Origin of the sequence: Pontibacter ramchanderi, assembly GCF_002846395.1 — a bacterium.
In the GTDB taxonomy this organism is placed as follows: Bacteria; Bacteroidota; Bacteroidia; order Cytophagales; family Hymenobacteraceae; genus Pontibacter; species Pontibacter ramchanderi.
On the sequence record NZ_PJMU01000001.1, the window covers coordinates 1 to 57,671 of the forward strand.

Below are 57,671 nucleotides of genomic sequence, written 5' to 3' on the forward strand. Positions count from 1 at the left end.
CTATGCTTAGTGTTTTCATATACCATCATGTTTTAGTGGCGAAGGATAACATTGATTACAAAAGTTCTAGTCTATACATTCGTTTAAACCCAACGGCTTGTATAAAAGGCGAACGAGGCATAGCCGAAGTATGACTTGTATACCTTGTTGGCATGTGCCTTTTTATTACTTCTGTTCCATGTAGAGATTCCAAAGCTCTTGTATTGGCACAGCCTTTCTGCTTACCTTATTCAAATCCTTACCTTCTGCTATCCAGAGAAAAGGGAAGCAATGGATGCCTTTCTTACCATCAACTTTTTTTACTTCTTCTCTCCAGTTTTCCCACCTGAGTCCTTCATAAAATTTATCGATGTTACCTGCAAAACAAAAGGATATAAAATCAGAGTAACCTATTCCTAATGACTCCCACTCCAGATTGTCAGGCGAAAAGTAGAATACCTTCCCAATCTCTTCCTGCCCGAATGCTCCAGCATTTATGGCAAAGAAACCACCAAGCACATCATCAGCTACCAAAAGAAATGAGGGCTGTTCTCCATCATTCGTATAAGACTTTCCCCTGTTCCACTCCATGATGCTCCTGTCAAGCTTCGCCGAACCTGAGCCTAAGATGCGTATCCAACCATCATCAACCAGTATGCCGCCAGATTCATAAACGATTGCTCCCATCGGTGAGCGGGTAGTGACTTGTAACTGTAACAGGGCGTTCTCCGCCTTCTGCTGTTGTTTAGGTAGAACTTCTACTTTGTTACTCGCTACTTTTAACCAGTCCTGCACTAAAGTCCATCCTGAGTCTTCTTTGTTTATAAGCGCTGATAAAGGGCGAGGACTGCTGCTCTGTGCATTAGCCATAGTTAAAGAAGATAAAAGCAGAAAGGTGGATACAACTATCTTTTTCAATTCATGATTCAGGTTAATGCCAACTACGTGCTAGCAGGAGTACCTACTCCTACTATCTGCACTATGTGCGGAGTACTGTTTGGCTCTTTTCTACATGGTCGTTCAATTTGGGAGCCTGTTATTTTCGTCTTTTCCATAGCGTTACACTAATATAGTTCTTTTCTACAGATTGTCAAGCGGGCTCACTATTTTGTCCAGTGCATAGGTCGTTACATGCGTGTAAATCTCCGTGGTCTTGCTGCTGCGGTGCCCTAGTAGGGTCTGGATGTAACGCAAATCGGTGCCCTGCTCCAGCAGATGCGTGGCAAAGGAGTGCCGTAGGGTGTGCGGGGTGGCGCTCGTCTTCACCCCAGCCTTTTTGCGGCAGGCCTGAAACACGTTGCGCAGGCTGTCGGCCGTGTACTGGCCCCCGAACTGCCCCTCAAAGAGCCACTCCTTTGGCCTGTACTCCTTGTAGTACAGCCGCAGGTTCTCCAGCAGCTTCTGCGAGAGCACGGTGGTGCGGTCCTTTTTGCCCTTGCCCCCGCGTATGAGCAGCAGGTTCCTGTCCGACTTCACATCGCTGAGCCTTAGGTTGATCACTTCCCCGATCCTGAGCCCGCCGGCATACAGCAGCTGCAGCATGCAGCGGTGCTTGAGGTTGTCGGTGGCCAAAAGTATTTTCCTGACCTCCTCTTTGCTGAGCACGGTGGGCAGCCGCTCTGGCTTCTCGGGGCGCTCCACGTTATGGAGCTGCACCTCGTGGCGACCCAGCACCCGCTGGTAATAGAATTTAACGGCGTTGATCGACTGGTTAATGAACGAGCAGGAGTAGGCCCCGGCCTGCACCATCTGCCGGTGGTACTGATTAATGTCCTCTTCGGTAAAAGCGTTTACCTGCTCCATCCCCCTGCCTTTGTGGCTGTTAAGAAAGCGCAATAGCAGCGAATGGTAGGTGCGGATCGTGTTCATGGAGTAGTTGAGCAGGAAGAGCTTCTCCAGGTAGTCGATCGGGCAGGTGATATAGTCTGCGCCTTTGCTGTAGGTCTGCTCCCAGAGCCGGCGCAGCAGCAGCACATCGCGCACCACCAGCTCCTGACTCAGCCACAGCCAGCCCAGGCCCTCCAGCTCCTCGGCCAGCTGCTGTATGTGCTGCCCGCCCTCTGGTATGGCGAAGCACTTGGGCTCGCGCTGCCAGGTGGCCAGCCTGCTGTGCCGCAGGGTCTCGTATACCTGCTGGCTGTAGCGGAAGGTAACGCTGATCACGGTCTTGTTTTCCTCCACCAGCATCGGCTGCAGCTTCACCACCGGCATGTCGGGCAGCTTTTGGAGCGGTTCGCCCTGCTGCCCTCCAGCCAGTACCGGCACCAGCTTGCTAGGCTTCAGTCGTTTGGGACGATAAAGATATTGTGTGCTCACTTTCGCCAACCCCTGAAAGTGCGTGAAGGTCATTTCCATGCTTTGCGGCCGGTGGTGCATCACGAAGCACTTGTAGGTCTTGCTGTACTTGATCCAGCCAGCCTCCTTCAGCCGCTTTACGATAAATGGGTTAGGCTTGTGCCACAGACGGATGTATTTAACGCCTTCATGCTCCAAGGAGTTGAGATAAATAACAGGCTGATTGGATGGATATTGCATCTTGTTTTGAATTAACAACCGCAAATAAACACCTAAATCCAAAGCAGCCGTAAAATACCCGGGTAAGTCCGGCTATACCCGATTTAGCCGGGTGTACCCGTATAAAACAGAAAAACATGGAGGAGAGAACTTGTGAAAACTGCGGTGAGGTGCTGAAAGGCAGAATTGATAAGCGGTACTGCAGCGACCAGTGCCGTTCAGTAGCCAAAAACAGCCGAAAGACCCAGAATGCAGGTGAGCGCCTGATGAAGGAGATCAACAACAAGCTGCGCCACAACCGCTTCGTGTTGCAGCGCCACAGCCCCGAGGGCAAGACCACGCTCAGGCGGGAGGTCCTCCAGCTGGCAGGCTTCGACTTCCGCCACTTCACGCACCTCTACCGCACCAAACAGGGCAATACTTACTACTTCTGCTACGATTATGGCTACCTGCTGCTCGAGGACGAAAAGGTGCTCATCGTGAACTGGCAGCCCTACATGGAGAAGAGCTAAGGTAATCCTTAACAAAAAAGCCGCTCCAAAACGGAGCGGCTTTTCTATTCTATACCTGCAGGCTATACCTTATGGGATCCACTTGATGTCTGAGAAGTCTGGTTTGCGCTTCTCCAAGAAAGCATTGCGGCCCTCTTTGGCTTCGTCGGTCATGTAGGCAAGGCGGGTGGCTTCGCCGGCAAACACCTGCTGGCCTACCATGCCGTCGTCAGTCAGGTTGAAGGCGAATTTGAGCATCTTAATTGAAGTAGGGGACTTGGCCAGGATTTCCTGAGCCCACTCGTAAGCGGTGTCCTCCAATTCGGCGTGCGGGATCACGGCGTTCACCATGCCCATGTCGAAAGCGTCTTGTGCAGAGTAATTGCGACCCAGGAAGAAGATCTCGCGGGCGCGTTTCTGGCCCACCATTTTGGCCAGGTAAGCCGAGCCGTAGCCGCCGTCGAAGCTGGTCACGTCGGCATCCGTTTGCTTGAAGATCGCATGCTCTTTGCTGGCCAGCGTGAGGTCGCATACCACGTGCAGCGAGTGTCCGCCGCCCACGGCCCAGCCCGGCACCACCGCAATCACCACTTTTGGCATAAAGCGGATCAGGCGCTGCACTTCCAGGATGTTCAGGCGCGGCATCCCGGCCTCGTCCACATAACCCTGATGGCCGCGGGCGTTCTGGTCTCCGCCACTGCAGAAAGAGTAAACACCGTCTTTGGTAGAAGGCCCCTCGGCCGAGAAAAGCACCACCCCAATGGAGGTATCTTCGCGGGCATCCAGGAAGGCTTCGAACAACTCCGCTACCGTTTTGGGGCGGAAGGCATTGCGCACATTGGGCCTGTTGAAGGCAATGCGGGCCACACCGTTAGATTTTTTGTAGGTAATGTCTTCGTATTCTTTAACTGTTACCCAGTTGGCTTTGCTCATTATCGTCAGTTTTTGTTGTAAAATTATCGCATTTTCAGCTTCACAGCAAACTTTGCCGCCAGTGGCTTAACTGTTCAGCCTAATGGTCAGGTCTTTCCTGGTGAATTTTACGAGATGCGGGAAATCTAAGGTATAGAGGTCGCCCGCCGCTTCGTGCTGGTAGGCCTCTCCAAAAATCCGAAGCAGGCTGTCGTATTTCTGGTGCATGTCCTTGCTGCTTGCATGCAGTTCTACCACCAATTGCTTGATGTCGGGTAAACGTCCAGATTCGCGCAACTCGGTCAACAGTTGAAACTCGGCGCCTTCAATGTCCACCTTCACAAAATCGATTTGTTTGTTTTCGGGGAGCAAGCCGGACAGCCTGCAGGCCTGCAGACGCTGTTTGGTGCCTTTGGCAATGGCGGGGTTAAGCGAACCGTTCAGACCGGCTGTGGCGGCAGGGATGTAGAAGTCTACTTCGCCCTCGGTATCTGACAGCACAAGGTTAAACAAGCGTATACCTTTCAATTTGTTGGCTTCCACGTTGCGTTGCAGCAAGGCAAAGGCATCCGGGTTCGCTTCAAAGGCCCATACCTCGCCATCGGGGTACAGCTGCTTAAAATAGAGCACCGACATCCCAATATTAGCGCCGCAGTCAACAATAAATGGCCTTTCGGTGCCCGACTCAAAGCGGTAAACCTGCTTGATGAAAATATCGGTGTAAAGCTCTGTTAAGGTTACGTAGCTATACCCTGCTATTGTAAAGCCTTCCAGTTTTAATGGAATTAGTCCGCCTGTCTTCTTGCTGAGCTTGGCCTCGGCATGGATGCGAAGCAAGGTATAGAAGGTGTGCAGTCGGCCTGCCAACTGCGTGTTCTGTCGGCTAAAGGCAAGCTTCCATAACCTGAAAAGTGTCAGCATACGCGCGGTGGTTTTGTGCGTGTCTGGCAATGGCTATACCTGACACAAAGGCTCCTGTACCACGAAGGTACGCTTTATCGGGTAAATGCCGCTCATCCGGCCCCTGCACTTCACCCGACATTTTGTCGGTTGCTATACCTTTGGCTTTTTGTTTGCAGAAGTACTAGCTTTAGCGCAAGGCTAGCTACGGTAGGTAGCAGGGCAAAATCAGTTGCAGGAATGCAGGTGAGTCAGGAGTTTTAACCAAGGTATAATCTGTATATCCAGCGTCTTTTGTCCTTTGTCTAAAAATTCTTTTGTCACAAAACAGCCGTATACCTTTCACATAAACCAACACACAGCAATGGCAAAAATAAGATCGACTACAGTAGTAGGTATATACCACAACGGAGAAGTATGCGTAGGCGCCGACGGACAGGCCACCATGGACAAGCACATCGCCAAGAGCAATGTGAAGAAAATCCGCAAGCTGCTCGACGGCAAGATCGTAACCGGCTTTGCGGGCTCCACGGCCGATGCCTTCACGCTGCTGGAGCGCTTCGAGGAGAAGCTGAACGCTTACCAGAGCAATATGAAGCGGGCCGCCATCGAGCTGGCCAAAGACTGGCGCAAAGATCAGTACCTGCGCAAACTCGAGGCCATGATGGTGGTGGCCAACAAAGAAGAGCTGCTCATCATTTCCGGTACCGGCGACGTGCTGGAGCCTGACAACCAGATCGCGGCCATCGGCTCGGGCAGTATGTTTGCCCATGCAGCGGCCCTGGCCCTGAAGAAGCATGCCCCGCACCTCACCGCAGAAGAGATGGTGCGCGAGAGTCTCAACATCGCCGCCGACATCTGTATCTACACCAACCACAACCTCATCATCGAGAAACCGGCCAAATAAGCTCCGATAAAGCGCACATGGTGCAGACCATCGAACAGGCCATCCGGCAATTATACCCTATTTCTGATGCTTCTTTTGGGCAGCTCACAGCGCTCATGCAGCGGCAGGAGCTGCCCAAAGGAAGTATCCTTTTCCGGGAAGGGGAGATCAGCCACAAGGTGTTTTTCATTGAGAAGGGCATCGCGCGCGCCTTTTGCTACCGCAACGACCAGGAGGTGACCTTCTGGTTTGGCGCCGAAAGTGATCTCGTGTTTTCCTTCTACAGCTATGTGGCCAACAAGCCCGGCTACGAAACCGTGGAGCTGCTCGAAAATGCGGTGGTACACGCCATGGACCTGGCGCGTTTGCAAGAGCTATACCTGACCAACATCGAACTGGCGAATTGGGGCCGTAAGCTAGCCGAGCACGAGCTCATCAAAACAGAGGAGCGCTTTATGGTTTTCCAGTTTCAGTCGGCCACCGAGCGCTACCAGGCCCTGCTGCAGCACAACCCAGCCCTGATCCAGCGTGTGCCACTCAACCAGATCGCCTCATACCTGGGTGTCACGCAGGTAACACTTAGCCGCATCCGGGCCGAGGTCCGGTGATTTTTTAACATTTGTTAAATTTCTTCTGCCCCGTAGTCCCGACCTTTGTAAAAAAAGCGAAATGGGCTGGATCTATCTGATTATTGCGGGCATGTTCGAGATCGGGTTTACCACTTGCCTCAAGCTATCCAATAACTTTAGTGTGCAGAAGTGGTCCGTCGGCTTCTTTCTGTGCATCTCCATGAGCTTTTTCCTGCTTAACAAAGCTATCCAAACCATCCCGATGGGCACGGCCTATGCCGTCTGGACAGGTATAGGCGCGGTGGGCACGGTAGTGGTTGGCATGATCCTCTACAAGGAGCCGGCCGATTTCTGGCGCCTGTTCTTCATCTTCCTGCTCATTGGCTCTATCATCGGGCTAAAACTGGTGTCGAAGTAGGAGGGGTAGGGATGTCGTTTTAAAGCTTATATTTGCCGAAAATCATCTTTTCTTAACTCATAGCGAGTTGCAGGAGTATAAACACGAATCAGTAAACAGCATAAACACAAGGAAATGGAAGTATCTAATTTTTTAAAGAAGCACTACAAGCACTTCAACGCCGCTTCGCTCATCGACGCTGCCGAAGGATATAAGACGCACCTCAACAACGGGGGCAAAATGATGGTCACGCTGGCAGGCGCCATGTCTACTGCCGAGCTGGGCATCATTCTGGCTGAGATGATCCGCCAGGACAAGGTACACGCGATCTCTTGTACCGGTGCCAACCTCGAGGAGGATATCTTCAACCTAGTGGCGCACGACTTCTACGAGCGCGTGCCGCACTACCGCGAGCTGTCCGCTGCCGACGAGGAGGAACTCCTGAGCCGCCATATGAACCGCGTAACCGATACTTGTATACCTGAGGAAGAGGCCATGCGCCGCATTGAGCACACGGTGCTGAAGTTCTGGGAGAAAGCCGACCAGGCGGGCGAGTCTTACTTCCCGCACGAGTTCTTCTACCAGATTCTGCTCAGCGGCGAACTGGAGCAGTACTACCAGATCGACCCGAAAAACAGCTGGATGCTGGAAGCTGCCAAAAAGAACCTGCCGATCATCTGCCCGGGCTGGGAAGATTCTACGCTGGGTAACATCTATGCCGGCCACGTGATCAGTGGCGACGTGAAAAACGTGCACACCGTTAAGACAGGTATACAGTACATGATGTTCCTGGCCGACTGGTATACCCAGAACGCGAAAGAGGAGTCGACGGTAGGTTTCTTCCAGATCGGCGGCGGTATAGCCGGCGACTTCCCGATCTGCGTGGTGCCGATGCTGCACCAGGATTTGCAGCGCACGGGCGTTCCGCTTTGGGGTTACTTCGCGCAGATCTCCGACTCTACCACCAGCTACGGCTCGTACTCAGGCGCTGTGCCGAACGAGAAGATCACCTGGGGCAAGCTCGGCAAGGATACGCCAAAATACATGATCGAGTCAGACGCTACCATCGTGGCACCGCTTATCTTCGCGCTGGTGCTGGATATGTAGGTTTCAAATAGCATAACAGAGAAATGGCCGGTGAGATTTATCACCGGCCATTTTTTTGATAGGCACCGAATATTTGTCTAAACTTAGACCTGAATCATACTTTATATGAAAACAATCCTTACCCTTTTTCTGCTGGGTCTATGCACGGCTGCTTTTGCACAAAAGAATTTTGTGCCTGGTTATTACATCACACACGAGGGAGAGAAAGTTGAGGTTTATCTCAATGATCTCAACTGGAATAAAAACCCCACCTCCATCGAGGTCAGAAAGGATGCGAACAGTTCAGCTTCACAGATGCTTCGTGTCAAGGATATCAAAGGATTTGCTGTTTCGTCTGGCGATGTGTTTTATTCCTTTGTAGTGGATGTCGATAAGTCGCCGAAGCGGTTGCAGTACATTGAGCTGGGCGCGCAGCCCATCATTACCCGGGATACCGTTTTTCTCCGGGCCCTGGTAAAAGGCAACACGAGCCTCTATTATTTGAAGGACGAGCATGCGTTGGAGCATTTCTATATTCAAAAAGGCGAAGAGGTACCCGTGGAGTTGATCAACAGGATTGTAAAGCAAATGAAGGGAGGCAAAACAGGTTATGCGACGCTTCCGATCTACAAAGGCATGTTGCAGGCTAAATTAGTAGATTGCCCGGAAGTCTCGGAAAAAGCAGACAGAATAGCCTTGAAGCAGAGTGCCCTGAAAAGCATCGTGGAATCCTATAACCAATGCATGGACGGTACCCAAAGCGAATACACGGCTGCCGAAGAGAAAATAAAGCTTAACATTTTTGCACTTGGCGGCATCTTGCAGCACACACTGGATATAGAGGGCACCTCTGACGATGCGTTAAACGAAACCGATTTCAAGGGACTGAATTACTCGATCGGGACATCTTTTATTGCCACCTTTCCGAGGGGGCGGGGCAAATTTGCGCTCCTGGCCGAGGCGATGTACAAATCTTACGAGGTAGAGGGCACCTATATAAAGCGCTATAACAATGCCGGAGACATTTACACCGACACGAAGACCAACTTCGACATGGCTTATGTTGGCCTCAACACCATGCTGCGCTACAGGCTGATTGATACAGCCATCAAACCATATATCAGCCTTGGCATGGGGAATAATTTTATGGTCTCGCATGAGAGTAACCAGGTAATTCTCAACTACACCAGTTCTTCTGAGAGCAGAAGGGAGCGGAAACCTATGGCAGATGTCAGAAAGCATGAGCAGTCGCTGCTATTGGGATTTGGGGTGGAGGTGAAACGCCTGAGCGCAGAACTTAGATTAGAGAACGGAAACGGTTTTTCCCCTTATAGCGGTGTAGCGTCCAAAAACCACACGCTGGGTCTTCAGGTAGGCTACTTGCTGAAATAATAAAAAAGAGCTGGCGAATGTGAATAGGCCAGCTCCTTTTTTGTCTGTTAACTATTTGCTTTTACTGATCACTGTTTCCTGATAAAATCGTATTCGACCGGAAGACATGGTCCGTGGCCTGCAGAATCTTACCCTTTAGCTTGGGGTTGTAATTCGGGTGCTCGGCCAGGAAAGTGCGGATCGTCTCGGCGGCCGTTGGGGTTTGGTAATAACCAAAGGTTGATTGCAGCCAATTGGTCGGAAAGAAAATATCGCCGGTGAGCTGTATTTCCTCTACCAGTTCCAGACTCTCGCGCAGGTACTTCTCGGATGAGTCTACGCGCAGCGGGTGATGCAGGTAGGAGAGGGCCGTGCCAACCCAGGCCTCCTTGTCGCGGTTGCTGCGGTCTTTGAGCGAGGCGAAGAAGGCGTCGCGTACCTGCTCATCACCCGATAGGGCCGGCAGCAGGAACTGCAGGCGCTTCTGGCGGTCCGGGTTCTTGATCCGGGTCAGTTGCTGGCGCAGTATACCTTCCGAGTCAGTGTAGTCGCGCACGGCCAGCGAGAGGGCGAGCGAAGTATAGTCGTCTTCGTTGAGCGTGACACCCGCAGGGGCCTTTTGTGCCTTCCATACCTGGAAAAGGCGGTCTTGTGCCCCCTTGGTCAGGGCAATGTGCTGGTAGGTTTTGAACAGTAGCTTTTTGGTGTTGCCGGATGATTGCTTCTCCATCGCATCCCACAGGTTTTTCTCAATGGCAGGAGCTATTTCCAGGCGTCTTTCTGGGGTCGTAAATCTCCAGAAGGTATCACCTAGATAGCCCGTCAGCAATTTCAGATTGAGTTCATCGGTCTCCACGCTTGCCTCCAGCATCATAACGGGCAGTAGAGAAGCAGGGGTCACTTGCCGATTGTTGAGCATGTTTTCGTACAGGTTGATGTACATAGAGGCGCGCATGACCGGATTGTGCAAACGTTGACTGATACCTGACCTGTAGCGCAGATCAACCGGGAACACGCCGTAGCCTTGCCCGGAAGAGTTGAAAAGCACAGTGAGCGGAGCGCGTTTCCCAATAGCTTCTGTTAGTGCTACAGCCGCCTTGTCCATGTTCACGGTGAGTTCCTGCACAGAGTCCGCATACACCAGCGCGACTTCAAAGAGCTGTGGCCAGAGGCGGTCTGAGCCGTCTTCAGCTTTCTGGGAAACCGCAAAGGAGCTGATCTTGCCGTCTTCCACTTTCAGATCGTAGTCAAATACTGGCCGGCCCGGCTCGTTCACCCATACCTGGTTCCAGGCCTGCAGGTCTACCGGCGTACGGGCGTCCAGGATCCCGATCAGCTGCGGCCAGGTGGCGTTGCCGTTGGCGTAGGTTTTCAGGTATACCTGCAGCCCTTCCTGAAAGGCTTTTTCGCCCATCAAGCGCTCCAGTTGCCGCATCATGATCGGGGCTTTGTGGTAGATAATGTGCCCATACAAAGTGCCGGCATCCTGCAGATTGGCAAGGTCCTGTCGGATCGGGTTGGCGCCAGCGGTGCGGTCCACACTGTAAGCTGCCGGGAAATGGTCGATCAGGAACTTGAGATCATAATTGCTGTCCTGTACTGTCGTTTTGGAGATTTTGTCGGCCATAAAATTGGCAAACACCTCTTTCATCCACACATCATTGAACCAGCGCATCGTAACAAGGTCGCCAAACCACATGTGCGCCGTCTCGTGCGCGATCAGGTTAGAGCGGGCCACGAGTTGGTCCTTGGTAGCGCCTTCGTCCAGAAAGAGGGTAGAAGCCTTGTAATCGATCGCGCCCACATGTTCCATGCCCCCATACTGGAAATCAGGTATAGCCACAAAATCGAACTTCTGGAAAGGGTAGGGGATTTGGGTGTAATCCTCCATGAAATCCAGCGCATCGCGGTGGATGCTGAAGATCGGTCCGATGCTCCTGAGCTTATCCTCATCAGTTTCGCGATGGTAGAAGTGCATGGCGCGGCCACGCTCGTTGTTGCTTACCCTGCTGAAATCGCCTGCCACGAAAGAAAAGAGATAGGTCGGGATGGTATCGGAAGGCTGGTAGGTATAAGTCTTGGTGGCACCGGTCAGCACCGAGTCCTGCAGTGGGGCATTGGCCAGGGCTTTCCAGTTTTGGGGTAGCGTGAGCGAAAGTGTGAATACGGCTTTCAGATCCGGCTGATCGAAGCAGGGAAACACTGTGCGCGCCCGGTCCGGTACGAGCAAGGTATAGAGGAAGTCTTCGTTGCGGTTAAGTGAGAGGTTACCGGCCGTAAAGTCGATCTGCACGCTGTTCGTACCAGCTTTTAGCAGTTTTGGGCTTATAACCAAATGTTCGTTCTGGAACGTGAGCGGGGCCTCGCTTCCATTCACCTTTAAACCATGCAGCATTTCTGGCTTCTCCTTGAAGTCGATTTGAAGAGGCTGGCTCAGGTCAGAAAGGTCGAAGGTAATTACTTCGGTAGAAGGTATAGGCGCGTCTTTCCCGACCGGTATTTGCAGTTTGATATTATAATGCACGTTTCGCAGTGTCTGGCTGCGGTGCTCAGCCAGCTGTTGCGAAACACCCGTCTCGACGGGCAAGGTATAGCTGCTCGAGGCAGGGCCTTTGCTGCAAGCGCCAAGCAGCAGGAGCGACAGGGCCGCCGCGCTTAAGGTATAGTTCAGGTGGTTCATTTGCATATGGGTATGCGTAAAGATAGCGGGATTGTGCTAAATCACAGTTTACCTGAATTTAGTTTTTGATTAAAGGATTGAGGCATAATGTCCCGAAAAAGGATGGAATTGCAGCCATTGCTACTTTGCAGGTATAAGTACTGTAGTTACAGTATATGTGTGCCCGATTAACTTCTCCTTGCCCTCTTCTTTATCGAGGACCCTACACCTGTAAGTAGCTAGGCTTAACTTCTCGGGGGTAGAGAGCCCTTTATTTCAAACAAGTTTCTTAACAGAATGACAGCAGATTTCACATGTGCTGTAGAAAGTGACCACTGGCACGCATCGGAAAACCAACTTGCCCCTTGCGCTATGCAACAAAAAGCTGTGCCAGGTGCACCTAAATGATTACCCACTGTTGGGGGTGAAGGGGTCCCCCTGTCGAGAGCGTTCAGCGAGTGGGGGTAGGGGCCCTCGATTTGGGGAATCTTGACTTTTTTGCCTACTTTGGGGGTAGGGGCCCTCGATTTGTGTCAAGACAAAAAGTAGGGCCCGCCCGGCCAGGGCAAGCTATGAAACAGGATAAGTCATGATTCAGACAAGCAGCAGCTACGCCAGGTATAACCAAAATGCTAGCTATACCTGGGCCGGAGGCACCATCCTAATAATCTCGAGTGTGAACGTTCGCGCCATCACGCGTCACGAAAAGAAACAATCTTAAAAAGCAAAAGCCGCGAAACTCGCGGCTCTTGCCCAAACAAACAATCAATAACAAACATTAGCATCCTTAAGCAGGCGTCATAGACTTTTCGCGGTCCCAGTGGCGGTGCTGTTTAATTGCCTCAATAAATTTATCTGCGAAACTACCAGCATCAGCATCCGAACCAGCCGTCACCACGCCGCTATGCGACACCACCTTGCCCGATTCCTTGTCCGCAAAATTCACACCCACTACAAAAGCCTTTTCAAGCAGGTTAATGCCGAAACCTGAGGTCGCGATCGCTTTGCAGTGCTTAAACGCCTCGCTTACAAAATGAAGTGCATCCCCCAGTCCCATCATCTTGCGCACGCTCTTTTCACCATCCGGAATGTATACGGCATCATACATAATCGAAGCGGTGGTGACATGGCTTTTATCTACCTCCAACTCCTGACCAGTACTGGACAGGCGCTTACCCTGAAACTTAGAAACAATTTCGGTCGTGACGCCGGCCGCCTCTAATGCTTCTTTCACCTGCATTACTTCATTGTAGTCAAAACCATCCTCCAGCAAAATCGCAACTCTTCTGGTTTTCGCTACTTCCTTCTTGTTGCGGTCTATGCTCACAGCCGGAGAATCTTTAACAGATTGGCCGCTTGCCATCTTCTTGGAAGCCTCGTCTGCCACATAGTTTCCGGTCGAGATGGAGTCCTCGCCAATTGGCACCTCAACCCCAATGCCAGCCGCTACCATGGCGGCAAACTGCGGGTCTACTTTGTGGAAGTTGGCCAGTTGCCTGGCACGTACGGCTTTGGTTTGGACCTTGCCTAGCTCAAATCGGGCCGCATCCACCAGGTGTGTTTTCTCATCTTCGGTGAGTGAGTTCCAGAACAGAGTAGACTGTGAGTAGTGATCTTCGAAGCTCTTGCTGCGGGCCCTGATTTTGTGGCCGTCTACTTTCTCGGCGTAGTGCACGTAGCCTCCCATGTTTTCCGGAGCCATCATCGGGCAGCCGCTGGCCAGGGAGTTGGGCCAATAGTTTACCTTGCCTTTGTTGATGGTCTGGCGCATAAAACCGTCCTGCTGGAAGTTGTGCACCGGGCAAACCGGCCGGTTAATCGGAATCTCGGAGAAGTTCGTGCTGTTGAAACGGTTTAGCTGGGTGTCGAGGTATGAGAACAGCCGCGCCTGCAAAAGCGGGTCGTTTGTCACATCAATGCCGGGTACCAGGTTGCCCGGGTGAAACGCTACCTGCTCGGTTTCTGCAAAGAAATTGTCCGGGTTGCGGTTCAGCACCATCTTGCCAATAGGCTTTAGCGGCACCAACTCTTCAGGTATGATCTTGGTCGCATCGAGCAGATCGAAATCGAACTTGAACTCATCTGCCTCGTCCACCATCTGCACGCAGAGTTCATACTCCGGATAGTTGCCCTGTTCAATAGCATCCCAGAGATCACGGCGCAGCCAATCCGGATCTTTGCCGGCTAGTTTTTGGGCCTCGTCCCACACGAGCGAGTGTGTACCCATCACCGGTCGCCAATGGAATTTCACAAAGCGCGCCTTGCCCGCCTCGTTTACGAAACGGAAGGTATGCACGCCAAAGCCTTCCATCATTCTGAAACTTCGGGGGATGGCTCGGTCGGAGAGCAGCCACATGATCATGTGCGTAGACTCAGGCACCAGGGAAATGAAATCCCAAAAACTGTCCTGGGCGGCAGAGGCCTGGGGTATTTCATTGTCTGGGTCCGGCTTCACAGCGTGTACCAGATCGGGGAATTTAATACCATCATGAATAAAGAAGACCGGTATGTTATTGCCTACCAGATCGTAGTTTCCTTCCTGGGTATAGAACTTGGTAGCGAAGCCCCGGGCATCACGCACGGTGTCCGCTGAACCACGGGAACCGGCCACTGTCGAGAAACGCACAAAAACAGGCGTTTTAATGCTTGGATCACTCAAAAACTTGGCTTTGGTATAGGCAGCCATCGACTCATAAGGCTGGAAGTAGCCGTGGGCTCCTGCCCCGCGAGCATGCACAGCGCGCTCCGGCATCCGCTCGTGGTCAAAGTGGGTCATTTTTTCCCGGAAGTGAAAATCCTCCATCAAAGTCGGCCCACGCTGGCCAGCTTTCAAGGAGTCATCCGTGTGGTTCACCCTTACCCCCTGATCAGTCGTCATGTACTGGCCTTTGCCGTCTTCCCGGAACTGTTCAAGCTGTTTGTTCTTGCTGTTTTCGTCTACGCTGTTAGGTTGGGGTTTATTCTGATCTTTCTCTTCCATGATTTCGTTTGTTTTTGGATATAGGTGAGCTGTCGCTTTAAAGAATCGTGTTCGGAATCAATCAACCATACGGGTTACTATTTTGTGTGGTTAAGAAAAAATGAAACTATACAAGATTAAAATGGAATTAAAATAAGACTTTACGGATAGGCTGTACTGGCTATACCTTAGTTATAAGTATAAACACAGGTATAGCCAGCAATCTAAGTAGGAAAATTCGGGGATAGGGAGTAATTGATTGTCAGCCGCTTTTTACAGACTCAGCTCTTTACGGCCAAAGCCGTACTCGTCTTCCTTCAGGTAGTAGTCGCCGCATTTCTGCAGGATCGTCAGGTTATCCACCGTAATCTCCCAGTTGAAGTTGTAGTTGAATAGAAACGTTAGGACCGGCCCCAGCACTTCGGGAGTCGTGTCGCCGAGGGCCAGAGAGATGTGGGGGAGCCACATGTTGGGGTTATAGTAAACGCCCATCTCGCTGCTCATCTCGGATATGTCGCGGTGCAGGCGGGCGTGCAGCTGGTTGAGCGGCGCTGTACGCAAAACAGGTATGTAAATAACGGGCTTTTCTCCCGGAAACACGCCGAGGCCCGTGGTCCGGATGGTAAAAGGTTCTGTCTCGCGGCTCGTTTCGATGAGGTACTGCTGGAGCTCCTCCATATCCGGTATTTCGGCCGTGAGCAGGGTCAGGTGCGGATAAGGCGTCATCTTTACCTCGTTGAGGCCAAATTTAGAATCGAGCAACTCGGTCAGTTCGATGACACGCGCAGAATGGGAAGGGTCGAGCAGGGAGGTAACTGCGATCATAAAAGGTTTGTTTTAAATGCTGTTCTCAACGTCTCGCACACACTTTTCTAAAAAGCATAAAGCTATAAAACGGGGCACAAGGGATAATGTTTGCCAATGCAGGGCTTTTTACGGCAGGCAACCTTAAGTTTTACGTATGAGGCGGCTTTTGGTCTGTGGCGCTTTGCGCTGGGGATGTTTCCTAAAATAAGTACCTTTGTAGCTTAGCTTTCCGAATCTATGATCTCTATCAATAACCTCAGTTTCCATTTTGGCAGCCGCCCCATGTACGAGGATGCCAACCTGCACATCAAACCCAAAGACAAAATTGCGTTGATCGGCCTGAACGGTACCGGTAAGTCCACGCTGCTGCGCATTATTGTGGGGGAGTACAAACCCGATGGCGGCAGCATCCAGATGAGCCGCGACACCACGATCGGCTTCCTGAACCAGGACCTGCTCAGCTACGAGACCCACGAGAGCATTCTGTCGGTGGCGATGCAGGCCTTTGATGAAGCCATCTCGCTGCAGAAGGAAATAGACCAGGTGCTGGTAGAGTTCGAGAACAACTTTCATGATAAGCTGGTGGACAAACTGGCGGCCTTGCAGGAGCGTTTCGAGGCGCTGGGCGGCTATACCATGCAGGCCGAGGCCGAGTCGATTCTGGAGGGCCTTGGCTTTACAACCGAGGAATTGAAGCAGCCGCTGGCCTCGTTCTCAGGTGGCTGGCGCATGCGCGTGATGCTGGCTAAGATCCTTTTGCAGAAACCCTCGCTGCTGCTGCTCGATGAACCCACCAACCACCTGGACCTACCGTCCATCAAGTGGCTCGAATCCTACCTCGACCGCTTTGAGGGAGCCGTCGTGATCGTGTCGCACGACCGCGAGTTCCTGGACAAGACCACCAACATCACGGTAGAGGTATCAGGCGCGAAACTGAACGTCTACCCGGGCAACTACAGTTTTTATGTGGAAGAAAAAGCCCTGCGCAACGAAATTCAGAAAGGTGCTTACGAGAACCAGCAGGCCCAGATACGCCAGACCGAGCGCTTCATAGAGCGATTCAAGGCCAAAGCCACCAAAGCCAAACAGGCCCAGAGCCGCATGAAGCAGCTTGAGCGTATGGAGCGTATCGAGGAGGTGACAGGAGAGGCCGCAAAGGTTAATTTCAGCTTCCGCTTCAACGTGCAGCCGGGCCGCCATATTTTCAGGCTCGAGCACATGAGCAAGAGCTTCGGCAGCAAGCTTATTTTTAGGGATACCAACGTGCACGTAGAGCGCGGCGATAAAATTGCGCTGATCGGCGCGAACGGTAAAGGTAAGTCCACGCTACTGCGTATCATAGCCGGCACGGAGCCAATTCAGGGCAAGCGCGAGATGGGACATAACGTGATCATGTCTTTCTACGCGCAGCACCAGTTGGAGGCCCTGAACGTCGAGAACGAGATTCTGCAGGAACTGCAGCAGGCCGGCTCCGGCAAAACGGAGGTGGAACTTCGTACCTTGCTGGGTTCCTTCCTGTTTACCGGCGACGATGTGTTCAAAAAGATCAAGGTGCTGTCGGGAGGAGAGAAGAGCCGTGTGGCGCTGGCCAAAACGCTGATCTCAGAGGCCAACTTCCTGATGCTCGACGAACCGACCAACCACCTCGACATGCAGTCGGTGAACATTCTCATCCAGGCGCTCGAGCAGTACGAGGGTACTTTCATCATCATCTCGCACGACCGCTATTTTGTGGAGAACGTGGCCACCAAGATCTGGTACATCGAAGACTACCAACTTAAGGAGTATCCGGGCACTTACCACGAGTATGAGGCTTTCCAGGAGAAGCGCGAGAAGGAGATCAAACGCGATGCCGCTGCGGCGCCTGTTGCCAAGAAAGAAGAGCCTAAGCCAAAGCGTGACAACAGCGAGTACAATGCCCTGAACAACCAGCTCAAGCAGGTAAACCGTCAGATAAGTGAGTTGGAGAAACAGGTGCAGCAGTTGGAGCAGGAACTCGCCAAACACGAAACCGAACTGGCGGATCCCAAGGTATACGGCAACCCGAATCTGCTGCAGGAAACCTCGCAAAAGTTTGAGGCGGTGCAAAAGGAGTTGAATGTTATCAACGGGAAATGGGAGAGTTTGATGCTGGAAGCGGAGGAGCTAGAGGGAAAGCTGGGGTAATGGTTTTGGTGCGGGCGTCCACGCTCGTGTTTACTGTCGTGTGGCCTCTGGTCGAGGTGAAGCTGGTAGCACAGCTATACCTATACCTGGCGTAGCTGTTGCTTAGCTATACCTTAACTGTTTTGTTCTATAGCTTCGCCTGTGCGGCGGGCACTTCCTTTTTGTCTTGACACAAAAAGGAAGCAAAAAAGTCAAGACCCTCCAAATCGAGGGCCCCTACCCCCACTCGCTGACCGCTCTTGACAGGGGGACCCCTTCACCCCCAACAGTGGAGTGTCGTAAAGTGCACCTGGCTAAGGTGATTTGTAGCATAGCCCAATGGGCAAGTTAGTCTTTCGATGCGTGGCAGTGGTTTGTGAAAGTAACTACAGCGCCTATACCTGTTGGTTGGCAATTAAAGGGAAGTCCCACTTAGGGAAGGGGCCCTGACAAAGAAGGGGGCAGAGGATTGTTAATTGTGCACAGGTATGCAATAGCTATACTGCCTATACCTGTAAAATGACAATGGCAGAAGTTCCGCTCTTAAAGTAGGGCCTTCTACAACAAGACAGGAAGGCGGGTATTAAATCTCAAGATAATATCCCTACCAACAACTTTTATAACAATACAGAAGCTGCCACCCTCCTGCTTTGTGCTAATCCAACTCTCACTGGCAAAGCAGATCAGGCACAACAAATCCAGCAAGCGGTATAGGAGACAATTTCAATAACGGACAAGCTGCTGATATTAGATCCGGATTGTGCTATTCCTGTGCCATTATGTTGACAGTCAGGGCGTGGTTTAATATTTAAGCAATTTTTAATGCAAAATGCAGGTATAAGAAAATTGTACTTTGAGATAAAGTGCTGATTTGCTATATTGATCCGCATTCGAACCTGAACCCTATGAAAACTTACTTTCTTTTGTTGCTGCTTGGTTTCAGCAGCTTTTTTAGTGCAGCCAGCGCGCAGACTGGCGGTGAGATTATTGTACAGAAAAAAGGGCTTGGCTTTGCCTATTACCAACAGGGTAGTCAAATAAGTAAAAAACAGTTATTGCACGTTTTGGAGCAACATCCGGAGGCACGAAAAGAACTCCAGAAAGGCTACCGCAATGCGTTGCCCGCCGCTGCGCTCTCCTATGTAGGGGCGCTCCTCATCAGTTACCCCTTGAGCAAACAACTGGCCGGCAACCAACCCAACTGGCTTGTCTCCGGCGCAGGGGCGGGGCTCCTCACCTTCAGTGTGCCTTTTGCGGGTGCCAGAATGAAACGGGAGCATCTTGCTATTCATGCTTACAACGAAGGACAGTACCTAGCCAAACGGCCGGAAACGGATCTGCGCATAGGCTATGCCTATAACCGGGCCTCTTTCGTATTCACTTTCTGATAGGTATTCCGTCGCTTCCTGCTTCAGTGCTGCTGCTCCTGTTTCCGCCAGTCCAGGGTATGGAACAACCAGATCACCAGGGTATGGTTGCTGGTAAATCGACCGGGTGTTGCGGCCTGTACGTAGCGGTTCATATACCCTGTCTGTAGCATCAGGCTCCGGTAGCGGGCAGCGGCCATCAGTGAAATGCGGTTCTGGTCGAAAGGGGCCGGTGCCTCATCTCCCAGATTCATCAGTAACTCGTTGCTCAGCGCCAGGCTGGGCAGTATTCCTTTAAAGGAGAGTGTGGGGAAGTTGCGCCGCAACACGGTTTGGATGCGGGCACGGTGCAGAAAGGTATAGCCGTCTGTTACTTCGCCGGCCTCTACCTGTTGCCGGAAGCGCAGATCCCAGCGCAGGCGGTGCTGCAACGTAAAATTACCGCCAAGCGGGGTCGGGATGACTACCTGCGCCCAGGGACGGTGCTCCCGGCGTCGGAGCTCGCCGCCCACCGGCAGCCACGCATGGGCATAGCCAGCCGTCAGGTCAATGCGATGCGGGAAATGCGCCGTGAGGCCGGTGCGTGCCACACCAAATCCACCCGGAATGTAATGCAGGTCGTTCCAGATAGAAAAGCGCTCTGAAACCCGCACAGAGCTCATATAGCCTACCCAGAACTGCTCCTCGTGCTGCACTTCCTTCTGCTGGGCCACCATAGTAAGCGGCGCTAGCAGCAACACGCTGATAGCGAGGTAGTAGGCCAACCGCTTCGGGGTTTGGGGCAATGTCATACGGGCCAGGTACAGCATACAACGAAGATAGCAGAAAGTAGTGAGAATAGCGCTTTTGTCAACATACCACCCGGTGCCCCGTATCTACAACAATGCTAACGCCCCTCGCTATGGACCATTTAGATACAATTCATCAAATAGGACAACAGAGTGCAAAAGTCTTGTTTCAGTATAATTTAACGCAGCAGCAGTTCGACTACCTTTCGCCCGCTTTTCATGATTTGTGGGATATGGACGAGGCCCGGTTACAAAAAAGTGCCCTGCAACTGCTCGACACGGTGGTAGAGGACGACCGCCCGGCGGTGCTGCGCTGCTGGCATAAGCTACTCAAAGGCGACCATGTGGATGAGATTGTGCGGGTGCAGCAGCACGGGCGGCTCCGGCACATCCGCTACATTGTGTACCCGATCTGCAACGCGGCACAGAAGGTGGTGGCTGTGGCAGGTATGGCCGAAAACGTAACCCGGCAGCAGGACTTCATTAACTACCTGGCGGAGTTTGGACAGCGCAAGGACAGCGTGCTCGAAATCGTGTCGCATGACCTGCGCGGTCCTTTGGCTGTTGTGAAGAGCGTGGCAGGCCTCATACGGAGGGAGGTGCACGAAAACACACGGCAGGAGATAGAGCACTACACCGACATCATCGAAAAAGCCTGCATCCAGTGCACCGACCTGATCCAGGACCTGCTGAGCGAGGAGCACCTGCGCTCTCCGGAGGTATACGTGCACAAAACACGCGTTGATCTTAACGACCAGATCCGGAATGTGGCTGAGCTATACCAGAAAGGCCAGATGGTGCAGCAGCAATTTATCCTGCAGCTGCCCCAGGAGCCGCTGATGTTGGAACTCGACCAGATCAAATTTTCGCAGATCATGAATAACCTGATCTCCAACTCCATTAAGTTCACACCGAAAGAGGGGAGTATCACCATTCGCGCTTTTCAGGAGGGCGACGAGGCCGTGGTGGAGCATAGCGACACGGGCATAGGCATACCGGAGCACCTGCTCTCCAAGCTTTTTGAGCGCCGTGGTGTCGCTTCCCGGCAAGGTCTGAACGGAGAGGAGTCGCGTGGGTTGGGGCTTTCGATCGTATATGAGCTGGTGCGGCTGCAGGGGGGCAGCATCGAGGTGCAAAGCAACGGTCAGCACGGCACCTGCTTTACAGTCAGGTTGCCCCTGTATGCCGATTAGGCCAGGCCCTTGCGAGTCTGCCTGATATAATTCAGGCTTTCCTCATCCAGCGGTTTATGCAGGAACCCGCGCACAAGCGGGTACTCGCGCGACTGATCCTGATCGCTCACGGCGATGGAGGAGGTCAGAATAAACACATCCAGTTTACCTTTCAGCGTCTCCTCGTGGGGGCGCAATACATTCAGAAAATCCCAGCCGCTCTTAACGGGCATGTTCAGGTCGAGCAGGATCAGGTCTGGCAAGGCTGTGGAAGCCGTCAGGGGCAGATCGGCCAGCGCATCATCGGCCGAGGTATAGGTACAGATCTCGTGTGCAAAGCCTGCTTCCTCCAGCACCAGCGAGGTCAGGTAAATACTGATGTCATCATCATCAATTATGTAAACCTTGCTGACCATAGGTTGCTTGCTTAAAGTGTAAGATGAAGGTCGTGCCAGTTTCTGGTTGACTGTTTACCTCTATTTCGCCACCAATGGCGTTCACTTGCATTTTTACCAGGTATAGGCCGATGCCCTTGCCGTCGGGTCCTGCATGAAAGCGCTTATATAGCTGGAACAAATGGGGCCGCACTTTCTCCAGGTCCATGCCAATGCCATTGTCGCTTATGCTTAGTTGCAAACCGTCTTTTTTCCTTACGCTGTTTACCTCAATAAGTAAGTCTCGCTGCGCAGATTTATACTTAATTGCGTTGGAAATCAGGTTGTGCAGGATGCTGTACACATAGGCGCGGTTGGCCCAGAGCAGGTCATCCTCCTGTAGCTGTATTTCAATTTTTCCGTTGATCGGGGTGAGCAGGTGCTGCAGGCTACTGATTACCTCGGAGGCCACTTCGCTCACGTTCACCATTTCCTTGGCAACCTGCAGGGTGGAGGAGCGCACCGCCAGGATCTTGTTCAGGTCGCTGATCACGTCGTCGAGCCGGCGGGCGGATGTCTCGAGGTTTTGCAGGCCCTGCATAAAGCGGGCGCTGTTGCGGTCGAGTTTCTGCAGTATGGCCGAGAGGCCCACCAGGTTCGCGACAGGTGCCCGCAGGTTGTGCGACACAATGTAGTTGAACTGCTTCAGGTCCTGGTTTTGGTGGTAGAGGTGCTCGGTGGTTTTCAGCAGCTGCTCCTGGTCCAGTTTGCGCTCCGTGATGTCGGTATGAATGTACACATACTTCTCGATCTGGCCCTGTTCATTGGCAATAGGCGAGATAGTGACATCGGCCCACACCAAGTCCCCGTTTTTCTTGTAGCTGCGCAGTTCTTTGCGCATCGGTATACCTTTGGCCAGCTGCGCGCGCACCCAATTGATCTCGCGCGGGTCAGTGTCGGCAGTGGTCAGGATATCGCTTGGGCGCTTGCCGGCAATTTCCTCCAGCTCATAGCCGGTCACCTGACTGAAGGCCTCGTTCACCCACTCAATCTCCAGCCGGCTGTTGGTGATGATCACGCCATTGGTGGTTTTACTGGCCACCAACGAAAGTGTGCGTACTTCCTCCTCTGCAGCCCGTTGCCGGGTAATGTCGACAAACGACACCAGAAGGCCGTCGGAGAAGGGGCTGAGCGTGAACCGCAGCTCTGCGCCATAGTTGCAGAACTGCTCGTCAAACTGAACTGTCTTTTGGGTACGGGCCACCTCCAGGCATTTCTGTTGAAACTGTGTGCCGGTCAGGATCGGGTATTCATCCCAGATGGTGCGGTTCATCAGCTCCTGCAGGGGGCGGCCCAGGAAGTTGGCAAACACCGAGTTGCCGAAGCTGTAGCGCCACTCGCTGTCCAACGCGAAAAAGCCTTCGGTAATGCCCTCCAGTATATTGTGCAGGCGCTGCGCATGGGCCTGCACCAACAGGTTGGCCTCTTTCTCGCTGGTGCAGTCCTTGGCAATGCACTGCACGGCCAGTATGCGGCCTTCGAGCACCACAGGCACAAAGGTAGCCGACAAAAAGCGCCTGGAGCCGTCGTGGTGCCGGATGCTGGTATCGAGCGTGCTGGATTGGCCGGTCAGGGCCTTGTGAAATGCCGACAGCGTTACGTCCTGATACTCGGGCAATACGAAATCAGTGAAATGGCTTTCGGGAAACGCTTCGCGCGTGTAACCCGACAGGGCAACTACTGCATCGTTGCAGGCCTGCACCTGTCCACTCGTGCTTAGTGTAAAAACCAGGTCGGGGTTGTTGAAGAACAGTGCCTTGTAATAGGCCCGGCTTTCTTTTTTCTGCCGCATGGTCTCCATCTGGTGTGTTACATCGCGGGAGTTTGTCACAATGCCACGCACGTGGGGGTTGTCCAGCATGTTGGTAGACACGCAGCTGAGCCAGCGCCAGTCGCCACTCTTGGCCCTGTAGCGGAAAGGGGAGAGCGACACCTGTTTTACGCCACCATAGGTCAGGTTGTGCAGCTCTTGCTGAATCATGGCCACATCGTCGGGGTGGATGTGCTCCAGGACTGGCGTACCCAGTAATTCTTCAGGCTGGTAGCCCATTTCGGAGCTAATTGAGTCCGAAATATACTGGTACTGCCCATCCCAGTTCAGCACCGTAATGAGTTCAGAGCCATGACGTACGATCGAGCTATAAAAATCTGGTGTCAGGACCAGCTGTTCAGGCGGCGTAAAATTTACCTGCATAAAGGAGTATTAAATAAAACTTCCTGAATGTAATTGTAATCAGGCAATATGGGTTCAATTAGCCGCTGAAATTTTTTAAATTATTCTAAATGTAGAAATGTGGCTTTTTTATATCCTATATCCAGGTATAATGGCTTCAGGTTTACAGCGAATGGCTTAAGTAAGAGTAGTTCTATTTTTGTACTTAAATTAGATAATTCTCAAGGTTTAGCTCACATAAATTGGACAGTTTTAGAAAAGAAAAAGCCGGACTGCTATTACACAGTCCGGCTTTTGTTATGAGTATGAGAATTATTTATTCCGTCACAGCTCGCAGGGCGTTTACGCGGCCATAACCGTAGTAAGGATCGCGTCCGGGTTTGCCCAGGTCATCGGCAGTGGCGCGCAGTTTGGCCAGCACATGGGCCGGGTCCATTTTGCCACCGTTCTTACCGATGATGAGTGCCGCTACGCCTGCTGCGTGCGGGCCTGCCATACTGGTGCCAACTGACCAGTAATAAGAGGCTGTACCAGGTTTCAGGTTGCTTCCTGTGCTGAATACGTAGTCGAAAACATAGGCAGGTTGACTAGTGGGGCCTACTGTAACTACATTAAGACCATTAGGCTCATATGCAAATATATAATCACCGCCTGGAGCCGCAAACTGAATATCGGAGGTGCCGTAGTTGGAGTAAGAGGCAAAGTCATCCATGAAGGTGCTGAATGGATTAAGCGCCCAGCCACGAGGTGCCGTAGCCGAGATCGAGATTACACCAGTTGAGGCGGACGGAATGTGCAACAGCGACTTGTCAGCGTTCCCGTCATTGGCTGCGTTACCAGCAGATGCAATAACGGTAACCCCATTTTTAGTAGCATAGCTGGTGGCGCGGTTTATAGCGATCAGCAGTTCCTGTACAGCTTTTGTATCGTTTTCGATAAAGTCATCGGAAGGGTCCTCCGGTGTGCCGTTGTCGTTCAGGAACCTGCCGTTGCGCGGAATGGCCGCCCCAAGGCTCATGTTGATGACATTGGCATTTTGTTGCGTGGCATGTATAATGCCATTGATCATCCAGCTAAACGAGCCCGAACCAGAGTCGCGGAGCACTTTCACCAGAATTAGTTTCGCTTCGGGTGCCACACCAATAATACCGATTCCGTTATCGGCGGCGGCAATGGTACCGGCCGTGTGTGTGCCGTGGCTGCCTACACCTGCCAGGGCGTAGCCCAGGTTCTCTCCTGTTACGAAGTTTCTGCTGGCCGCCATATCAATATTTGGAAGCAGGTCCGGATGATCGAGGTCGAAGCCACTGTCCAACACGGCTACACGTGCGCCATTGCCACGCTGGCCTGAGTTCCAGGCTTGTGAAGCCTTTATGGCCGCATGTCCCCACTGCAAGTCGAAAAAGCGGTCGTTGTCGCCACTTGCCGGCGGTGTGCCCACATCGGCCAATTCTACAATCTTCATGTCGTCTGGGTTGTACCACTGTACTTCCAGGTCGCGCACGACAGAGCGCACACCATTGATCTTAGAGGCTTTTGCGGCAAACGCAGGGTCGTCTGAATACACCGTGGCAACCCCAACCTGCTCCATCAAGCTCGTTACCTCACCGTTGGCAGCGGTTAGTTCGGCTGCTATACCTGCAGGTAAGGTTTCGCTGCTCGACAGCACCACATAATGGTTGTTGCGCAACTTCACATTCGATTTCGGGTGAACGCCCTGCGACAAGAGGGTAGCGTCTGCGCTCAACTCCGTTGACGGATTCATGTCTTCTTCCGGGTTACAGCCAACCAGGGCCATAAAAGCCAGCATTGCTGGAAAGATAAACTTCTTGCTCGTAAAGGTTTTGTTGATCATCTTATGTTTGTTTAAATAAAGGTTTACAAAGGTTGCTGGTACAGACAGAATCAGAACCAGGTAGCGCGATAGCTGTAGAGTTATCGCAGCATATGAAATTTTTTAATAGTTTATTTTTTCTCACACCCTGTTGAGGAAGGCAGAGAATAGAGGACTAACGGCGCTTTGTAAGAGGTAAACCCTGCCAGTTGGTTGGCCAGTATACCTAAGATGTAAGTATAGGTGTTGTTACAAATATGTAATTATCCAATTACGGAGTATTTAAAAATTAAGTTATGATTAATTTTATATTTTTAAAATACCACTAAATATTTTTTTTGTCTTTTTTTGAAGAAGTCAGGGGGCAGTGCCTGTAACCAGGGTAGGGTGGCTAACAACACGGGGCATCGTATTTTGCTGGTATTATATTCATAAATTTTCTTGTAGACTTCTTACGCTATTGCTTAACTTGCTTTGTTACTGCATGGCTTTACTTTTGCAAAAACCACCATATGCCCCCAACAGGCTCTCACCAAAGCCTATCTGCGACTTGAAAACTGCCTGAAACGACATGGAGCGCTTTAAGGCGGCGCTGCGCACCCTGCTTAACACCCTCGTCCTGTATGAGATAGCGGAACATGGGAAGAACCATTAGTGAGGTTTCCTGAAGTGTGCTGGAAACACATATCAGGGGAGAAGTATTCCAAACATGCAGTTACCATAACACCTATACCGACAACAGCCAGACCTACCCGCTGCGGCAGGCGCACAAAACCAGCAACGGAGCAGAGCAGCACTTCACCTATACAAATTCAAAGGGCTGGGTATAAGAACACTCCAGAAGTGGCGGGCCAGGCATCAGGAAAATTGCACTGTATTTGACGAGGCGCTGCAACAAATACAGCGAAAGTCCGGTTAAAGGAACCGTGCAGAATGGGGTCGTTCTGAATCAGACACCAGTCTGCCAACCGAATCCACGGGCTTTACCCTGTTGTCCAGGGGCAGGCCTTTTCCCCACCGCTGTGCGCTACGTTTTACCGACTAATTTTTCTGCATGCAGCTACAGCGTACCTTACCTCTCACAGAACACCTTCCTCAGACGGGCTACTATACCTTCGACGTGCCCCACATACACCAAAGCAACATAGCAGATGTAAAGAAAAGCATCGATGCGTATCTGGCCCTCATCAAAACCGAAAACATACGGCACGTGCTGCTCAACTTTTCTCAAACCGAGGTATCGGTCGCGGACGAAACCTTCCGGCTGGTGCTCAACTACCTCATCATCGGCCTGAAATACACCGAGGCCAGCCGTATCGCCCGTATCTCTGTGGCAGATGCTGGCCGGGAGCACATTGCCCTGGCAGCTTTTTCGCAGTCCGCCGTTCTTTTGCACCACCACGTGCAACTAGGCTATTTCAAGAGCATGCACGAAGCGCAGCGTTGGCTGGGCTCCGCCCCCTATAAGGCGCGCTGAGTGGGTGGGGGCTTTCGAGGGCAGGCACAGGGCAAATCCGGAAAAATATATTCTGAAATATAAAACCTTGCTATATACCTATACGTATATACAGGTAGCAAAGCGAAAGCTCATTTTGTGGATGATAGTAGCGGCTCCGGGGGTGAACGACCGGGGCCGCTTTTTTTGTGCCTATACCTACTTGCAAGGGAAATCCGATCATGTAAAATTATTGTACCAAAAGCCGTGCGGACTGCTCAAATCCTACCCATTGCATATTTTTAAACAAAACCTTTGCGCTACGTATTTATTCCTTACATTTGATGCATGAAACGTTAAAAAGACGTACGGTATCTTAAAACCTACTGCTACCTTTCGCGGTATACGAAGTAGATTTAATAGACCGTTTTCACTCCTCATAAAGCATCCGCTTACGCATCACTTTCCCCGGCAAGGTTAGTCCTGTGAGTTCCTTTTTTTATCACCGCTAACCAACCATCATGAACATTGAAAAACTGCCAACCGGCATAGAAGCTTTTGATCACATTTCCGACGGAGGATTGCCTCTCGGCAGAACAACCCTCATAGCAGGCAGTTCGGGTAGTGCCAAGACCCTGTTTGGGGCTCAGTTTCTGGCCATGGGCATTATGCTGTTTGACCAGTCAGGTGTGTTTGTCACTTTTGAAGAGCAGGTAGACGACATCCGCAAAAATCTGCGTAGCTTCAACTGGGACATCGATACCTGGGAGAAAGAAGGCAAGTGGGTCTTTGTGGACGGCTCTCCGAAAGAGGAAGACTCCATTACGGTCGGCGACTACGACCTGAGCGCCTTCCGCATCAGACTGGAGCATGCCATCAACAAAATCAAAGCACAGCGCGTTGTCATCGACTCCATCGGCAGCGTGTTCACGCAGTTTCCGGATATGCACACCATCCGGCGCGAGCTCTTTAAAGTCGCCATGACATTGCGTCGCCTTCACGCCACTTCCATCATCACGGCGGAGCGAACCGAAGAGTATGGCGAAATATCCCGCTTCGGAGTAGAGGAATTCCTGGCCGACAACGTGATCATCCTGCGCAACGTGCTCAACAAGGAGAAGCGAAGACGCACCATCGAGATACTCAAGTTCAGGGGCAGCAACCACATCAAAGGCGAGAACCCCTTTACCATTATACCTGACAAAGCCATCGTCATTATTCCGCTTTCAGCAATGGAGCTGAAGCAGCGTTCCTCGCACGTGCGGGTGACCTCGGGCGTACCTAAACTCGACGACATGTGCGGTGGCGGTTTTTACCGCGATTCTATCATACTTGTATCGGGGGCGACGGGTGCCGGTAAAACCCTGTTGGTAGCCAATTTCATCAACGGCATCCGCGAGAAAGGAGAGCGATGCCTGCTAATGGCCTTTGAAGAAAGCCGTGAGCAACTTTTCCGCAACGCCAAGGGCTGGGGACAGGACTTTGAAAAACTTGAAGAAGACGGCTATTTGAAAGTTGTATGTATTTACCCGGAAGTTTCTTCGCTGGAGGACCACTTCATCAACATTCAAGAGATCGTTAAATCCTTCAAGCCAGATCGCATTGCCATCGACAGCCTGTCTGCTCTGACGCGCACCTCATCCGAAAAGGGTTTCCGGGAATTTATCATTGCATTGACTTCGTTTTTAAAGCACGAGGAGATCACGGGGATGTTTACGGCAACCACGCCGCTCCTGACAGGAGGCGCCTCGGTTACGGAAGGTAATATCTCCACCATCACCGATACGATTATACTGTTGCGCTATGTGGAAGTATATGGCGAAATGCAGCGTGCTATTTCGGTGCTCAAAATGCGCGGCTCGAAGCACGATGCCGCTATTCGCCAGTTCACGATCGACAGCCAGGGCATGAACATTGGAGAGCCTTTTAACGGCGTAAGCGGCATATTGACTGGAAACCCGGTTGTAGTGAAGCAAAACAACTAGTATTTAGAAGGAAGAGAGAGGCATTTGAAGGAATATATGGGTGTAAAAACCCTCCAATCAAAAATGGGCAAACACATCCTAGAGCTCTATGTCAACGGTAGCAGCCTTACTTCGGTAGAGGCCATTGAGACTTTGCAGAACATCTGTGAAGAGCATCTGCACGGGAATTGTGAAGTTGAGATAGTAGATGTACTGAAAAATCCGGAGCGTGCCGAGGAGGCGGGTATACTGGCTATACCTACCTTGATTCGGAAATGGCCACTACCGGAAAGCCGCATCATTGGGGCGCTCACGATCAAAAGCCGTGTGTTGGCGGGCCTGGGAATCACAAACGGGAACACACACTAAGCTATACCTGAGCATGCGCGCTAAGCCTTGAGCCAGGCCAGTGCGTCATCGGGTGTGGAAAAGGTAGCTACTTCATAGGACAATAAGCCTGCTTTGCGGGCCTCTTCTATATTATGCTGGGCACGGGCCTCTCTTTCAGGGTCGTATGGCTGTATGCGGGCAATTTTTACCAGGCGTGTCTTCGCTAGCATTGCCACCAATTCCATGGTAAGCTGTCGGTTTTCATCCTCCTCAATTTCTACGGCCGTGGTGCGGGCATCGAGCAGGAGTTTGCGCACATCATAGTTTCGGATCGTTTCCACCATGACATGCAAGCTGTGCCTGATCTCCGACATATGAAAGCGTTGCAGATCCGGGTAGCGTACCTGCAGTATGTCAGTGGCCGGGTTGTACTCTAATCGCAATATGCTGTTTTGCAAGAGAATCATGAACGATAAATTAGGCTGAAAAAACCCGAAATGGAAACGACACAAGTTACTAAGCGAGTACTGAACACACAAGGGGATGTACAGTAAAAGCGAAAATTTATACTAAACTTAAGAAGGGGTTTTGATTTCAAAAATGGAAACTGTTTATTGCAAACCCTTGTCAAAAATACTGAATAGGAGCGTACTGGCTGAATAAAACTGGAAACGATGTATCCGATGTTATAGTGCCTGTACGAGAGTTAAGAAGCGTACCGCAATGATAATATACAAAAAAGACTATATCAGCATTGCCTATTACGAGGCTGAAAAACTGCTTGAGATTACCTGGCTGGCCTACGCGCCCAGCGGCGCCTACCGCGAGGCCATGCTACATTACCTGCACGCGCTCCAGCACTACGACATAAAACGCTGGCTCATCGACTACCGCCTGTCGCGGGTGGTGCGCCCCTCCGACCAGGAGTGGACGAGGAATGAGTGGCTGCCCCGGTTTATAGAGCAGTCGCAGCAACTGGAGAAACTGGCCCGTGTTAAGTCCACTGACATATCGGCCCGCATCAGTTCCGAGAACATGCTGCGCCACATCGACCGGAGTCAGCTCCCTTACAAGTTCATGGAGTTCGAGTACTACGGCGAAGCCCGCAGCTGGCTACTTGCCTAAACCTACAAAACCAAACCTATCAGCAACCTATATTTAAAATAATGCGCCCCTACATACTTGCCGAATCGAACTGGAAAGCCATTAAAGAGCAGCACATAGACGTAGCCGTGCTCCCCTGGGGCGCTACCGAAGCCCACAACTACCACCTGCCCTATGGCACCGACAATTACGAGGCCGAAGCGGTGGCGGCAGAGGCGGCCCGCCTGGCCTGGGAAGCCGGCGCCAAAGTAACGGTGTTGCCGGTTATCCCCTTTGGCGTAAACACCGGCCAGGCCGATATCACGCTCGACATCAACCTCAACCCCAGTACACAGCTACTGATTCTCCGCGACATCGTGGAAGTGCTCAACCGGCAGGGCATCCGCAAACTGCTGGTACTTAACAGCCATGGCGGCAATGACTTTAAACCGATCCTGCGTGAGTTGGGCCTCCGGTTCCCGGAAATGTTTTTGCTGACCTGCAACTGGTTTCTGGCCGCCGACCGCAAAGCCTACTTCGATAGCCCCGGCGACCACGCCGACGAGGTGGAGACCAGCATCATGCAGTACCTGCGCCCCGATCTGGTGTTGCCGCTGAGCGAAGCAGGAGAGGGCAAAGAGTATAAGTCCAAACTAATAGGTATACGGCAGGGCTGGGCCTGGTCAGAGCGCCTCTGGTCGCAGGTGAGCGACGACACGGGCATTGGCAGCCCGGCAGCCGCCACGCCCGCCAAAGGCCAGGCCTTCTTCGAAGCCACCACCCGCAACATCGCCCAGTTGCTGCAGGAGCTAGCTGTCGTAGATACTAAAGATAGGTATGAGAGGGGGTAGTTTTAATTTGGTAATTGCCTATTTGTTGAATTGTTGATTGTCGCGATGTGCGAATAATCCCTGACGTGTGGCAATGAATGACCATTAATTAATCTTTAGAAATCAAAAAAACGATGTTGCGTGAGGCCTTTCCAGCCTGCGCAACATCGTTTTTTATGTTTCAGGTATAGGCTACTTGGCGGCGATGGTTCGCAGGGCGTCGCGCATTTCGGTGAGGAGTACTTCTTCTTTGGTTGGGGCAGGCGGTACAGAAGGCGCCTCTACTTTCTTGCGCTTCAAGCGGTTCATGCCCTTCACGATCATAAAAATGATGAAAGCAAGGATCAGGAAGTTCAGCACCACGGTGACAAAGTTACCCCAGGCAAATACGGCCCCCAGTTTACGCGCCTCTTCCAGTGCCAGGCCTGTCGGCACTGCATCGGAGAGCGGCACATAGAGGTTCGAGAAGTCCATGTCGCCGATGGCCGTGCCTACCAGCGGCATGATCAGGTCGTTTACAACGGAGTTAACCAGACCGCTGAAGGCACCACCGATGATGATACCGATCGCCAGGTCCATAACATTGCCACGCATGGCAAATTCTTTGAATTCTTTCATCATGCTCATAAGCCGGATTGTTTAAGGTGAAAGGTTTGATTGGTTTTTAGATATGTAAATATATTCATTTGATTGTATAAAACAACTACTTTCTTATTAAGTATTTACCGGGGGCAGTCCGCATAAAAAACCCGTTGCTATACCTGCGACAAGGTATAGCAACGGGTTTCTAAAGTCAGAGCTTCCGGCTCAGGATTAGCAGTATAGTCTAAGCTATAGCACGTACCAGCTCGTGCTATACCTCATACAGGAAGAAAGGCTTTTCGTAATCGGACTTCTGCAGCACAGGTTTCGATACGTTGAACACCTTGACCCCGGTGCTCGTTTCGCCGGCCAGTGTGCCTACGTGGGCATGCCCGTGAAAGGCGGCCTCCACGTTGCGTCGGTTCAGTGGCTCCTCGAGGCGGGAGCAGCCCAGGAAGGGGTGAATAGCATCCGGCTCGCCCTCTATCGTGGCCTGAATTGGGGAGTAGTGCAGAATCGCTATTTTCTTCAGGTCGCTCTGCTCGCTGTCGATCTGCGCCAGGGCGGCGTCCAGCTTCAGGGCCTCTGTCACGGCCTCCTGCACAAAATCTTTGTTCAGTTGCTCTCCGAACATACCTAGCATGTACCTGTCGAAGCCGCCGCCAAAGCCTTTCACGCCCGCAAAGCCCACATGCCCGATCACGGTGAAGTCGCCGTCGAGCAGTTTGAGGTTGGTCGGGGCGAAGATCTTGCGCAGCTTTTTCACCTGGTCGTGGTCATAGTCGTGGTTGCCCAGCACGGCCAGCACAGGTATAGAACAGGCTTTCAGTTCTTCTGCCAACACCTCGGCTTCGCTTTCGCGGCCGGTATCGGTCAGGTCGCCGCAGAGCAGCAGCACATCCGCCTCTTCCGATGCCTGCCTGAAAAAATCGGTCCACTTGCCTGCGTCCTGTTCACTCACATGTATATCGCCTACGGCTGCTATGCGTAGTTTCTTGGGTTCTGTATTCGCGTCTTCCATCGTGTTTCTTTTTATTGAATGTAATACTACGTGCCAAGCCGGCTTCGGGATAGAAAAGAGCACTTATACCTGGGCACAAAAGAAACAGCCCCCACACTTCGGGTGCGGGGGCTGAGTTAGCTAACAAGTACTATTTATCTAATTTCCGGTTCTGTTGATCTCCTCCAGGTTGGTGTTGCGGCGCTTGCTTTCAAACTCCTTGCCCCTGGCATAATTGTAACGCAGGTTGATGCGGATGCTTTGCGTGCCCTGGTATTGGTCTATGGCGTTGAGGTTGCCATCCTGCACGGTTTTCACTTTCAGTTCACGGGTCTTGAAGATGTCGGTCGCGTTCAGGGCCAGTGTCAGGCGGTCGTCCATAAAGGTGCGCTTCAGGCCGGCATCCAGCCACCACTGGCTATCGATCTCGTAGAGACCGTACACGGCTGGTCCCTGGAAGCCCGCGTTCAGCTCCATGCGGATGCTCTTGGGGAGCTGAATGTTCTGGTTCGACTGTATATAGAACAGCACTTCGTCGTTCACCACATCCTGGGCGTTCACTTCTTTGGAGTAGCGCTGGTAGGCCAGGGTGGCCGTGTTGTTCATTTCCCACTTGCCCGAGATCCGCACCGGTGCTACCAGCGTAGCGTACAGGTTCTTGTAGTTCTCGATGTTGCGCTGGCTGAACACGGTTGTGTTGTCTTCGCTGTTGTAAGTGGGCACCTCGCCGATAAAGTCTGTCGTGATCGAGTAACCGGCCATCAGGTTGTAGCGCTCTTTCAGGGTCTGCGTGATCTCAAACGAGTTGGTGTACTGTGGCTTCAGGTTCGGGTAGCCCTGCGACCAGGTATAAGGGTCGAGGTAGAAGATGAACGGATTCAGCTGACCATAGTAAGGGCGATTGATGCGGCGGCTGTACTTGTAGCTCACCTGGTAATTGTCACTCACTTTCTGCTGCAGGAACAGGCTTGGGAACAGGTCCAGGTAGTCGCGCTTGGTAATGTCGTCCAGCGTGATGGAGTTGCCGTTTGAGGAGGTGCGCTCGGCACGCAGACCCGCCATGATCTTCCAGGTATCGCTCAGCTTGTTGGAGTAGTTGGCATAACCTGCCAAGATGTTCTCCTTGTAGATGAAGTGGCTCGTGCGGCGTGGATCCAACACCTCTCTGCCATCCGATACCTCGTAGAACAGCAACTCGTTGTCTGACACCACATGGCTGGCCTTGGCGCCCAGTTCCAGTTTGCCATCCTTACCCAATTTCTTCGTAAAATCCACCTTACCAGAGAGGATGTCGTAGCCAGTTGGGTTGTGGCTGGTGAGGTGCTCCTGGCTAACCAGGTCATTTGTGCCCAGCACATACTGTCTGTTCTTGAACACGAAGTCTGTCTCGTCAGTAATACGGGCATAGTCTATGTCGGCAGAGAAGGTAGTGCCCAGTGTGTCGAGTTTGCCATTGTAGTGCAGGTTGAACGTGCCGTTGCGGTATGTGCTCTCGTGCTCGTTGGTGGCTGAAATCTGGCGGCTGTCAGCGGCTACCGGTCGGCGCAGGTCAGACTCGGTGTTGAAGATGCCTTCGTTCGCGTTGTAATACAGATTGCTCATAAAACCCACACTGTGGCGCTCGTTGATATCATAGTCGGTGCCCAGGCGCAGGGTAGGGTTTACGCGCTTGCGTTCTTCTATACCTACCTGGTCGAAGAAGCTGCGTCCGGCCGGGTCGTTGAAGATGCGCTCCATCTCCATGTCCCGGAAATTCTGGCGACGTGAAAAGTCCATACCGGCGGTTGTGCTCCACTTGCCTGCTTTGTGGTTTAGGTCAAAACCGGTGTTGTATGAGCTGAAGCGGTTGTACTGAAAGCCGGCGTACACGTTGCCGTTCATGCCAAAGGATTCGTTCTTTTTCAGGTTGATGTTGATGATGCCGGAAGCGCCCTCGGCGTCGTAGCGGGAAGAAGGGTTGGTGATGATCTCCAGGTCCTTCAGGTTTTCGGCGGACATGCCTTGCAGCAGGTTCTGCAGCTGTTTACCCGACAGGTACGACTGCTTACCGTTGATCATGACCTGCACACCGGGCTTGCCGTTGAGGGTGATGTTGCCATCCTGGTCGATCCAAACGCCGGGAGATTTTTCGAGCACTTCGTAGGCGGTGCTGCCTTGCGCCAGCCCTGTGCCCTCCACGCTCACCACCATCTTCTCTGCGTCGTTGGTTATGGTCGGGCGCATGGTCTGGATGGTGACCTCTTTCAAAGTTTTAACGTCGGGCTTTACCTGTAGCTTCCCGAAGTCATGGCTGAAGTCAGGCCCACTTACCTGGAACACCTCGCTGACGAGAGGCAGATAGCCCAGGCCGCTCAGCTTCAGTTTGTAGCTGCCCTTTGCCGGTGTTTTGATGCGGAAGGAGCCGTCCATCTCCGCAATGGCTCCTGTCACCACCGCGTCGGTGGAGGAGAGCACCGCCACGTTCACAAACCCAAGGTCTTCCCCCTTCTCATCCGATACTTTCCCCGTTAGCCAACCTTCTTGCTGTGCTAAGCTGTTGTGTGACAAAGTAATAAGGAACGTAAGTGCAATGGAGTAGAATAACTTTTTCATAGTATTATTTTGTTAGCATGTATTGTAATAGGATGTTGTAAAGCTAGTCTATAGTACTTTGTAATGCAAGGTACTGTTTAGTTTATTATATGAACTAGCTGAAATTATCCGTAAACAGGTCTGGAAATCCGACGAATGGGTAGGCTTATTTGGTTGAAGTCGATGAACACAGGAGCTGGTACAAACCTTACTCGCCAGGTACGACAGATAGATGGTAAACCCGCAACGATGGTTGCATGGCCATATCGGTATTTAGAGGGAATTCACAAAAAACCTCCTGTCTGCCATTGAAGGCAAATAGGAGGCGAAGGCATGTAGGGGATACAAAGAGATGAAAGCTATGCTTTGTTTTTTATAGGGCAAAGACGGCCATACTGTTTGGGATGTTTACTTTTGACCACTCTCAGCATAAAGCGAAACACGAAATACCGTTCGCGCTTGCGCTCTTCTCTGCCCAACGACTCCCGATAATCTAATGTAGCCAGTAAACTGTCCGTATCCTGGTACAGGAGGTAGCTGTATACCTTGTAAAAACATTTTCTGGCGCTTTCTCTCTTCACTGCTGTTCCGGTCTCTTCGACCAAGGCACATCTCAAATTCTCCATTCCTAGCTACCTTTAGAGGGTTAGTAAATTGTATCTCACTGCATATCTTGACGTTATAAGCTTAAAACTAAGCATTGCCCATAAACCATAAAATGACGTTCGTCATTTTTGAGGTGAAGTGGTTTTGAATTTTAGTGAATGCCATAGCATAACTACAGGCCAGCAGGATCGTGCTCTTTGTCATTGGCTTCACATTGAAAATAAGTGGGTTAGTATGACTATTCAATGATTTTCACGTAATAGGGACAACAGCCTACGTATTTATACGTTATATAATTTTAGCATTAAATTATAGACTGTTATTGATAAATATGGCATCACCTCCCTATCTGAAATTAAGCTACGACCGCAAGCGTGACTTACTCTCGAGCCAGTGGTTACGTGTTGTGAACAGCAAGGAGTACCGCCAGGCTATTTTAAGAATTTGTAAACAGTTGCAAAAAAGTAATGCATCGGGTTGGTTGATCGACATCAGCCGTATGGCCACACTGAACATGAGCGACCAGCATTGGACCATTGAGATGTTGGGGCATGAGCTACCACAGACCAAACTCCGCAAGCTGGCGCTCGTGCTGCCAGATGACCTGTTTCTGGAGGTGGTGGTAGAGAAGGTGAGTAATAGCCTACTGCATATGTTCAGACCTGATTTCCAGATTGCCCACTTCAGTGATCCCACGGCCGCTCAAAAGTGGCTTATTTCCTCCAACGACCCTTATGAGGGCTTATTCAGCCATGCCTCCTAATGCTGGCACTTGCAAGCTGCGCACTTGCCAAATAACTGATGATGAGTGCTAACACCGTGGCGCGCCTCTTTTAAGTTTAAGGTACTCCGTACCCCTTTCCGTTTATTTGAAAAAATTAAGAAATAACTTGAAATATTTGTGAACTTTTTAGGAGTAGAACATGTAATAAACTTGCTATTAAGTTATAATCCTTTGCACAAACACATGACTATGAAAGAGCTCGAGCGAATCCAGAAAGCACTCCGGCACAGCAACACCCTTGTTTTGAAAGACCGTGAGAAGAAAGTAGAGTGTTCTTTTATAAAAGAAGGCCTTGTTTACGAAAATTTTCAGATTGAAAACAATGTACTGGCCACTGCGTTGCAGGAAGCCAGCGTGAACGGCATTGTGGAGGGTTTGCATTTTGAGCGCCTGAAAAATACATACGAGTGGTTTGCGCTACGCGTAAAATCCAGGATGCTGCTGGATGCTTTGAAATAGAGACTTCCTTTAAGCATATAAAAAGCCCTTCGCTTTAGCAGGCGAAGGGCTTTTTTGTGTACAGGCATTTAGTAACCAATCCGCGGCCTACACAGTACCTGCTGTATGACTTTGTCTTTTGCGATCCATATTATACTGCACATGTCCGTTCCTGTACTGGTGGCGGCACTGTTTTATCGGGAGCAACTCCGCTTTGCATCGCTTATGATGCTGGCAGGCTGGCTGATTGACTTTGACCACTTACTGGTAACCCCCATCATCGACCAGGACAGGTGCAGCGTTGGTTTTCATTTGCTACACCGTTACTGGCTTTTGCCTTTCTACCTGACCCTTGCGCTTATCCCCAAAACACGACTGATTGGCCTGGGACTGCTCATCCATATCGTACTGGACTGGACGGATTGTTATTTTTGATTTAGTGATGGAGTAAATGAGTGATTTCTGATTTAGTGTTTGTAAACGAGAAATTGTGTGGCAGTGATAAATTCTGAGAAAGCTAAAAACCAAAAAGAGCTGATCAATAACTTGATCAGCTCTTCTATTTTCTAGCGAATTAAAACTCACTCACTCCATCACTCCATCACTAAATTAGTTAAGCACCTCTTCGTTGCTGCCGCACTTGAGCATGCTGCTGCCGAAGTATGGGTTGCGGATTTCGGAGTTGGTGCTTACCCAGTAGGCTCCCTGGTTGTTGTTCACCATCGGGCAGTGCTGGTAGTATACCTTCTGGTCTGTGGCGCCAAAGGCTTTGGTCAGGGAGAACACCGCTTCTGACAGGTCTTCCAGATGGTTACGCTGCTCGCCCAGGTCGTTAGTGGCGGCAATGACTGCAGAGGCCTGACGTACTTTTTCAATCTGCTCTTCAGCAAACGTCTTTTGCTCCGGTACCTGCAGAGAGGCTACTGGCATGGCATTCGCGGAGTTGAGCACCGTACTGGCAGCTTCTTTGGCCGTTTCCGCGTTTGACTCGACCATGGCGTCTTTCAGGGCTATGTACTCGTCGAGCAGCTGGGCCAGATTACGTTTCATAGGCTCTGCTACCGAGTCAAAGGTGGGTGTCTCCACCACTACAGTGCCGGCGGCCGGCAGGTTGTCGCCGTGCGCCATGCCGTCGTGGTGCTCATGATCGTGCTCCTCTGTGGTTTCAGCCTGTTGCTGGTTATTGTCAGATGAACAGGAAGCGAAGGCAAACATAGCCACCAGTGCTGCAAATACGGTTGTCTTTTTCATAATGGTTTATTAGGAAATAGTAAGATTTTACAAATCATTCAAAATCAGATAAGCCAGACGGGCCATCTTTTTTGCAAAGGTAAGCTTTTTGCCGGAATGACAGAAACGAACCCACATCAGCCTATCAGTGGCTTTTACGTATCTTTGACCAAACAAATCCAGACGCCATGGTAACGATCTATCATAACAACAGGTGCAGCAAGAGCCGGCAGACGCTGGAACTACTGCGCGACAAAGGAGAGGAACTGCAAGTGGTTGAGTACCTCAAGGACACGCCCACTACCGAAGAACTCAAAACTGTGCTCCACAAATTGGGCTTAAAACCCGAGGAGCTACTGCGAAAAGGGGAGCAGGTATACAAAGAGCAGTTTGCGGGCAAAAGCTACACCGACGACGAATGGCTCCGGATCATGACAGAGAACCCGGTACTGATCGAGCGGCCGATTGTGGTGAAAGGCGACAAAGCGGCCATCGGCCGTCCGCCCGAAAAAGTGCTGGAGATCCTGTAACATAGGTATAGCCGCTGTCAGGTATAGCCGTTATACCTGACAGCGGTGCTTAAAATGGATACCCGATGGCTATGTTGAGCACGATGCCATGCTGGCCCGGTTTGGGGTTGAAACCGAATTTAAAATCGTCGAGCACGAAGCGATCGCCTTCAGGCAGGTAGGGCACCCGCACCGGTATACCCAGATCAAAGCGGATGACAAAGAACTCAATGTCCACGCGTAAGCCAAAGCCGGTACCGACAGCCAGCTCCTGAAAGAGATTGCTGGCCTTGAACTTAGGCTTTTCGAGGCTGCCATTGCGGTCGTAGGTTTCGTTGATGAGCCAGATATTGCCGGCATCCAGGAAAACAGCCCCTCTGAAGAACCCGAAAATCGGGAACCGGTACTCGGCGTTTGCCTCCAGTTTGATGTCACCCACCTGGTCGAAGAACGAGAAGGCCAGCGTATCGGGCACGTTATAGGTGCCCGGCCCGATGCTGCGCGCCCGGAAAGCCCGGATACTGTTCGGCCCGCCTATCGAAAACTGCTTGACATAGGGCATCGTCACGGAATTGCCATAAGGGTAGCCCACGCCGGCGATCAGGCGGGTGGCCAGCTGGCTTGTCTTCGAGAAGTTGTAGTAGTACCTAAAATCGTTGTCGATGCGGGTATACTGCGAGTAAGGCTGGTTAAAGATGGTACGCGCCGGCACAGGCGGGTCAGCCTGGTCATCGCGCTTTTCGTTCCCCAGCAGCGACTGCAAACCGCTCACCACGTTGCCCGATACATCGAGGGTAGTGGCGTTAAAGAACTGATGTTTCTTGTTTTCTAGACCCAGTGTGCTGAAGGTATGCTGGTAGATGGAACCGATGATGAACTGCTCCTCGAAACTGCTTCTCAGAAAAGGATTGTTGTTCAGCAGCGAATCAAACTCGGCGGTTGTGTTCCCCAGCCGCACGTACTGCAGGTTGATAGGCGTAAAGTCGTGCGTGATGGTTTGCTTCGGTCGCCAGTTATACCCATAGGAGGCGTTGAACGAGTTCATTTGAAAGAACTGCACCCTGTTCAGGAAGTTGTAGCCGAGCGAGATGCGCGTTTTCGGCACAAAGGCCGAGCGCAGGTTTGGCAGATTGAAAGGAGCCACCAGCCTGGGGAAGGTAAGGCTGGCCTGTGCCCCCAGTTCGTAGGAGTTAAGCCCTGCCGTGTTCTCCGATGCCGACTCGCCGCTGGCAACAGCCCGCTGGCCGCCCACCTGGTTTTCAAATCGACCGGTGAGGTCCAGCGTGAGCACTTCAGACCCTTTAAAGGCATTGCGGTTCCGGAAAGACACAGAGATGCCCGGACCCGCCAGGTTGTTGGATTTACTCACCATCTGAGCCTCTGCCCGCAGTGATTTCTTCATGTCTGGGGTCATGTAAATGAAGGCGTCCAGGCGGTCGTCCTTCAAAGTGTCGCGCTCGTACTGCAGGTTCACAAACTTATAGGCGCTCAGTCCCGACAGCCGGCTAACCGTAAGCAAGTGGTTTCGACGGCTGTACACACTGTCCTTGGCCACAAACAGGCCCGGTACAATATGCTTTGCCCGTACATAGTTTTCGTTCGGAATGTAGTTGTAGGCATCAAAGCGCAAGGTATCGCTTACAGAGAGGCTGTCATTCAGAACAAAGTTGGCATTGATGAAAATGTCGTCGATTTTGTATGGTTTCAGGGCATGCGCGGGCAAGTCGTGTTTCAAACGCAGCAGCACATCCACCTGTTTGTTTCCTACTGTGGTGTCGGCACTGAAAATGAGCATATTGGGTGCAAAGAAATAATAGCCCCTGTTTTTCAGTACCTGGTCGATGCGGCCGCGCTCAGCAATCATTTTGTCCAGGTCGTAAGGCTCTCCTTTTTTGAGGAGCGAGTTGGCAATCGTCTTTTTGATCTCAGTCTGGATGGGGAGCGAGTCGCTGGCAGTATAGGCAATTTGTCGGATACGGTATGGCTCGTGCACGGTCGCGTTCCAGTCGATGGTGGCTTTCTTCTTCTTGATGGTTGTATCGCTCTGCACAGTGCTGTAGAAATAGCCCCGGTTGTGCAGGCGGGCCTGCATCACTTCGTTTATGCTGCTTGTATCCACTTCGGAGAGCAGCACCGGTGGCTCGCCCAGCTTGTTCTGTATCCAGTTTTTGAGCCCTTTTTCTTTTTCGGTGTAAAAGGCATTGTATATCCAGAGTTTAGGGCGCATCCCCAGTATAGAGGCGTTGGGCTTGGGGCGAACAGTGTTGCTGAGTTCGGTTTCCAGCGCTTTTCCGCGTTTGCTGCTGTCCTTTTCATCGTTCACCTTCACATTGTAGCCTGCAAACAGGGCATCACCTTCCGGTACAGTTTTAGAGCTGCTGCAACCAGGTAGTACCCAGCTCAGCACCAGACAACATATAGCAACCAGGGTATAGCGTAAAGCTGTGGTCATATAGGGTTTGTTCTTATTCTTCTTCTTTGATGACTTCTTCTACTTTTTGTTCAGCTTCCTGCTCTTCTTTGCGCTTCTCCTTTCTGTTAAACTCTATGGCTTCTTCCAGGCGGCGTTCTTCTCGGCGGATCTCCCGTCTCTCGAGACTGCGGAACAGATCCGAGAAGTTGTCGTAGTCGCGCACGAAGATCAGCGCGAGGCCTGTGGCCCGTACATCGCCCTCCAGAAAGCCTTCATACTGGTTGCGTTGAAAGCCACGCACCCGCAGACGGCCGTCTTTTGTAAGCGAATACTCCACCGACACGTCGCCGCCGAAGCCGCCCATGTTGCGCTGCTGTTCGTTCTGGCCTTCCAGTCCGATGTCCGTACCGACGCGCACCGTCAGGCGGTCGTCCAGGAACTGCTGGCGCATGGCTACGTTCAGGTCTGTTCTGCCTTCGGCCGAGCCCGATGAGTAATCTTCGTAAGAGCTGACACCCAGTTCCAGGCCAAGCCCGCCGGCATAGCGGTTTGTCAGCTGGTTTAGCTGATCGGTCATCACCTGGCTGAGGCTGTTGCGGGCCGTAGAGCCCAACCCGCCGCCACCGGAACTGGCCAGCGGGTCCTGCGCCAGGAAGCGCCCCAGAACCAGAAGCGAGAACACCTGCTTGTTCAGCTCTGATTCATCCTGGCGCAAGGCGGCCAAGCGGCTCTCAACGGTACCATCCAAGGCCCCGCGCCGTTGCTCCTCCAGTTGTATGTCAAAGCCGATCTCGGGCTTAAGCAGCTCACCGTTCAGATTTACAAAGACTTCGAACGGCAATTGGTTGCGGTAACGGTTAAGGGAAGCCTGGTCTGCATCCACCTGGTCGACCACGAGTTCCATGGGGGCCGCCTGTAAGCGGTAAATAGCGGATATCTGCATGTTGGCCTGCATCGGATCACCGGTCCAGTTGATGTAGCTGCCTTTGGCAATGTCGAGTTGCCGCGACACCAGGTCATAGAAGTCCATGCTATACCTGCCTTCTGTTATTTCGTAGCGGCCACTCATACTGATCTGCCCACTCGGGGTGATGCCGATGTACAGCGGGGAGGCGCTGCCGCGCACTACCAGGTTGTCGCCCGTGGTCGGGTCGATGACAATGGTGACAGTGGTCGCATCGGTCACGGTGATCTGGGCATCAATATTGGCCCCTACAAAGCCGGCGGAAGTGGTTTCCTCAATTGCCCGCTGCAAGATGGCGTTGAGGGAATCGTTTAGTGTGACGTATTCTACCACCCCGTCGCGCTCTGCCGCGGCTACGCCATCTGCCGGGATCACGGTGGTGAAGGTGGAGCCGTCGAGCACGGTGACAAACACCTCAATGTTCGGCTCAAGCATACTGCCGGTGATGGCAGCCTTCATGGCCATCTGCACATTGCCGTAAAACAGGTCGTTGTCGTTGGCAGTGGAGTTCATGGCCAGGAAGCGGTCGGTTCGGGCGCGCAGATCAAAGGTGTAGTCAGTATAATTTTGAGTCAGGATCTGCCCGTTGATGTCGAGTGTATTGCCCAACGAGTCGGTCAGCGTGAAGTCGCGCATGCCGATGCCCCGCTCGTTGAACTCCAGCCGCTCGTTCTGCAAGGTATAGCGTGTGTTGAGCATGGTCGGGTTGAACTGCGCCTCGTTGAAATCCAGACTTCCCCGAACGGCAGGCTGTGTGAGCGGGCCGGTGATGCGCAACCTGCCGTTGGCACTGCCGGCCAGGTCCTTCACCATACCTTGCGTGAAGCCGCCAAAGGAGGCCAGGTTCAGATTGGCAATGTTGGCATCCAGGTTGAGCAGGCTGGTTTCGGGCTGCATCTCGTAAGTGCCGCTAACAAGTACTTCGTTGCCATTTCCGGTGAGCGCCATGTTCAGGTTGTAGCGGTTGGCGCCTGCTGTGTTGGCTTTCAGGGCGATGTCACCGATCGGTATACCAGTGTAGGCGAACTCGGTCAGTGTAAGGTCTGCCGTGAAAGCAGGGTTGCCGGCCATCAGGTCTGTGACGGTGGCTGTGCCGTTCAAAACACCGGTCATCACGCTGTCCTGTTGCTGAAACGAAGCCATGATCTGACCGATCTCAAGGTTGCCGAACTCTACCTGCAGGGGTGCATTGGAGCTTACCGGGCCGGTGCTGTTCAGGAGCAGGTAATTGCCGTTGCGTTCCAGCCGGATGTTCTGCGCATAGAGCAGATTCGTATCGAACTGCAGGTAATTGTCTTGCGGTACGGACCACGCTTCCCCGTTGATTACGAGCTGCTCCGGGTTAAAGGCAAAACGGTAGCCTGGCCCGAGGCTGTTGAGTACGCCACCTACCACAAACTGCTCTACGCTGTCGGTGCCGGCTATGGCCAGTCGTGTGACAAGGTCATTGTCGCGGGCGGCCCCGTTCAGGTTCACGTTGTTGAGGAGCAGGGAAGGGGAGCGGATTTCGCGCACCCCCAGATCATAGCCCATCTGTTCGCGGTTGCCACGCACCTGCAGGGCCATATCCCGGATGTTGTATTCGGTATAGGTGAGCTGGCTAACATTTGCATCCATGGCGAATTCCTGCGTTTCGCCGTTATAAGATGCCGTAACCGGACCGTTTACCTGCAAATCTTCCAGACCAGGCACAAACGAGGCAATGATATCCGGGCGTCGGACCAGCATCGTGGCTTCAAAGTCGCCCAGATTCAGGTTGGCCGGGTAAGGCGGATCGGGTTGCAGGTCGAAGTAAGCGGAGAAGTGCTTGGCCAGCGCAGTGGGTAGTTCTGCCAGGTCGTTTGCGAAACGCATGTCGGCGTTCAGGATGCTGGAGTTAAGTGCAATCGCTGTGCCCGGCATTTTCTGGTTCAGAGTCAGTTGCAGCGAGTCGATCGGGTAGGAGACACCCTGCAGGCGCACCCGCACCTGGTCCCCCTCTAGTGTGCCGCTTATATCGCTGGCGTCCTTGCCGGCAAAGCGTCCGCGCAGTTGGCCCCGTATACCCAGGTCCTCTTCGTAGAAATTGAGGGCTTTCAGATCCACACCTTTCAGGTCCAGGTCAAAGACATACTCACCCCGCTCGGTATTGCGCAGGTTAAAGTCGCCTTTCAGGTCAAAGTTCAGGTTCTCGTCGCGGGCGCGGGCCGCCACCTGGTACAGGTTACGATCGATACGGGCATCCACATCCACATTATTATAGGCGTAGTTGTTGTAATTCGCTTCTTTGATGCGGGCTTTCACATCGGCGCGCATGGTTTCAGGACTCAGGCCTGTGCCCTGCGCGGTCGCCTCGAACGCAACCCGGCCCACGCCATAGTCCTCGGTAAAGAGCTGCTTCAGATCAAAGCCGGATGTCCTGACCGTCGCCCGGAAAGGCTCGGCACCTGCGGGACCTGCGTCCATGTCTACCACGGCATTCAGGTTGCCGAAGGAGCTGCTGATGGCCGCGTTCAGATCGAAGTTGGTGAGTGTGCCGCTATACCTGCCCGTCATGCTCAGGTTGTTGGGGATCCTGATCTCAGGCGGAATGGTACCTGGAGGAGCCAATGCCAGGATGTCGGTACGGGTGGTGGCAAGGCGGTTGATGTCGAGGTTCATGGACAGGCGCTCAGGGTCCATGGCGTTGCGCACGTTGCCTGTCACGTTCACGGTGGTGCCCTGCAGACCCGCTACCTGCAGCTGCTGAATGCTGATGTTGTCCAGCCGGCCCTGTGCGCGACCGTCCAAACGTATGGTGGAATTGGCGATCTTGCGGAACGATGGGTTGTCGGCGAGGTTGGGTGCGAATATAAGCGCATCCTGCATGCCGATGCGCGAGTTGTCAATGTCAAGGTCCAGTTGTACGGCGTCCAGGTTGTCGGTCAGGTCATCCCAGGAGGTATAGCGCAGGGCCAGGTCTTTGCTGATGCGGCTGTTGCCAGTCTGCAGGTCAAGGTCGGCCAGTCGGGCGTGGGTCGAGTCCAGCGTGATAGCCGACTGGAAATTGTTGACCCGGAACCCGCTTTGCTCTTCGAGCTTGAGCTGGTTGAGCTGCATGCCCATCTGGTTCAGGCTATACCTGACGTCCTCGGCATCCAGTTCGATGTTGGAGAAACGCAGGTGGTTGTAGTCCATGCCTCTTTTCTGGCGCGGTGCGTCGGCGTTATCCATACCTGCCTCCAGGCCGGTCACGTTCAGCTTGCCCAGGTTCACAACCCACTTCACCGGCTGTCCCTGCGTCTTCTCCACCGACTCATCAAGCTTGCGTATGGTTTCGGCCGGGTTTACCGCCAGCGAGTCGGTCGGTTTCATTTTCTCCTGCACATAAAGCACTTTCGAATTGTGCAGATCGAAGCTGCGCAGGTCAATACGGGCGTTCGGCAGATCGATGTTATCGACGGTCAGTTCCGACTTGCCTAGTTTCAGCTCGATGCGCTGGTCGGCAGGTATACTGACGTAGTTCAGGCCAAAATTTTCAACTTCCACCCCGTTCATGCCAAAGTTAAAGGTGATCGGCTGCGGCTCTTCGTCGGGCGGAAGCTTGGTCTGTACATAGCTTATACCTGTGTTGCGCAGTTCAATTTCATCCAGGCGGTAGATCTCCTCCTCCAGGTTCAACTCTTCCATGGTGGTGGTGAGCTGGCCGACCCTGGCCCTGATGTGGTTGCCCCCCGCCTCATCGTTGAAGTTTACATACACGTTTTCCAGGTTGATCAGCCCCAGATCAAACTGCATGGCGCCAGTTGTGTCGGCGGGCTGAGAAGCGGTGGTATCGGTGGCGAAAGCCTCGGCCAGAAAGTCGAAGTTGGAAGTAGAGTCGGGTCGGATGTGCAGGTTGAGCGTGGCCTGCTGCAGGTCTATTTTGCTGATGTTCACTGTGCCTCTCAGCAACGACCATATTTTAAGGTCCAACCCCAGGCGCTGGCTATACCAAAGGGTATCCTGCTGCTGGTCTTCCAGGTATACATCCTCCAGCACAATGGCATTGCGCCAATCCGTTTTGAAGCGGCCGATCTCCACCCGGGTATCGAGCATGCCGGCCAGGTATGAGGCCCCTTTTTGGGCAGCAAAATTTTGCACTTTCGGAATCTGCAGCGCGATAATGATAAGCAATAACAAGCCCACTACAATGGCCAGGAACCATAGTATTATCTTGGCAATGGTCTTTCCGATATGTTTAGCTGATGCGATAGGATTCTTATTTACAGTTTGACTTTACGAAAGATTGCTAACAAGGATAGAATTTTTTACTAATGATAATCGAACGCAAGTGGAGAGAGTGGGAGGCAGGCATACGACGGCCCTTTGATAGTGCTGAGAATTGTATTAGGGTTGAGGGCTATTTTTAGTGAAAGCACCCTACTAACTATCTAATTTACAAACAACTATCATGATGTTGAGTAAAATAGATTAGCGGCTAATCGAGTTTACTTATGGCAACTTCGGCTATACCTCCAGGTTTTGAGCAAATGTTGGGTTTTGGGTTGGTGGAGGCTTTATTGGGTCGCCGTTCCCGTCGCTTTTTCATGGGAGCGGAGATTCCGGACGGAGTCTTTGCCTACAAATCAAAGCATGCGCCACTGCCGCTCTCCGAACTGGAAAAACTGCTGGTCGTGACGGCCTGCGCTGGCAACACAGGCTGGCACAACATGATCTATAGGGCGCAGCGTTACGCACCGCACCTTTCCAATTACGCCGCCGCTGCCGGCGGGCGCACCTTTCCTTCCGCGGCAGGTTTCCATACCTCCACGACCTTTTTTACAGACGATACCGGGGTATATGTACTCAACAACCGCGATGCGCCAGCAGCTGCTGACAGGAAAGCAGATGGCGCTTTGGAATTGGAACGTGTACTGGAGGCCATGCAAGGACAGGTAACTAAGTTACAGGACGGACGTCTGAAACTTCCAGCTGAAGTTCCTTTCGTAGAAGCGCACAACACCTGGGTCACAAACCAGCCCGGCACGCTTCTGGTCATTCCGGTGGCCGACCTGGCCCAGCATGTGCTGTTGGCGCTTTGCTACATGCTGCAAAACGGGCTCGTGCTGTACGACGACATGCACAAACGCGCTATTCCAGGTATAGCGCAGTTTGGGGAGCTGGTTGACGTGCATAATGTCTGGCCAATTACTTTTGTAGAGCAACTTTCGCTGGCCGAGGTAACCGCTGAGATGGCAACCTCATGCTATGCTGGCGCTTTGATGCTGCAGGCGATGGGGCTTGGCGGATGGATGTACGATGGCATTGATCCTTTCAGTGTGCTGGGTGCAAGCGGCGTGGCCGGAGTGGAGGGGCTGGGGTTTCGGTACGATACAGATGAGCGCTGGCCATACCCGAATCCGACAGGTCTGGCAGGCGTGATGGAGGGATTTTGTCCGCCTCACTACCCCACAATGCGGGCGGCGGTGGATGCGGTTTGTGAGCGAAAATTCGGGGCAGGTGGTCCGTTCAATAAGGAAACGCCCGGGCCCTGGCTACAAAATGCAAAAGTAAGAGGAGCAGCCCAGGTGCACGACGAGGCTTTCAGGGAGTGTGTGGCCTTGCAGGCGCAGTATGTGTATGATACCTTCGGTAAGTTTCCGGGCACAGTGCCGTCCATGTTCATCTGCACCTATCTGCAAGCCCACCACCTCGATCTGGATTTTTATGACAAGTTTTACCAGCCCCGAGCCTATTTACATACCCATGCCCATCACATGGCCCAGTGGCACCCCGCTACGCCATCATAACATTGTAGCGGCTGTACACCCCCATCAGTTCGCCCATGGCGAGCACGTGTGGCCCGAGTACGCGGAGCAATGCCTGGCGGCCGGTTCCTTCCTTAATATTAAGCATCACATCGAGGGCGTATATCCGGAAGTAGTAGTGGTGTAGCCCTTGGGGAGGGCAGGGGCCACCATAGTGCAGCCTCCCAAAATCATTGGTTCCCTGTATACCCGGCACTTCTCCTTCCTCAATCAGGTTGGAGGGCGGTATGTTCCACATTAACCAGTGCGTCCAGATGCCGCGCGGGGCATCCGGGTCCTCCACAATCACCACGATGCTCTCGGTATACTTGGGCAGGTTCCTGATCTCCAGCGGCGGACTGATATTCTCCCCATCGCAGGTATAGCGGGTGGGAATTCGCTCGCCCTGCGAGAAGGCGGGACTTGTAAGGTATAGCTTTCCTTGGTTTCTTGACTGCATAATATTTCAGTTCCTTTCAAGTGGTTAAGGGTATGCTGTTCAGAAGGGTGGAGCGTGACCGGAGCATTTCAAGTTATCAGTTTTATAATTATATAATAACTTCGTATCCTTATAAAGGTTGATTTTTCTAATAAAAAAAAGCATATATTTACTAATTATTTTATTAATTATGGTATAAATTCAACTTATAGCAGGCTGATTAGTCGGCAATGGCTGCGATCAGAAGATTTTTGAAAAGATTTTTTTATAAATAATTGAGAATTAGCCAGAACCTACTAACTTTCGTATATTAGGCAACTCGGATAAAAATGCATCAGGTTATGGAGAAATTTATCATCTTAACAGTACTGGCAGTTTATGGGGTAGGCTACCTTTTGTACTACATGTATGGGAAGGAAGACCGAAAGAGCCGCAAGTACGATCGCTATCAACTGTAAGGGGAAGAAACTGTTTGTGTTGCCAGCCCGCGGACTTCGCCCGCGACTGACGCCATAAAAAAAGGTGCAGGACATTATCCTGCACCTTTTTTGGCATAAATCATATGGGAAATTTTCAGCTTATCTGACAGTGCTTAACTGCAGATAATTCACCAGGTCGTCAATTGAGTAGACCGGTACCTCGTCCGGAATCACGACATTAAACCGCTTTTCTACCGCCAGAATAATGTCCACCACATCCACTATGTCCATCCCATTTTCCCAAAGCCCTTTGGGGCCCGAGAGTTTATGGGGAGCTATTGCTTTTAACCTGCTTACCAAATTTATCACCTCTTTGTACAGGATAGTTCTAGGATCTGCCATAAGTATAAAAATTTAACAGTAGTATTGAACTTCGCATTTCCCTTAGCTGCTCCTGCCTGAAACGGCAGGAGCAGTGGGGTTAGGTTTAAGTTCTTAGTGCGCAAACTCGTGCGCCATTTTCTTTTCTTCGAGCTCGCGTGTCTCGTGCTCCAATTCTTCCAGCGACTTCTCTTCCAGCTCGATCACGGTCTTCTTGTCCCAGCCGAACTTAGCCAGGATGCGGTCGAAGCCGTAGTAGATGATCGGCACCACGATCAGGGTCAGGAACATCGAAGAGCTCAGACCCCCGATCAAAGCCCATGCCAGACCGTTCTTGGTGGCGGCCACAGAGCCACCCGCCAATGCGATCGGCAACATACCGATCACCATTGCCAGTGTTGTCATCAGGATCGGACGGAAACGGATTCTCACGGCTTCAGTCAGGGCTTCTTTCACTTCCACGCCCTCGGCTTTGAGCTTGTTCGTGAAGTCCACCACCATGATGGCGTTCTTCGCTACCAGACCGATCATCATGATGATACCCAGGATCGAGAAGATACTCAGGGCCTGCGATGCCAGCGCGAGGGCCAGCAAGGCACCAATGATCGCCAACGGGATAGAAAAGAGTACCACCAGTGGATACACGTACGAGTCGTAAAGGGCGACCATGATCAGGTACACGAAAATGATCGAGGCCAACAGGGCAATACCCAGCGTACCGAAACCCTCGCTCTGGTTTTTCATGTCGCCACCGAACTCGAAGCTAACGCCTTTCGGAATTTCCACTGCGGCCAGTTTCTCCTGAATCTCGGCACCGATCGAACCGGACGGACGACCGATTACCTGTGAGTTCACGTTCACGGATGTCACGCGGTTGTAGCGCTCCAACTGAGAAGGACCCGTAGACTGGCGGATGTCGGCAAATTGACCGAGGCGCACCAGTTGTCCGGTATTGTTCACGAAGGACAGGTTGGCAATGTCGGTTACGCTGCGACGGTCAAACTCGTCGAGTCGAATGTTGATGTCGTAGTCTTCGGTGCCGGAGCGGAAGGTCACATCGGAGTTACCGTTAAAGGCCAGCTGCATGCTCGCACCCACGTTCTCCAGCGACAGGCCTACGTTGGCCATCTTGTCTCGGTCCACTACTACTTCAATCTCCGGGTTACCACCCTCTACCGACATTTCCACGTCGGCCGTACCAGCTACGCCTTCCACGATACCCATTACCTGCTGTGAGAAAGCCATCACGTTGTCCAGGTTAGAGCCCGAGATAATCAGCTGGATAGGGGACTGTGAGTTACCTACCAGACCAACCGGCACCGGCGTTACTTCCACGTTCGGCAGCTTGCTCTCAATATCGGCCTTGGCCTGGCGGCTGAACTGGTCGGTGCTGAACGTACGCTCTTTCACGTCTACCAGCGTCACCGATACTTCTGATTTATAGGCCGTGTTCTGGCCCTGCTGAGCAGAAGAGGTAGTACCTACTGTGGTAAATACTTTCTCCACTTCCGGAAAAGTCTCCAGGTATTGCTCCACCTGGCGCGTTGCAAAGTTGGTTTGCTCTACTGTCGAGTTCTTCGGCAATTCGAGCTGCAAGCTCACCTCACCACGGTCACCGGCAGGTATAAACGCCGATCCGATATAGCCCAGCGGCACCAGTGCAAACGAAGCGACCAGTAAGATCATCGTTACCCCCAGGGTAATGAACTTGTGGTTGAAGGCCCATTGAAGCGCTGCCGTAAAGCCATCAATGATGCGGTCGAGGACACGCTCAAAGGCCAGGATGAAACGTCCGAAGATGTTTTTGTCAGACAAGTGCTCCAGGCGTGAGAAACGGCTGGCCAGCAGCGGAATCAGGGTGAAGGCTACGAAAAGCGAGATCATCGTCGACACGGCCACCACCACCGCAAACTGGCGGAGAATATCGGATACCAGACCCGATGAAAGGGCAATCGGGATGAACACTACCGTAATTACCAGTGTGATCGAGGTTACAGTCGCCATGATCTCCCTGATACCGTCGTAGGCAGCCTGCGCAGGCTTTTTGCCCATCTCCATGTGGCGGTGAATGTTCTCAATTACCACAATGGCGTCGTCCACCAGAATACCTACCACCAGTGAAAGGGCAAGCAGCGACATCAGGTTAAGCGAGTAGCCGAACAAGTACATGAAGATGCAAGTCGCCACCAAGGAGGCAGGTATAGAGATCATCACAATCACAGCGTTGCGGAAGGAGTGCAGGAAGAGTAGCATCACCACCGCCACCAGGATCACCGCGATCATCAGGTCATGGATCACTGAGTCAGCAGCCTCCAGCGTAAAGTCAGAGGAGTCGTTGGCGATGTTAAAGCTCAGCCCCACATCGGCGTACGTTTTCTCCAGGTTAGCCAGCGCTTCTTTTGTCAGACGGCTCACCTCCACGGCGTTGGCGTCCGATTGCTTCTGTATGGTGATACCCACTGAGGGGCTGCTGTTCACGCGGGTCAGTACTTCAATGTCTTTCTGCGTGTCCTGTACTTCGGCTACGTCGGCCAGGCGCACGATGCCGTTCTGGTCTTCCCGCACGATGAGGTTGCGCAGCTGGTCCAGCGACTGGAACTTACCTGCCAGACGGATCTGCGTCTGGCCGCTTTCCTGCTTGATCTTACCGGTAGGGAAGTCGAGGTTTGAGTTACGGATCTTCTGTTGTACCTGCAGGATGGAGAGGTTATAAGCCTCCAGTTTGTTGGCATCGATGTTCACCTTGATCTCACGCTCCTGGCCACCCAGAATTTTGATGGCAGCCATACCTGGTATGCGCGAAAGCTCCGGCTTGATCTTTTTGTCGATCAGGTCATAGAACTCGGTCGGCGACATGTTGGCCGTGGCACCCATCTTGATGATCGGGAGGTCGTCGAGGTCAAACTTGTTCAGGGTAGGCGACTCGGCATCATCCGGCAGGTTAGCCAGAATGGTGTTTATCTTACGTTGCGCGTCCTGCAGGGCCAGGTCTACGTTCGTGCCCTGGTTCAGTTCCACTACAATGATGGAGAAGCTCTCCAGCGAGGTGCTTCGCATCGTTTTCACGTTCTCGAGTGCCGAGAGGGCTTCCTCTATCTCTTTGGTCACGGAGTTCTCCACCTCGTTAGGGGAGGCACCCGGGTAAATGGTAGAGATGGTCAGTACCGGCGGGTTGAACTTCGGAAGAAGTTCATAATTCAGCGCCTGATAGCTCACTATACCCAGCAGTGTGAGCACCGTGAAAACCACCACCACCAGGGTGGAGCGCTGTATGGATATTTTGGTTATGTTCATTTCTAAATGTTCTTAAGAAAGAAGAATGTCTGTTACTTCAGCACGGTCACTTTCATGCCTTCGCGCAGGTTGATCTGGCCGCTTTTCACGATCTGCTCGCCTGGCTGCACGCCATCCAGTATCTCTACCTTGTCCTGCGTTACCACGCCTACACGTACCGGGCGCTGACTGGCAAGGCCGTCTTTCACCACATACACCAACGGGTTCTGGATACTGCCTACTATGGCTTCACGCGGCAACAGCATGGCGTCGCGCTGGTCAGCCACATCGAAGAAAGCGGTACCGTACATACCGGCACGCAGGTTGTTGTTCGCGGCGTTCTTCACTTCCACCTCCACGTCAAACTTCAGGGTAGGGTCAGCCTGGGCAGCGATGGCCGTTACCACGCCTTCGTACTCCTGGCCTGCACCAGCGTCGGCTTTTACTTTTACTTTGTCGCCTTTGTTGATCAGCAGCACTTCGCTTTCAGAGGCTTTTACTTTCAGTTTCAGCTTGTCCACGTTCACAATGTCGTACAGCTTGGTACCTGGGTTCAGGTATGAGCCAACCTCCACGTAAATCTCGTTGATCTCGCCGCTGATAGGGGCTGTGATGCGGGTCTTGGTTAAGCGCTGTCGGGCAGCTACCAGCTGTGCTTCTGTTGCCTTGGCATTGAGTCGTGCGTCTTCCAGTTGGCGCTTGGTGATCGCATCGCCGGCAGCCAGGTTCTCGAAACGCTCCAGGTCGCGCTTGGCCTTTTCAGCATTTGTCTGTGCCGTAGCCAGGTCAGCGGCCATGGTGTTGCTCTCTACCTGCACCAGCAGTTCGCCGGCTTTCACTTTGTCGCCTTTGCGCTTGAGCACGCTTTTGATCTGGCCCTGCGTTTCGGAGAGCAGCGTCAGGCTCTGGATCGGGGCGAAGTTACCTTGCGCCGTAAAAGACTTATCGAGTTTGGCAGAGGCTACTTCGGTAATGGTAACAGGTATAGCTTCGCTCTTGATGGAGGCTACGGCTGCGTTGGCGGCCATCTGCTCTTTGTTGCTCGACAGCTTAAAGCCTATAGCGCCCAGAATAGCAATAACAACTACGATATAAATCAGCTTTTTCATTTTATTCTTTGTGATGCTTATTTAATTAATGTGTTTAGGTCGCCGGTTGCTTTCAGGTAGCCGAGTTGGGCCAACTGATACTTCAGCATTTCGTTGTTCAGATTTGTTTTTGCTTCGCGCAGGCTCACCTCTGCCTCCAGCAAGTCAGTCAGCGGAGAGATGCCTTCTTTGTAGAGTTCATTGGTGGTGTCGTATACCTCCTGGGCCAGGGCCACATTCTGCTCCTGCGCCGCAATGGACGAAGAGCTGTTCTTCAGCTGGCTGATCGAGTTCTCCAGTTCCACTTCCAGGTTTTTGGTCAGTTTCTGACGGTCCGCCTCCAGCGACTTCAGCGTATACTCAGTCTGTTTCACCTGCGCGTGCTTGCGCATGCCGTCGAAGATCGGGATGTTAAGCTGCAGCCCCACAATGCCAGTACTAAACCAAGGCTGACTAGAGTCGAAGAAGTTGAACTCCTTGCGCATGGCGTTGTACTGGAAAGTACCGGTGGCGGATAGGGTAGGGTAGTACCCCGACTTGATGTTCTGCAACTGCAAATCGGTCAGTTCGGTCTGTTTGCTGAGCAGCTCCAGTTGCGTTTGTCCCTGCACCAGGTCCTTGCTGCTGTTGAAGGCGGCAACCCCCGTATCGAGTGTGATCGCAGCGTCGGTCAGTGCAATGCCCTCTTCCAGCGGCATGCCCATGAAAAACTTCAGCACGTTCATCTGCTGGTCGAGCGCACTGGTAAGCGTTTGTAGCTGTGTTTCCAGGTTGGTCTTGTTTACCTTGATGCGGTTCACATCCACCTTGCGGGCCAGGTCGTTCTCGTACTGCAGCTGCAGGATCTTGTTCAATTGGTCCAGGCGGGCCAGGTTGGCGTTGATGATCTCGAACTGCTCTTTGGTCTGCAGAATCTGGAAATAAGAAGAGCTTACGTTGTACATTACTTCCTCTTCCGTCATGGTCTTGCGCAAGCGGTACAGGTCCTCGCTGCTCTTGGCGGCTTTTAACCCCACAAAGTACGACTGGTTGAACAGCAGCTGGGAAAGCTGTATACCGCCAGAGGCGTTGTATTTGGTGCCGAACTGCACCGGGATCATCTCGTCTGGCTTGCCCTCAAACACATTGGGGATCACCTGCACCGGTATGGCCGGGTACATATTGAAGTTACCGAAGGCATTTATCTGCGGCAAGCCACTGCTTTTGGCCTCCTTGACCATGTATTTGGCGCTCAGTTGGTCATACGAAGCCTTTTGCATGTCCTCGTTATGCTCCAGCGCATAGGTAATGGCCTCCTGCAGACTCAGCGTCCGCACATCGGGCTTTTCCTGCGCCACAACCGGCTTCACGAAAAGCATGGCCAATCCGACTACTAAATATTTGATTTTCACGTTGTTGGTTTATTGTGTTTAGATGTAATTAGTAAGTTCTGAAATTATAGAACTAAGTAAACAAAAAAATTAGGTTCTGGATTTCTCCCACTCGGTAATCAGGGATGGCATTCTGTCTTTCAAATAATCCATGAAGCTGATGAAATCATTCAGCTTAGCGTCATAAATAGGCAGCTCCCGATTCCTTACTTCCAGCACGCGTTTCAGAAGCCCGTTCAGGTAGCTCAAGTCTTGCATTTTCTTTTCAAAAAGATCACGCCAGTTAGACGACTTGATGCGGAAATAACGCTTGCGATCGCCTGAGAAGGTAGTGTACTCGATATGACCGGTGTTCAGCAACATGTTAAGGGCATTGCTGGTGGCGCTTTTGCTGATATTGAGTGCCTCACTGATTTCATCAAAGGTAAGCTCTGCACGATCGCTTACGAGCAGAAGTCCCATGACACGGGCTACAGCTGGCTGAAAGCCATTGTTCTCCTGATAAATGCCGAATTCCTCAATTAGTTGCCTTTGTTCGTTGCTTAATGTCATGTCCTTTGTTTTCTCTTTACATAGATTAAACGATGCAAAGGTAGTGGTTAGTTTCATTAGTTCATAATTTACAGAACTAATTTTTTCTATTATTTTCTCTCTGCATTCATTAACCTACTCCAACATGCGCCGGAGGTAATTGATCTGGCCAAGGTGGTAGTTCAGATGGCCGTAGAGATGGATCAGGAAATAACCGACCGTCGTGTCAAAACCCAACACCTCCTGCGGGTAAGTTTCCTGTAACTGCTCAGGTACGATAGAACCAAGTGTGTGGGACACAATTTCTTTGACATCCGCAATCTGTTCGAGCAACTCTTTTCTGGGAAGATTGCGGAGGTTGAATTCCGCTTCGCGATTTCTTATATAGCCGCTCTGCCCCAGTATGGCCCCAATGTAGGTATTGAGGTTGCCGACCAAGTGCAGGCAGAGGTTGCCGGCCGTATTGCTTATCTGCCCCTCGGTTTTCCATAAACTTTCCTCTTGTTCAAAAGCCCGGATCTCTTCTGTGAGCCTGTCCAGTTCCCGCTCGAACAAAGTGCGAAGTTCTGTTGTCATATGCTGCCGGATTTGTTTCTGTCATTTTTTTATCATCAACTGCATCCTCGTTATACCTGTCCAGCTTCAAACATCAGCACCGCCAGTGGAGGAATCTGTATGGGCGCGTTTGACTTTTCTTTGTCAGGTATAGGCTCACCGGGGCTCTTTTTCCGGAGCTGCCACTTGGCTGCGGTGGAGTCCAGCAGGAGTTGCCAGGTTGGGGACCAGTCGGGCAGGGGGCAGGAGAGGGGGCGCTCTGAAAAGTTGAACAGGCAAACCAGATGCTGCTGGCCGTCCTCGGTTTGGCGGTGCAGCATTAGTCCTTGGCTGCCGATCACGTGCGCCCGCACACTGTTTTTGCTGACCTCCTGCAATACCGGGTGCGTACGACGCAGTTTGATGAGCTCCCGGTGCCAGTCCAGCAACAGGCGGTGCTTACCATGCCGCCGCTTTTCCCAATGCAGCTTAGAACTTTCAAAAGTCTCCACGGCCTGAGCATCGGGTGGTTCTGTTTCCCATTTGTAACTGGCGAATTCTTTTCGCCGGCCTTCGCGCACGGCGTGTATCAGGTCTTTGTCGGAGTGACTCACGAAATAGAAAAAAGGTGCCTCCTCGGCATACTCTTCTCCCATAAACAGCAGCGGCACATAGGGGGAAAGCAGCAAAGCCGCTGCGGCCAGTTTCAGCCTTTCAGTGTTCACCAGCACTGAAAGCCTTTCGCCTTTGGCCCGGTTGCCAGCCTGGTCATGGTTGAGGTTAAAGGCAACGAACCGATCGCCGGGTATACCTGCCGAGGAAGCCCCGTGCCGTCTCTTCCGGAAACTGACGTACTCGCCGCTATGCACAAACCCATCGTTATAGGCTTTGACCAATTGCTCCATCTTGCCGAAATCGATGTAGCGTTCCTGCCCTTTTTTGTCGAGCAGTACGTACAGGGCATGGTGAAAATCGTCGAGCCACTGGGCATCGAAGCCAAAGCCACCCATTTCTGGCGTCTTCACCACACGCGGACTATTGTAATCGCTTTCGGCGGTCAGGTATAGCCGGCGGCCCAGGCGCTGCTCGAGCTTCTTTACTTGCTGGTGGATCTGCTCCCAGATATGCACCGCGCCGTTGTCGATCACGGCATGGATGGCGTCGAAACGAAGGCCGTCGAGGTGATAGTGCTCAAACCAGTACAGCGGATTTTCTGAGATATAGGAACGCACCCCATCTGACCATCCCCCGTCGAAATTCAGGGCATCTCCCCAGGGGGATTTATAATGATCTGTGAAGTAAGGCCCGAACTGTGACAGGTAATTACCTTCGGGCCCGAGGTGGTTGTATACCACATCCAGAAAAACAGCTATACCTCTGGCGTGGCAGGCATCTACCAAAAGTTTCAGGCCCTCCGGTCCGCCGTAGGAATTTTGCACCGCATAAGGGTATACCCCGTCGTAGCCCCAGTTGCGACTCCCCGGGAACTGGGCTACCGGCATCAGTTCGATCGCATTTATACCTGTCTCGGCCAGCTCCTCCAGGCGTGGGATAATGGCTGCAAATGTGCCTTCGGGGGTAAAGGTGCCCACATGGAGTTCGTAAAGCACCAGGTCCTGGAAGGGGAGTCCGCGCCAGTTACTGTCCTGCCAGGTATAGGCGGCATGGTCCACTACTGCCGAGGCCAGGTGCACGCCGTCCGGCTGA

General features: G+C 52.2%; 47 protein-coding genes (1 of these 47 running past the window's edge). 21 read left to right on the forward strand and 26 right to left on the reverse strand.

Annotated elements, in window-relative coordinates; translation table 11 throughout:
- Window positions 1–165: 165 nt before the first annotated feature.
- Both BD749_RS00005 and BD749_RS00010 read right to left on the reverse strand, forming a co-directional pair.
- Window positions 166–897 carry a DUF2625 domain-containing protein gene (locus BD749_RS00005; RefSeq protein WP_218972533.1) on the reverse strand — a complete coding sequence of 244 codons (732 nt, stop codon included), beginning with the start codon at window positions 895–897 and terminating at the stop codon, window positions 166–168.
- Window positions 898–1,059: 162 nt separating this feature from the next.
- Window positions 1,060–2,514, reverse strand: a complete 1,455-nt coding sequence (locus BD749_RS00010) for a tyrosine-type recombinase/integrase (RefSeq protein ID WP_101442340.1) — start codon at window positions 2,512–2,514, stop codon at window positions 1,060–1,062.
- A gap of 116 nt (window positions 2,515–2,630) precedes the next feature.
- Between BD749_RS00010 and BD749_RS00015 the strand changes: the two genes are divergently transcribed.
- The gene (locus BD749_RS00015; RefSeq protein ID WP_101442341.1) at window positions 2,631–3,005 is read left to right on the forward strand and encodes a hypothetical protein; all 375 of its coding nucleotides are present in this window, start codon (window positions 2,631–2,633) and stop codon (window positions 3,003–3,005) included.
- Between the two features lie 69 nt (window positions 3,006–3,074).
- Here the strand turns inward: BD749_RS00015 and BD749_RS00020 are convergent, their stop codons facing one another.
- Window positions 3,075–3,917 carry a 1,4-dihydroxy-2-naphthoyl-CoA synthase gene (locus BD749_RS00020; RefSeq protein ID WP_101442342.1) on the reverse strand — a complete coding sequence of 281 codons (843 nt, stop codon included), beginning with the start codon at window positions 3,915–3,917 and terminating at the stop codon, window positions 3,075–3,077.
- A 66-nt stretch (window positions 3,918–3,983) separates the two neighbouring features.
- Window positions 3,984–4,817, reverse strand: coding sequence for an FkbM family methyltransferase (locus tag BD749_RS00025; RefSeq protein ID WP_143741200.1), 834 nt, complete (start codon window positions 4,815–4,817; stop codon window positions 3,984–3,986).
- Window positions 4,818–5,160: 343 nt separating this feature from the next.
- Here BD749_RS00025 and hslV point away from each other — a divergent pair, with 343 nt between their 5' ends.
- From hslV to BD749_RS00050, 5 genes are all read left to right on the forward strand, one after another.
- The gene (hslV, locus tag BD749_RS00030) at window positions 5,161–5,703 is read left to right on the forward strand and encodes an ATP-dependent protease subunit HslV (RefSeq protein ID WP_101442344.1); all 543 of its coding nucleotides are present in this window, start codon (window positions 5,161–5,163) and stop codon (window positions 5,701–5,703) included.
- Window positions 5,704–5,720: 17 nt separating this feature from the next.
- On the forward strand, window positions 5,721–6,290 hold the full coding sequence (locus tag BD749_RS00035) for a Crp/Fnr family transcriptional regulator (RefSeq protein ID WP_101442345.1): 570 nt from the start codon (window positions 5,721–5,723) through the stop codon (window positions 6,288–6,290).
- A 61-nt stretch (window positions 6,291–6,351) separates the two neighbouring features.
- Window positions 6,352–6,669, forward strand: coding sequence for a DMT family transporter (locus tag BD749_RS00040; RefSeq protein WP_101442346.1), 318 nt, complete (start codon window positions 6,352–6,354; stop codon window positions 6,667–6,669).
- Between the two features lie 114 nt (window positions 6,670–6,783).
- Window positions 6,784–7,755, forward strand: coding sequence for a deoxyhypusine synthase family protein (locus BD749_RS00045; RefSeq protein WP_101442347.1), 972 nt, complete (start codon window positions 6,784–6,786; stop codon window positions 7,753–7,755).
- A 105-nt stretch (window positions 7,756–7,860) separates the two neighbouring features.
- Entirely contained in the window at window positions 7,861–9,126 is a 1,266-nt protein-coding gene (locus BD749_RS00050) for an outer membrane beta-barrel protein (RefSeq protein ID WP_101442348.1), read from the forward strand.
- A gap of 61 nt (window positions 9,127–9,187) precedes the next feature.
- On the opposite strand, the gene BD749_RS00055 is transcribed toward BD749_RS00050, so the two are convergent.
- Window positions 9,188–11,785, reverse strand: coding sequence for a M1 family metallopeptidase (locus tag BD749_RS00055; protein WP_101443554.1), 2,598 nt, complete (start codon window positions 11,783–11,785; stop codon window positions 9,188–9,190).
- A 568-nt stretch (window positions 11,786–12,353) separates the two neighbouring features.
- On the opposite strand from BD749_RS00055, the gene BD749_RS19655 reads away from it, so the two are divergent.
- Entirely contained in the window at window positions 12,354–12,485 is a 132-nt protein-coding gene (locus BD749_RS19655) for a hypothetical protein (RefSeq protein WP_262502961.1), read from the forward strand.
- Window positions 12,486–12,551: 66 nt separating this feature from the next.
- On the opposite strand, the gene BD749_RS00060 is transcribed toward BD749_RS19655, so the two are convergent.
- Window positions 12,552–14,744 carry a catalase gene (locus tag BD749_RS00060; RefSeq protein WP_101442349.1) on the reverse strand — a complete coding sequence of 731 codons (2,193 nt, stop codon included), beginning with the start codon at window positions 14,742–14,744 and terminating at the stop codon, window positions 12,552–12,554.
- Between the two features lie 252 nt (window positions 14,745–14,996).
- Window positions 14,997–15,548 carry a 2'-5' RNA ligase family protein gene (locus BD749_RS00065; protein WP_101442350.1) on the reverse strand — a complete coding sequence of 184 codons (552 nt, stop codon included), beginning with the start codon at window positions 15,546–15,548 and terminating at the stop codon, window positions 14,997–14,999.
- Window positions 15,549–15,767: 219 nt separating this feature from the next.
- On the opposite strand from BD749_RS00065, the gene abc-f reads away from it, so the two are divergent.
- Both abc-f and BD749_RS00075 read left to right on the forward strand, forming a co-directional pair.
- Window positions 15,768–17,696, forward strand: coding sequence for a ribosomal protection-like ABC-F family protein (gene abc-f, locus BD749_RS00070; protein ID WP_101442351.1), 1,929 nt, complete (start codon window positions 15,768–15,770; stop codon window positions 17,694–17,696).
- An 884-nt stretch (window positions 17,697–18,580) separates the two neighbouring features.
- Window positions 18,581–19,063, forward strand: a complete 483-nt coding sequence (locus BD749_RS00075; RefSeq protein ID WP_101442352.1) for a hypothetical protein — start codon at window positions 18,581–18,583, stop codon at window positions 19,061–19,063.
- Between the two features lie 23 nt (window positions 19,064–19,086).
- On the opposite strand, the gene BD749_RS00080 is transcribed toward BD749_RS00075, so the two are convergent.
- Entirely contained in the window at window positions 19,087–19,833 is a 747-nt protein-coding gene (locus BD749_RS00080) for a DUF2490 domain-containing protein (protein ID WP_180336283.1), read from the reverse strand.
- A gap of 161 nt (window positions 19,834–19,994) precedes the next feature.
- Between BD749_RS00080 and BD749_RS00085 the strand changes: the two genes are divergently transcribed.
- Window positions 19,995–21,023 (forward strand): PAS domain-containing sensor histidine kinase, encoded by a 1,029-nt coding sequence (locus BD749_RS00085; protein ID WP_180336284.1) that lies wholly within the window; start codon window positions 19,995–19,997, stop codon window positions 21,021–21,023.
- Here BD749_RS00085 and BD749_RS00090 read toward each other — a convergent pair.
- The 3 genes from BD749_RS00090 to BD749_RS00100 all read right to left on the reverse strand — a co-directional run bounded on the left by BD749_RS00090 (window position 21,020) and on the right by BD749_RS00100 (window position 25,464).
- Window positions 21,020–21,418 carry a response regulator gene (locus BD749_RS00090; protein WP_101442355.1) on the reverse strand — a complete coding sequence of 133 codons (399 nt, stop codon included), beginning with the start codon at window positions 21,416–21,418 and terminating at the stop codon, window positions 21,020–21,022. The genes BD749_RS00085 and BD749_RS00090 overlap by 4 nt on opposite strands.
- Complete coding sequence (locus BD749_RS00095; protein ID WP_101442356.1) at window positions 21,393–23,630, reverse strand: PAS domain S-box protein; 2,238 nt, start codon at window positions 23,628–23,630, stop codon at window positions 21,393–21,395. The genes BD749_RS00090 and BD749_RS00095 overlap by 26 nt, the downstream gene beginning before the upstream one ends.
- A gap of 295 nt (window positions 23,631–23,925) precedes the next feature.
- The gene (locus BD749_RS00100; protein ID WP_101442357.1) at window positions 23,926–25,464 is read right to left on the reverse strand and encodes a S8 family peptidase; all 1,539 of its coding nucleotides are present in this window, start codon (window positions 25,462–25,464) and stop codon (window positions 23,926–23,928) included.
- A gap of 650 nt (window positions 25,465–26,114) precedes the next feature.
- On the opposite strand from BD749_RS00100, the gene BD749_RS19280 reads away from it, so the two are divergent.
- The 4 genes from BD749_RS19280 to BD749_RS00115 all read left to right on the forward strand — a co-directional run bounded on the left by BD749_RS19280 (window position 26,115) and on the right by BD749_RS00115 (window position 29,211).
- A complete protein-coding gene (locus BD749_RS19280) occupies window positions 26,115–26,273 on the forward strand; it encodes a hypothetical protein (protein ID WP_180336285.1) in 159 nt (52 codons plus the stop codon).
- 224 nt (window positions 26,274–26,497) lie between these two features.
- Complete coding sequence (locus tag BD749_RS00105) at window positions 26,498–26,920, forward strand: hypothetical protein (protein ID WP_101442358.1); 423 nt, start codon at window positions 26,498–26,500, stop codon at window positions 26,918–26,920.
- Between the two features lie 479 nt (window positions 26,921–27,399).
- Window positions 27,400–28,863, forward strand: a complete 1,464-nt coding sequence (gene kaiC, locus BD749_RS00110) for a circadian clock protein KaiC (RefSeq protein ID WP_101442359.1) — start codon at window positions 27,400–27,402, stop codon at window positions 28,861–28,863.
- Between the two features lie 63 nt (window positions 28,864–28,926).
- Window positions 28,927–29,211: a circadian clock KaiB family protein gene (locus tag BD749_RS00115; RefSeq protein ID WP_180336286.1), complete on the forward strand. Its 285-nt coding sequence runs from the start codon at window positions 28,927–28,929 to the stop codon at window positions 29,209–29,211.
- 20 nt (window positions 29,212–29,231) lie between these two features.
- Here the strand turns inward: BD749_RS00115 and BD749_RS00120 are convergent, their stop codons facing one another.
- Window positions 29,232–29,639: a hypothetical protein gene (locus BD749_RS00120; RefSeq protein WP_101442361.1), complete on the reverse strand. Its 408-nt coding sequence runs from the start codon at window positions 29,637–29,639 to the stop codon at window positions 29,232–29,234.
- Between the two features lie 256 nt (window positions 29,640–29,895).
- Here BD749_RS00120 and BD749_RS00125 point away from each other — a divergent pair, with 256 nt between their 5' ends.
- A complete protein-coding gene (locus tag BD749_RS00125) occupies window positions 29,896–30,297 on the forward strand; it encodes a hypothetical protein (protein ID WP_101442362.1) in 402 nt (133 codons plus the stop codon).
- Between the two features lie 41 nt (window positions 30,298–30,338).
- Window positions 30,339–31,106 carry a creatininase family protein gene (locus tag BD749_RS00130; protein ID WP_101442363.1) on the forward strand — a complete coding sequence of 256 codons (768 nt, stop codon included), beginning with the start codon at window positions 30,339–30,341 and terminating at the stop codon, window positions 31,104–31,106.
- 171 nt (window positions 31,107–31,277) lie between these two features.
- On the opposite strand, the gene mscL is transcribed toward BD749_RS00130, so the two are convergent.
- The 3 genes from mscL to BD749_RS00145 form a co-directional block, all read right to left on the reverse strand.
- A complete protein-coding gene (mscL, locus tag BD749_RS00135) occupies window positions 31,278–31,712 on the reverse strand; it encodes a large conductance mechanosensitive channel protein MscL (protein WP_218972534.1) in 435 nt (144 codons plus the stop codon).
- A 226-nt stretch (window positions 31,713–31,938) separates the two neighbouring features.
- Window positions 31,939–32,688, reverse strand: coding sequence for a metallophosphoesterase family protein (locus BD749_RS00140; protein WP_101442364.1), 750 nt, complete (start codon window positions 32,686–32,688; stop codon window positions 31,939–31,941).
- 138 nt (window positions 32,689–32,826) lie between these two features.
- Complete coding sequence (locus tag BD749_RS00145; RefSeq protein WP_101442365.1) at window positions 32,827–35,259, reverse strand: outer membrane beta-barrel family protein; 2,433 nt, start codon at window positions 35,257–35,259, stop codon at window positions 32,827–32,829.
- Between the two features lie 916 nt (window positions 35,260–36,175).
- On the opposite strand from BD749_RS00145, the gene BD749_RS00155 reads away from it, so the two are divergent.
- The 3 genes from BD749_RS00155 (at window position 36,176) to BD749_RS00165 (ending at window position 37,501) form a co-directional block, all read left to right on the forward strand.
- The gene (locus tag BD749_RS00155; protein WP_101442367.1) at window positions 36,176–36,607 is read left to right on the forward strand and encodes an STAS/SEC14 domain-containing protein; all 432 of its coding nucleotides are present in this window, start codon (window positions 36,176–36,178) and stop codon (window positions 36,605–36,607) included.
- 204 nt (window positions 36,608–36,811) lie between these two features.
- A complete protein-coding gene (locus BD749_RS00160; RefSeq protein ID WP_245868557.1) occupies window positions 36,812–37,087 on the forward strand; it encodes a hypothetical protein in 276 nt (91 codons plus the stop codon).
- Between the two features lie 105 nt (window positions 37,088–37,192).
- A complete protein-coding gene (locus tag BD749_RS00165; protein WP_101442368.1) occupies window positions 37,193–37,501 on the forward strand; it encodes a DUF6122 family protein in 309 nt (102 codons plus the stop codon).
- A 174-nt stretch (window positions 37,502–37,675) separates the two neighbouring features.
- On the opposite strand, the gene BD749_RS00170 is transcribed toward BD749_RS00165, so the two are convergent.
- Window positions 37,676–38,317, reverse strand: coding sequence for a DUF3347 domain-containing protein (locus BD749_RS00170; RefSeq protein ID WP_101442369.1), 642 nt, complete (start codon window positions 38,315–38,317; stop codon window positions 37,676–37,678).
- Window positions 38,318–38,484: 167 nt separating this feature from the next.
- On the opposite strand from BD749_RS00170, the gene arsC reads away from it, so the two are divergent.
- Window positions 38,485–38,826, forward strand: coding sequence for an arsenate reductase (glutaredoxin) (gene arsC / locus BD749_RS00175; protein WP_101442370.1), 342 nt, complete (start codon window positions 38,485–38,487; stop codon window positions 38,824–38,826).
- Window positions 38,827–38,875: 49 nt separating this feature from the next.
- Here arsC and tamL read toward each other — a convergent pair whose 3' ends face one another.
- Together tamL and BD749_RS00185 are read right to left on the reverse strand one after the other, a co-directional pair.
- Window positions 38,876–41,257 (reverse strand): translocation and assembly module lipoprotein TamL, encoded by a 2,382-nt coding sequence (tamL, locus tag BD749_RS00180; protein WP_101442371.1) that lies wholly within the window; start codon window positions 41,255–41,257, stop codon window positions 38,876–38,878.
- Window positions 41,258–41,270: 13 nt separating this feature from the next.
- Window positions 41,271–46,394 carry a translocation/assembly module TamB domain-containing protein gene (locus tag BD749_RS00185; RefSeq protein WP_317046344.1) on the reverse strand — a complete coding sequence of 1,708 codons (5,124 nt, stop codon included), beginning with the start codon at window positions 46,392–46,394 and terminating at the stop codon, window positions 41,271–41,273.
- 242 nt (window positions 46,395–46,636) lie between these two features.
- Here BD749_RS00185 and BD749_RS00190 point away from each other — a divergent pair, with 242 nt between their 5' ends.
- Window positions 46,637–47,932, forward strand: coding sequence for a hypothetical protein (locus BD749_RS00190; protein ID WP_101442373.1), 1,296 nt, complete (start codon window positions 46,637–46,639; stop codon window positions 47,930–47,932).
- Here the strand turns inward: BD749_RS00190 and BD749_RS00195 are convergent.
- The 8 genes from BD749_RS00195 to treZ form a co-directional block, all read right to left on the reverse strand.
- Window positions 47,919–48,389, reverse strand: coding sequence for a YbhB/YbcL family Raf kinase inhibitor-like protein (locus BD749_RS00195; RefSeq protein ID WP_101442374.1), 471 nt, complete (start codon window positions 48,387–48,389; stop codon window positions 47,919–47,921). The two genes, BD749_RS00190 and BD749_RS00195, sit on opposite strands and share 14 nt — an antisense overlap.
- 557 nt (window positions 48,390–48,946) lie before the next feature.
- Window positions 48,947–49,189 (reverse strand): acyl carrier protein, encoded by a 243-nt coding sequence (locus tag BD749_RS00200; protein ID WP_101442375.1) that lies wholly within the window; start codon window positions 49,187–49,189, stop codon window positions 48,947–48,949.
- Window positions 49,190–49,282: 93 nt separating this feature from the next.
- Window positions 49,283–52,462, reverse strand: coding sequence for an efflux RND transporter permease subunit (locus tag BD749_RS00205; RefSeq protein ID WP_101442376.1), 3,180 nt, complete (start codon window positions 52,460–52,462; stop codon window positions 49,283–49,285).
- A 32-nt stretch (window positions 52,463–52,494) separates the two neighbouring features.
- The gene (locus BD749_RS00210) at window positions 52,495–53,550 is read right to left on the reverse strand and encodes an efflux RND transporter periplasmic adaptor subunit (RefSeq protein WP_101442377.1); all 1,056 of its coding nucleotides are present in this window, start codon (window positions 53,548–53,550) and stop codon (window positions 52,495–52,497) included.
- Window positions 53,551–53,567: 17 nt separating this feature from the next.
- Complete coding sequence (locus tag BD749_RS00215) at window positions 53,568–54,920, reverse strand: TolC family protein (RefSeq protein ID WP_245868562.1); 1,353 nt, start codon at window positions 54,918–54,920, stop codon at window positions 53,568–53,570.
- Between the two features lie 69 nt (window positions 54,921–54,989).
- Window positions 54,990–55,451 (reverse strand): GbsR/MarR family transcriptional regulator, encoded by a 462-nt coding sequence (locus BD749_RS00220; RefSeq protein ID WP_101442378.1) that lies wholly within the window; start codon window positions 55,449–55,451, stop codon window positions 54,990–54,992.
- Window positions 55,452–55,565: 114 nt separating this feature from the next.
- Entirely contained in the window at window positions 55,566–56,006 is a 441-nt protein-coding gene (locus BD749_RS00225; RefSeq protein WP_101442379.1) for a DinB family protein, read from the reverse strand.
- 50 nt (window positions 56,007–56,056) lie between these two features.
- A protein-coding gene (gene treZ, locus BD749_RS00230; protein WP_101442380.1) for a malto-oligosyltrehalose trehalohydrolase crosses the window boundary here: on the reverse strand, window positions 56,057–57,671 show its 3' portion. Its footprint extends 233 nt past the window's final position; the window shows 1,615 of its 1,848 coding nt (coding positions 234–1,848); its start codon lies off the right edge, out of view; it ends in the stop codon at window positions 56,057–56,059.

Coding starts and splice junctions, on each gene's coding strand:
- BD749_RS00010 (WP_101442340.1), bottom strand. CDS start 2,514: ATGCAATATCCATCCAATCAGCCTGTTATTTATCTCAACTCCTTGGAG.
- BD749_RS00015 (WP_101442341.1), top strand. CDS start 2,631: ATGGAGGAGAGAACTTGTGAAAACTGCGGTGAGGTGCTGAAAGGCAGA.
- BD749_RS00020 (WP_101442342.1), bottom strand. CDS start 3,917: ATGAGCAAAGCCAACTGGGTAACAGTTAAAGAATACGAAGACATTACC.
- BD749_RS00025 (WP_143741200.1), bottom strand. CDS start 4,817: ATGCTGACACTTTTCAGGTTATGGAAGCTTGCCTTTAGCCGACAGAAC.
- hslV (WP_101442344.1), top strand. CDS start 5,161: ATGGCAAAAATAAGATCGACTACAGTAGTAGGTATATACCACAACGGA.
- BD749_RS00035 (WP_101442345.1), top strand. CDS start 5,721: ATGGTGCAGACCATCGAACAGGCCATCCGGCAATTATACCCTATTTCT.
- BD749_RS00040 (WP_101442346.1), top strand. CDS start 6,352: ATGGGCTGGATCTATCTGATTATTGCGGGCATGTTCGAGATCGGGTTT.
- BD749_RS00045 (WP_101442347.1), top strand. CDS start 6,784: ATGGAAGTATCTAATTTTTTAAAGAAGCACTACAAGCACTTCAACGCC.
- BD749_RS00050 (WP_101442348.1), top strand. CDS start 7,861: ATGAAAACAATCCTTACCCTTTTTCTGCTGGGTCTATGCACGGCTGCT.
- BD749_RS00055 (WP_101443554.1), bottom strand. CDS start 11,785: ATGAACCACCTGAACTATACCTTAAGCGCGGCGGCCCTGTCGCTCCTG.
- BD749_RS19655 (WP_262502961.1), top strand. CDS start 12,354: ATGATTCAGACAAGCAGCAGCTACGCCAGGTATAACCAAAATGCTAGC.
- BD749_RS00060 (WP_101442349.1), bottom strand. CDS start 14,744: ATGGAAGAGAAAGATCAGAATAAACCCCAACCTAACAGCGTAGACGAA.
- BD749_RS00065 (WP_101442350.1), bottom strand. CDS start 15,548: ATGATCGCAGTTACCTCCCTGCTCGACCCTTCCCATTCTGCGCGTGTC.
- abc-f (WP_101442351.1), top strand. CDS start 15,768: ATGATCTCTATCAATAACCTCAGTTTCCATTTTGGCAGCCGCCCCATG.
- BD749_RS00075 (WP_101442352.1), top strand. CDS start 18,581: ATGAAAACTTACTTTCTTTTGTTGCTGCTTGGTTTCAGCAGCTTTTTT.
- BD749_RS00080 (WP_180336283.1), bottom strand. CDS start 19,833: ATGACATTGCCCCAAACCCCGAAGCGGTTGGCCTACTACCTCGCTATC.
- BD749_RS00090 (WP_101442355.1), bottom strand. CDS start 21,418: ATGGTCAGCAAGGTTTACATAATTGATGATGATGACATCAGTATTTAC.
- BD749_RS00095 (WP_101442356.1), bottom strand. CDS start 23,630: ATGCAGGTAAATTTTACGCCGCCTGAACAGCTGGTCCTGACACCAGAT.
- BD749_RS00100 (WP_101442357.1), bottom strand. CDS start 25,464: ATGATCAACAAAACCTTTACGAGCAAGAAGTTTATCTTTCCAGCAATG.
- BD749_RS00105 (WP_101442358.1), top strand. CDS start 26,498: ATGCAGCTACAGCGTACCTTACCTCTCACAGAACACCTTCCTCAGACG.
- kaiC (WP_101442359.1), top strand. CDS start 27,400: ATGAACATTGAAAAACTGCCAACCGGCATAGAAGCTTTTGATCACATT.
- BD749_RS00115 (WP_180336286.1), top strand. CDS start 28,927: ATGGGCAAACACATCCTAGAGCTCTATGTCAACGGTAGCAGCCTTACT.
- BD749_RS00120 (WP_101442361.1), bottom strand. CDS start 29,639: ATGATTCTCTTGCAAAACAGCATATTGCGATTAGAGTACAACCCGGCC.
- BD749_RS00125 (WP_101442362.1), top strand. CDS start 29,896: ATGATAATATACAAAAAAGACTATATCAGCATTGCCTATTACGAGGCT.
- BD749_RS00130 (WP_101442363.1), top strand. CDS start 30,339: ATGCGCCCCTACATACTTGCCGAATCGAACTGGAAAGCCATTAAAGAG.
- mscL (WP_218972534.1), bottom strand. CDS start 31,712: ATGAGCATGATGAAAGAATTCAAAGAATTTGCCATGCGTGGCAATGTT.
- BD749_RS00140 (WP_101442364.1), bottom strand. CDS start 32,688: ATGGAAGACGCGAATACAGAACCCAAGAAACTACGCATAGCAGCCGTA.
- BD749_RS00145 (WP_101442365.1), bottom strand. CDS start 35,259: ATGAAAAAGTTATTCTACTCCATTGCACTTACGTTCCTTATTACTTTG.
- BD749_RS00155 (WP_101442367.1), top strand. CDS start 36,176: ATGGCATCACCTCCCTATCTGAAATTAAGCTACGACCGCAAGCGTGAC.
- BD749_RS00160 (WP_245868557.1), top strand. CDS start 36,812: ATGACTATGAAAGAGCTCGAGCGAATCCAGAAAGCACTCCGGCACAGC.
- BD749_RS00165 (WP_101442368.1), top strand. CDS start 37,193: ATGACTTTGTCTTTTGCGATCCATATTATACTGCACATGTCCGTTCCT.
- BD749_RS00170 (WP_101442369.1), bottom strand. CDS start 38,317: ATGAAAAAGACAACCGTATTTGCAGCACTGGTGGCTATGTTTGCCTTC.
- arsC (WP_101442370.1), top strand. CDS start 38,485: ATGGTAACGATCTATCATAACAACAGGTGCAGCAAGAGCCGGCAGACG.
- tamL (WP_101442371.1), bottom strand. CDS start 41,257: ATGACCACAGCTTTACGCTATACCCTGGTTGCTATATGTTGTCTGGTG.
- BD749_RS00190 (WP_101442373.1), top strand. CDS start 46,637: ATGGCAACTTCGGCTATACCTCCAGGTTTTGAGCAAATGTTGGGTTTT.
- BD749_RS00195 (WP_101442374.1), bottom strand. CDS start 48,389: ATGCAGTCAAGAAACCAAGGAAAGCTATACCTTACAAGTCCCGCCTTC.
- BD749_RS00200 (WP_101442375.1), bottom strand. CDS start 49,189: ATGGCAGATCCTAGAACTATCCTGTACAAAGAGGTGATAAATTTGGTA.
- BD749_RS00205 (WP_101442376.1), bottom strand. CDS start 52,462: ATGAACATAACCAAAATATCCATACAGCGCTCCACCCTGGTGGTGGTG.
- BD749_RS00210 (WP_101442377.1), bottom strand. CDS start 53,550: ATGAAAAAGCTGATTTATATCGTAGTTGTTATTGCTATTCTGGGCGCT.
- BD749_RS00220 (WP_101442378.1), bottom strand. CDS start 55,451: ATGACATTAAGCAACGAACAAAGGCAACTAATTGAGGAATTCGGCATT.
- BD749_RS00225 (WP_101442379.1), bottom strand. CDS start 56,006: ATGACAACAGAACTTCGCACTTTGTTCGAGCGGGAACTGGACAGGCTC.